Source organism: Mesorhizobium sp. M0243, from assembly GCF_040321775.1.
GTDB lineage: Bacteria > Pseudomonadota > Alphaproteobacteria > Rhizobiales > Rhizobiaceae > Mesorhizobium.
In genome coordinates this window covers 1-57,671 of the sequence record NZ_JAMYSF010000011.1, presented here as the reverse complement: position 1 = coordinate 57,671, position 57,671 = coordinate 1, and the positions used below count along the sequence as shown (strand labels likewise).

The 57,671-nt window shown below is 60.1% G+C and carries 46 protein-coding genes and 1 pseudogene (1 of these 47 running past the window's edge); 14 read left to right on the top strand and 33 right to left on the bottom strand.

Annotation, left to right across the window (positions count from 1 at the left end):
- Nucleotides 1–1,101 (bottom strand): annotated as a pseudogene (locus NKJ11_RS16500) (IS3 family transposase); it reaches 259 nt to the left of the window's first position.
- Between the two features lie 145 nt (nucleotides 1,102–1,246).
- Between NKJ11_RS16500 and NKJ11_RS16495 the strand changes: the two are divergent.
- The gene (locus NKJ11_RS16495) at nucleotides 1,247–1,591 is read left to right on the top strand and encodes a hypothetical protein (protein WP_023808495.1); all 345 of its coding nucleotides are present in this window, start codon (nucleotides 1,247–1,249) and stop codon (nucleotides 1,589–1,591) included.
- 33 nt (nucleotides 1,592–1,624) lie between these two features.
- Here the strand turns inward: NKJ11_RS16495 and NKJ11_RS16490 are convergent, their stop codons facing one another.
- The 4 genes from NKJ11_RS16490 to NKJ11_RS16475 all read right to left on the bottom strand — a co-directional run bounded on the left by NKJ11_RS16490 (nucleotide 1,625) and on the right by NKJ11_RS16475 (nucleotide 7,055).
- Nucleotides 1,625–3,244 (bottom strand): ABC transporter ATP-binding protein, encoded by a 1,620-nt coding sequence (locus NKJ11_RS16490; RefSeq protein ID WP_352793799.1) that lies wholly within the window; start codon nucleotides 3,242–3,244, stop codon nucleotides 1,625–1,627.
- 16 nt (nucleotides 3,245–3,260) lie between these two features.
- Nucleotides 3,261–4,382 carry an ABC transporter permease gene (locus NKJ11_RS16485; RefSeq protein ID WP_352793798.1) on the bottom strand — a complete coding sequence of 374 codons (1,122 nt, stop codon included), beginning with the start codon at nucleotides 4,380–4,382 and terminating at the stop codon, nucleotides 3,261–3,263.
- Nucleotides 4,375–5,298 (bottom strand): ABC transporter permease subunit, encoded by a 924-nt coding sequence (locus NKJ11_RS16480; RefSeq protein ID WP_352793797.1) that lies wholly within the window; start codon nucleotides 5,296–5,298, stop codon nucleotides 4,375–4,377. Before NKJ11_RS16480 ends, NKJ11_RS16485 begins: the two co-directional genes overlap by 8 nt.
- A 164-nt stretch (nucleotides 5,299–5,462) precedes the next feature.
- Nucleotides 5,463–7,055: a peptide ABC transporter substrate-binding protein gene (locus NKJ11_RS16475; RefSeq protein ID WP_352793796.1), complete on the bottom strand. Its 1,593-nt coding sequence runs from the start codon at nucleotides 7,053–7,055 to the stop codon at nucleotides 5,463–5,465.
- Between the two features lie 367 nt (nucleotides 7,056–7,422).
- On the opposite strand from NKJ11_RS16475, the gene NKJ11_RS16470 reads away from it, so the two are divergent.
- Together NKJ11_RS16470 and NKJ11_RS16465 are read left to right on the top strand one after the other, a co-directional pair.
- Entirely contained in the window at nucleotides 7,423–7,878 is a 456-nt protein-coding gene (locus NKJ11_RS16470) for a TadE/TadG family type IV pilus assembly protein (protein WP_164780233.1), read from the top strand.
- A complete protein-coding gene (locus NKJ11_RS16465) occupies nucleotides 7,879–9,660 on the top strand; it encodes a TadG family pilus assembly protein (RefSeq protein ID WP_352441326.1) in 1,782 nt (593 codons plus the stop codon). It abuts the gene before it with no gap.
- Between the two features lie 11 nt (nucleotides 9,661–9,671).
- Here NKJ11_RS16465 and bglA read toward each other — a convergent pair whose 3' ends face one another.
- The 10 genes from bglA to NKJ11_RS16415 form a co-directional block, all read right to left on the bottom strand.
- Nucleotides 9,672–11,294 carry a beta-galactosidase BglA gene (gene bglA / locus NKJ11_RS16460; protein ID WP_352793795.1) on the bottom strand — a complete coding sequence of 541 codons (1,623 nt, stop codon included), beginning with the start codon at nucleotides 11,292–11,294 and terminating at the stop codon, nucleotides 9,672–9,674.
- A complete protein-coding gene (gene glgX / locus NKJ11_RS16455; protein WP_352793794.1) occupies nucleotides 11,281–13,296 on the bottom strand; it encodes a glycogen debranching protein GlgX in 2,016 nt (671 codons plus the stop codon). The genes bglA and glgX overlap by 14 nt, the downstream gene beginning before the upstream one ends.
- A 255-nt stretch (nucleotides 13,297–13,551) precedes the next feature.
- Entirely contained in the window at nucleotides 13,552–15,180 is a 1,629-nt protein-coding gene (locus NKJ11_RS16450) for an alpha-D-glucose phosphate-specific phosphoglucomutase (RefSeq protein ID WP_352793793.1), read from the bottom strand.
- 3 nt (nucleotides 15,181–15,183) lie between these two features.
- Nucleotides 15,184–16,629: a glycogen synthase GlgA gene (gene glgA, locus NKJ11_RS16445; RefSeq protein WP_128302923.1), complete on the bottom strand. Its 1,446-nt coding sequence runs from the start codon at nucleotides 16,627–16,629 to the stop codon at nucleotides 15,184–15,186.
- A 3-nt stretch (nucleotides 16,630–16,632) separates the two neighbouring features.
- Complete coding sequence (glgC, locus tag NKJ11_RS16440) at nucleotides 16,633–17,898, bottom strand: glucose-1-phosphate adenylyltransferase (RefSeq protein ID WP_352793792.1); 1,266 nt, start codon at nucleotides 17,896–17,898, stop codon at nucleotides 16,633–16,635.
- Nucleotides 17,899–17,933: 35 nt separating this feature from the next.
- Complete coding sequence (glgB, locus tag NKJ11_RS16435; RefSeq protein ID WP_352441331.1) at nucleotides 17,934–20,147, bottom strand: 1,4-alpha-glucan branching protein GlgB; 2,214 nt, start codon at nucleotides 20,145–20,147, stop codon at nucleotides 17,934–17,936.
- Nucleotides 20,148–20,253: 106 nt separating this feature from the next.
- A complete protein-coding gene (locus NKJ11_RS16430) occupies nucleotides 20,254–22,722 on the bottom strand; it encodes a glycogen/starch/alpha-glucan phosphorylase (RefSeq protein WP_352609893.1) in 2,469 nt (822 codons plus the stop codon).
- Between the two features lie 235 nt (nucleotides 22,723–22,957).
- Complete coding sequence (locus NKJ11_RS16425; protein ID WP_352441333.1) at nucleotides 22,958–23,767, bottom strand: ATP-binding cassette domain-containing protein; 810 nt, start codon at nucleotides 23,765–23,767, stop codon at nucleotides 22,958–22,960.
- On the bottom strand, nucleotides 23,743–24,804 hold the full coding sequence (locus tag NKJ11_RS16420) for an ABC transporter permease (protein WP_127269995.1): 1,062 nt from the start codon (nucleotides 24,802–24,804) through the stop codon (nucleotides 23,743–23,745). Before NKJ11_RS16420 ends, NKJ11_RS16425 begins: the two co-directional genes overlap by 25 nt.
- Nucleotides 24,805–24,963: 159 nt before the next feature.
- Nucleotides 24,964–25,941, bottom strand: a complete 978-nt coding sequence (locus tag NKJ11_RS16415) for a sugar ABC transporter substrate-binding protein (RefSeq protein WP_502895823.1) — start codon at nucleotides 25,939–25,941, stop codon at nucleotides 24,964–24,966.
- Nucleotides 25,942–26,207: 266 nt separating this feature from the next.
- Here NKJ11_RS16415 and NKJ11_RS16410 point away from each other — a divergent pair, with 266 nt between their 5' ends.
- The 4 genes from NKJ11_RS16410 to NKJ11_RS16395 all read left to right on the top strand — a co-directional run bounded on the left by NKJ11_RS16410 (nucleotide 26,208) and on the right by NKJ11_RS16395 (nucleotide 30,191).
- Complete coding sequence (locus tag NKJ11_RS16410; protein WP_352609895.1) at nucleotides 26,208–27,434, top strand: ROK family transcriptional regulator; 1,227 nt, start codon at nucleotides 26,208–26,210, stop codon at nucleotides 27,432–27,434.
- Nucleotides 27,434–27,880: an RbsD/FucU family protein gene (locus tag NKJ11_RS16405; protein WP_023808513.1), complete on the top strand. Its 447-nt coding sequence runs from the start codon at nucleotides 27,434–27,436 to the stop codon at nucleotides 27,878–27,880. The genes NKJ11_RS16410 and NKJ11_RS16405 overlap by 1 nt, the downstream gene beginning before the upstream one ends.
- Complete coding sequence (locus NKJ11_RS16400) at nucleotides 27,877–28,800, top strand: carbohydrate kinase family protein (protein ID WP_023808514.1); 924 nt, start codon at nucleotides 27,877–27,879, stop codon at nucleotides 28,798–28,800. The genes NKJ11_RS16405 and NKJ11_RS16400 overlap by 4 nt, the downstream gene beginning before the upstream one ends.
- Before the next feature lie 248 nt (nucleotides 28,801–29,048).
- Nucleotides 29,049–30,191, top strand: coding sequence for a DegT/DnrJ/EryC1/StrS family aminotransferase (locus tag NKJ11_RS16395; protein WP_023808516.1), 1,143 nt, complete (start codon nucleotides 29,049–29,051; stop codon nucleotides 30,189–30,191).
- Nucleotides 30,192–30,206: 15 nt separating this feature from the next.
- Here the strand turns inward: NKJ11_RS16395 and cysQ are convergent, their stop codons facing one another.
- From cysQ to cysD, 3 genes are read right to left on the bottom strand one after another with little or no spacing between them, the layout of a single operon-like run.
- Nucleotides 30,207–30,995, bottom strand: coding sequence for a 3'(2'),5'-bisphosphate nucleotidase CysQ (gene cysQ, locus NKJ11_RS16390; protein ID WP_352609932.1), 789 nt, complete (start codon nucleotides 30,993–30,995; stop codon nucleotides 30,207–30,209).
- A 10-nt stretch (nucleotides 30,996–31,005) separates the two neighbouring features.
- A complete protein-coding gene (gene cysN / locus NKJ11_RS16385) occupies nucleotides 31,006–32,943 on the bottom strand; it encodes a sulfate adenylyltransferase subunit CysN (protein ID WP_352609896.1) in 1,938 nt (645 codons plus the stop codon).
- 2 nt (nucleotides 32,944–32,945) lie between these two features.
- Nucleotides 32,946–33,851, bottom strand: a complete 906-nt coding sequence (cysD, locus tag NKJ11_RS16380; protein WP_023808519.1) for a sulfate adenylyltransferase subunit CysD — start codon at nucleotides 33,849–33,851, stop codon at nucleotides 32,946–32,948.
- 488 nt (nucleotides 33,852–34,339) lie between these two features.
- On the opposite strand from cysD, the gene NKJ11_RS16375 reads away from it, so the two are divergent.
- Nucleotides 34,340–35,656, top strand: a complete 1,317-nt coding sequence (locus NKJ11_RS16375) for an O-antigen ligase family protein (RefSeq protein ID WP_352628724.1) — start codon at nucleotides 34,340–34,342, stop codon at nucleotides 35,654–35,656.
- A complete protein-coding gene (locus NKJ11_RS16370) occupies nucleotides 35,653–36,588 on the top strand; it encodes an NAD-dependent epimerase/dehydratase family protein (RefSeq protein WP_352793791.1) in 936 nt (311 codons plus the stop codon). The genes NKJ11_RS16375 and NKJ11_RS16370 overlap by 4 nt, the downstream gene beginning before the upstream one ends.
- Nucleotides 36,589–36,640: 52 nt before the next feature.
- On the opposite strand, the gene NKJ11_RS16365 is transcribed toward NKJ11_RS16370, so the two are convergent.
- The 3 genes from NKJ11_RS16365 to NKJ11_RS16355 form a co-directional block, all read right to left on the bottom strand.
- Nucleotides 36,641–37,183: a sugar transferase gene (locus tag NKJ11_RS16365; protein ID WP_352793790.1), complete on the bottom strand. Its 543-nt coding sequence runs from the start codon at nucleotides 37,181–37,183 to the stop codon at nucleotides 36,641–36,643.
- Between the two features lie 122 nt (nucleotides 37,184–37,305).
- On the bottom strand, nucleotides 37,306–38,241 hold the full coding sequence (locus NKJ11_RS16360) for a glycosyltransferase family 2 protein (RefSeq protein ID WP_352793789.1): 936 nt from the start codon (nucleotides 38,239–38,241) through the stop codon (nucleotides 37,306–37,308).
- A gap of 33 nt (nucleotides 38,242–38,274) precedes the next feature.
- On the bottom strand, nucleotides 38,275–40,251 hold the full coding sequence (locus NKJ11_RS16355) for an SDR family NAD(P)-dependent oxidoreductase (protein WP_352793788.1): 1,977 nt from the start codon (nucleotides 40,249–40,251) through the stop codon (nucleotides 38,275–38,277).
- Nucleotides 40,252–40,663: 412 nt separating this feature from the next.
- Between NKJ11_RS16355 and NKJ11_RS16350 the strand changes: the two genes are divergently transcribed.
- Nucleotides 40,664–41,290: a class I SAM-dependent methyltransferase gene (locus tag NKJ11_RS16350; RefSeq protein WP_352793787.1), complete on the top strand. Its 627-nt coding sequence runs from the start codon at nucleotides 40,664–40,666 to the stop codon at nucleotides 41,288–41,290.
- Between the two features lie 62 nt (nucleotides 41,291–41,352).
- Here the strand turns inward: NKJ11_RS16350 and NKJ11_RS16345 are convergent, their stop codons facing one another.
- From NKJ11_RS16345 to NKJ11_RS16290, 12 genes are all read right to left on the bottom strand, one after another.
- Nucleotides 41,353–45,069, bottom strand: a complete 3,717-nt coding sequence (locus tag NKJ11_RS16345; protein WP_352793786.1) for a glycosyltransferase — start codon at nucleotides 45,067–45,069, stop codon at nucleotides 41,353–41,355.
- A 61-nt stretch (nucleotides 45,070–45,130) separates the two neighbouring features.
- Nucleotides 45,131–45,871, bottom strand: coding sequence for an ABC transporter ATP-binding protein (locus tag NKJ11_RS16340; RefSeq protein ID WP_352793785.1), 741 nt, complete (start codon nucleotides 45,869–45,871; stop codon nucleotides 45,131–45,133).
- Nucleotides 45,868–46,683 (bottom strand): ABC transporter permease, encoded by an 816-nt coding sequence (locus NKJ11_RS16335; RefSeq protein WP_352793784.1) that lies wholly within the window; start codon nucleotides 46,681–46,683, stop codon nucleotides 45,868–45,870. Before NKJ11_RS16335 ends, NKJ11_RS16340 begins: the two co-directional genes overlap by 4 nt.
- Nucleotides 46,684–46,883: 200 nt before the next feature.
- Complete coding sequence (locus tag NKJ11_RS16330; protein WP_352793783.1) at nucleotides 46,884–48,044, bottom strand: glycosyltransferase family protein; 1,161 nt, start codon at nucleotides 48,042–48,044, stop codon at nucleotides 46,884–46,886.
- Nucleotides 48,045–48,106: 62 nt separating this feature from the next.
- Complete coding sequence (locus NKJ11_RS16325; RefSeq protein WP_292335901.1) at nucleotides 48,107–48,610, bottom strand: GNAT family N-acetyltransferase; 504 nt, start codon at nucleotides 48,608–48,610, stop codon at nucleotides 48,107–48,109.
- Nucleotides 48,607–49,734, bottom strand: a complete 1,128-nt coding sequence (locus NKJ11_RS16320; protein WP_352793782.1) for a DegT/DnrJ/EryC1/StrS family aminotransferase — start codon at nucleotides 49,732–49,734, stop codon at nucleotides 48,607–48,609. The genes NKJ11_RS16325 and NKJ11_RS16320 overlap by 4 nt, the downstream gene beginning before the upstream one ends.
- Nucleotides 49,735–49,759: 25 nt before the next feature.
- Nucleotides 49,760–50,668: a dTDP-4-dehydrorhamnose reductase gene (rfbD, locus tag NKJ11_RS16315; protein WP_352793781.1), complete on the bottom strand. Its 909-nt coding sequence runs from the start codon at nucleotides 50,666–50,668 to the stop codon at nucleotides 49,760–49,762.
- Nucleotides 50,665–51,735 (bottom strand): dTDP-glucose 4,6-dehydratase, encoded by a 1,071-nt coding sequence (gene rfbB, locus NKJ11_RS16310; protein ID WP_352793779.1) that lies wholly within the window; start codon nucleotides 51,733–51,735, stop codon nucleotides 50,665–50,667. The genes rfbD and rfbB overlap by 4 nt, the downstream gene beginning before the upstream one ends.
- A 22-nt stretch (nucleotides 51,736–51,757) precedes the next feature.
- Nucleotides 51,758–52,309 carry a dTDP-4-dehydrorhamnose 3,5-epimerase gene (rfbC, locus tag NKJ11_RS16305; RefSeq protein ID WP_263484917.1) on the bottom strand — a complete coding sequence of 184 codons (552 nt, stop codon included), beginning with the start codon at nucleotides 52,307–52,309 and terminating at the stop codon, nucleotides 51,758–51,760.
- Nucleotides 52,310–52,312: 3 nt separating this feature from the next.
- Nucleotides 52,313–53,194 carry a glucose-1-phosphate thymidylyltransferase RfbA gene (gene rfbA, locus NKJ11_RS16300; protein WP_352793777.1) on the bottom strand — a complete coding sequence of 294 codons (882 nt, stop codon included), beginning with the start codon at nucleotides 53,192–53,194 and terminating at the stop codon, nucleotides 52,313–52,315.
- 147 nt (nucleotides 53,195–53,341) lie between these two features.
- Nucleotides 53,342–54,301, bottom strand: coding sequence for an O-antigen ligase family protein (locus tag NKJ11_RS16295; protein WP_352793827.1), 960 nt, complete (start codon nucleotides 54,299–54,301; stop codon nucleotides 53,342–53,344).
- A 102-nt stretch (nucleotides 54,302–54,403) separates the two neighbouring features.
- On the bottom strand, nucleotides 54,404–55,588 hold the full coding sequence (locus NKJ11_RS16290; protein ID WP_352793776.1) for a Fic family protein: 1,185 nt from the start codon (nucleotides 55,586–55,588) through the stop codon (nucleotides 54,404–54,406).
- Between NKJ11_RS16290 and NKJ11_RS16285 the strand changes: the two genes are divergently transcribed.
- From NKJ11_RS16285 to ku, 4 genes are all read left to right on the top strand, one after another.
- Nucleotides 55,563–55,829, top strand: a complete 267-nt coding sequence (locus NKJ11_RS16285; protein WP_352677167.1) for a KTSC domain-containing protein — start codon at nucleotides 55,563–55,565, stop codon at nucleotides 55,827–55,829. The two genes, NKJ11_RS16290 and NKJ11_RS16285, sit on opposite strands and share 26 nt — an antisense overlap.
- A 35-nt stretch (nucleotides 55,830–55,864) precedes the next feature.
- The gene (locus NKJ11_RS16280; RefSeq protein WP_352550755.1) at nucleotides 55,865–55,999 is read left to right on the top strand and encodes a hypothetical protein; all 135 of its coding nucleotides are present in this window, start codon (nucleotides 55,865–55,867) and stop codon (nucleotides 55,997–55,999) included.
- 92 nt (nucleotides 56,000–56,091) lie between these two features.
- Nucleotides 56,092–56,955: an ATP-dependent DNA ligase gene (locus NKJ11_RS16275; protein ID WP_352793774.1), complete on the top strand. Its 864-nt coding sequence runs from the start codon at nucleotides 56,092–56,094 to the stop codon at nucleotides 56,953–56,955.
- 87 nt (nucleotides 56,956–57,042) lie between these two features.
- Nucleotides 57,043–57,671 (top strand): non-homologous end joining protein Ku (gene ku, locus NKJ11_RS16270; RefSeq protein ID WP_352793772.1); only part of this gene is annotated, 629 nt, incomplete at its 3' end.

The following is a 57,671-nucleotide window of genomic DNA, read 5'->3' as shown; positions in this document are numbered from 1 at the left end:
GGTAGGCAGGCGTCTGATACTGCCATCCCTGATCGGAGTGTAGGATGGGCCGGTGGGTTTGATCGAGCCGGTCCAGCGCTCTGGCGAGCATATTTTCCACCAGCTTGAAGAGCGGTCGCCTTGCGGTCTCGAAGGCGATGATCTCGCCGTTATAAAGGTCCATGACCGGTGAGAGATAGAGTTTGTCGCCCGCCAGGTTGAACTCCGTCACATCGGTCACCCATTTATGGTTGGCGCTGTCAGCGTTGAACTGGCGTTGAATGAGATCGGGAGCCGTCCTTCCGATGCCGCCTTTGTAGGAGCGATACTTCTTCGGCCTGACCAGCGACTTCAATCCCATCTCCACCATCCGACACTGCACCGCCTTGTGATTGACGACATGACCGAGCCGGCGCAGTGCAGCAGCCACCCGGCGATAACCGTAGCGGCCCTTGTGGCTGTCGAAGACGGCTCTGATCTTCTCCTTGAGACCAGCATGGCGGTCGACGCGGGACGCCTTCTGTCGATAGTAGAACGTGCTGCGGGAAAGCCCTGCCAGTTTGAGCAGACCATCGAGCGGATAGAGCAGCCTTAACGCTTGGACAGCTTGCGCTTTTTGGGCGCGTGTCCCTGCGTTAAGGCCTCCAGTTTTTTTAGGTAGGCGTTCTCCATGCGCAGATGGTTCAGTTCCGCAAGCAGCTCTTCGCGGCTCTTGGTCTCATCACTCTGCGCCACGGGCGGCTCGCCAGGCGACGGCGGGTCTGACATCGATCGCGGCCTTCCTCTGCGGCGCGGCGCGAGCGCCTCTATCCCACCGGCTTCATAGCGCCTCTCCCAGTCCGGAAGGCAACCGGCGTTGCGGATATTGAACAGCGCGGCCGTCTGTCGGCAGGACAGTCCATCCTCCCACATCCGGTGCAGAACCGACAGCTTGAACTCGCCATCATAGTGGCTGAGCTTGCGAGCGAGACCGGCAACCCCGTGCGCTTGATAGCTCGCAACCCATTTGCGCACCGTTGCAGCATCTACGCCGTCGGCTGCACCGGCGCTCGCATAGCTCTCTTCACCACTCAAATAACGATCAACAACAGTGCGCTTCAAACTCTCGCTGTGTTTGGACATGAAAACCCCCGAAGGTTGATGTCCAACTTTCGGGGGTCAGTTCACAGTGGGAGGTTTCTTCGAGGCCGCATATTTTGACGAAAAGGTCTGTCGGTCTTAGGGTCGTGAACTTGATGGAGTCAGTGAACGGCGGGCCGAGTGCGACATGAATTTGAATTCAACCACAGCCTCGCCCTTGATTCTCGTGATGACGCTGGTTCTCGTCGCTGGCTGTTCATCGCTCGGCAGAACCGTCGATCCAGCGAAATACGATTCGATGACGTGCACCGACCTCAACAGGGCGATGGGAGACGTCGCCCGTGACATCTCGCAAACGGCAATCACGCGCGGCAAGGTCGCCAACACCAATGTTCCACGCTGGCTGCTCGGCGGCTCACGCGTGAAGACCGCGGTGGCCAACCGTGAAACAGCCAGGATCGACCGGCTCAAGCAGCAACAGGATGCCATTGCCGCTGTGCGAGCACGCAAGTGCCCGAGCTCCACAAATTGAGCGGACAGCCAGTGTATCGGTGCGAAGCCTGGTTCAGGCGCTCAGGCGAAATCGCGTCATGTCGATCGCGGCGGCCATCAGCGTCTGTGTGTAAGCGTGCCGCGGATCGCTGAAGATCGCCTCGGTCGGCCCCTCCTCGACGATCTTGCCCTGTTTCATGACGATGATGTAGTCGGCCATGGCGCGCACGACCGACAGATCGTGGCTGATGAAGAGATAGGACAATTCGTGGTCCGCCTGCAGCTTGCGCAACAGTTCGACGATCTGTTTCTGCACAGAGCGATCGAGCGCCGAGGTCGGCTCATCCAATACCACCAGCCTGGGCTTCAGGATCATGGCGCGAGCAATGGCGATGCGCTGCCGCTGGCCGCCGGAGAATTCGTGCGGGTAGCGATTGCGTGCGTTGGGGTCGAGGCCGACCTCGCGCAAGGCGTCGACCGCGCGTTGATCACGCTGCTTGCCCGAGAGATCAGGCTCATGCACCAGAAGTCCTTCGGTGATGACCTGGCCGACGGTCATGCGCGGCGACAGCGAGCCGAACGGGTCCTGGAAGACAAGCTGCATCTGGCGCCGCAGCGGCCGCATCGCCTGCCTGTCGGCTTGGGAAATGTCGCGATCGCCGAAACGGATAAGCCCGTCGCTCGGCAACAGCCGCAGCAAGGCGCGGCCGAGCGTCGACTTGCCCGAGCCGGATTCACCAACGATGCCGATGGTCTGGTTGCGCTGCAGCCGGATCGAGATGTGATCGACGGCACGCAGCATCAGCGGTTCACCAGCAAGAAACCCGCCGCCAATCCTGAACGTCACTTCGACATTTCTGCCTTCAAGCAGTACCGGAGCATTGGCGGGCGGCGGCGCCTTGCTGCCGGTCGGCTCGGACGCCAGCAGCATTTTCGTGTAGGCATGCTGGGGATTGACGAAGATGGCCTCCGCCTCCCCCTCCTCGACAACCTCGCCCTGGCGCATGACATAGACCCGGTCGGCAAAGCGGCGGACGATGCCAAGATCGTGGGTGATGAAGACGATCGCCATGCCGAGCTTGCGCTGCAATTCGGCCAGAAGCATCAGGATCTGCGCCTGGATGGTCACGTCGAGCGCCGTCGTCGGCTCGTCGGCGATCAATATGTCAGGGTCGTTGGCGAGCGCCATCGCGATCATCACACGCTGGCGCTGGCCACCGGACATTTCATGCGGATAGGATTTCATCCGCCGCTCGGGATCGGGAATATGCACCAGCCGCAGCAGCTTGAGCGCCTCTTCCCGCGCGTCGGGGGCATTCAGGCCCCGGTGCCGGCGGATCGGCTCGATCAACTGATTGCCAATCGAATAGAGCGGATCGAGCGAAGTCATCGGCTCCTGAAAGATCATGCTGATCTTGCGGCCACGAACCTGGTTGAGCTCGGATTTGCTAAGCGTCAGAAGATTGCGGCCGCGATAATCGACGCTGCCTGTCGCTTCGCCATTCGATGCCAGCAGGCTCATCGCCGCCATCATCGTCTGGCTTTTGCCGGACCCGGATTCGCCAACCACGGCAACGGTCTCGCCTGATTTGACATGGATGTTGATGCCCTTGACTGCTTCGACGGCGCCGTCAAGCGTGCGGAAGCGGACACTCAGATCCTTGACGCTGAGGATCGTTTCGGAAGCAGCCATCTCGGCGATCCCCATCTTAGCGATCCCTTGGGTCAAGTGCGTCGCGCAGGCCGTCGCCGACGAAATTCAGCGCGAACAGCGTCGAGACGAGGAAGAAGGCGGGGAACAGGAGCAGCCAGTTGGCGGTGCCGATGTTCTTGGCGCCGACCGAGATCAGCACGCCCCAGCTGGTCATCGGCTCCTGTACGCCGAGCCCCAGGAATGACAGGAAACTTTCGAGGATGATGACCTGCGGCACCAGCAGCGTCATGTAGATGACCACCGGGCCGAGCAGATTGGGAATGACGTGGCGCAGCAGGATACCGCGCTGGCCGACACCCATGGCTTCCGCCGCCTGGACATACTCCTGCCGGCGGATCGACAGCGCCTGGCCGCGCACGATCCGCGCCATGTCGAGCCACAGCACGGCGCCGACCGCCAGGAACATCAGCACGAAGTTGCGGCCGAAGAACACCACCAGCATGATGACGAAGAAGATGAAGGGCAAGGAATAGAGCACGTCGACGATGCGCATCATCACCTCGTCGATTTTGCCGCCGGCAAAGCCGGCAGCGGCCCCGTAGACCACGCCGATGACCACCGCCACGACACCCGCGAGCAGGCCGATGGCCAGCGATATGCGCCCGGCCATCAGCGTGCGCGACAACAGGTCCCGGCCGGTGTTGTCGGTGCCGAACAGGAAATATTGCTGCTTGATCGAGGCGCTCATCGTCACTTCGAGACCGTCGGGCGACTTGCTCTCGATCTTGGTGCCGTCAAAGGCATCGGAACGGTCGAGATAACGGATGTTGCGATCGTCGATCGGCCTGGTCGACTTGACGGTGACGAAGACCTGGTTGCCTTCCTGCCGCCACTCCTTGATGTCGACCCGCATGCGCTTGATCGCTTCGGTAAGCGCCGTCTCGACCATGTCGGCCTTCGGATAGGCTGACAGGCTTGGCGGCATGCGCACATAGTCGGCATAGATGGTAGTGTATTGATGTGGCACGAACCACGGCCCGAACACGCTGACGACACCGATCAGGGCAAGGTAGTACAGGCTGAACATGGCGGCGCGATTGGCCTTGAGACGCGCCCAGGCATCCCCCCAGAGTGAACGGCCGATGACGGCGGGGGCTGTGGCTGCGATGTCAGTCATAGCGCACCCTCGGATCGACGACCGCGTACATGACGTCGACGATCAGGTTGAAGACAATGGTAAAGATGGCGATCACCACCACCGTTCCCATCACCAGCGTGTAGTCACGATTGAGCGCGGCATCGACGAAATAGCGGCCAACGCCTGGAATGGAGAAGATCGTCTCGACAATGACCGAGCCGGTCAGCAATGCCGCCGCCGCCGGACCGGTGAAGGAGACGATCGGCAGGATGGCGCCGCGCAGCGCGTGCTTGACCACCACCGACCAATCGGACAGGCCGAGCGCGCGCGCCGTGCGGATGTGATGGGACCGTAAGGATTCGATCATCGAGCCACGCATCAGCCGGGCGACGATGGCGATCTGCGGCAGAGCGAGCGTCAACACCGGACCGACCTTGTTGATGAAAGCGCCATCGCCCCACCCACCGATCGGCAGCAGCCTCCAGGTCAGCCCGAACAGGAGTTGGATCACCGGCGCGATGACGAAGGTTGGGATGGTGCTGCCGGCCGTCGCCAGCGCGATCACCGTATAGTCGCCAAGCTTGTTCTGGTTAAGCGCCGCAATGGTGCCGAGCACACAACCGAGCAGCAGCGCCAGGACGAGCGCCGAGGCGCCGAGCTGAACCGATATAGGCAGGCCCTTGGCGAAGAGTTCGGTGACGGTGAAGTCCGGCATGTTGTAGCTCGGGCCGAAATTGCCGCGCAGCAGATTGCCGAGATAACGGACGAATTGCAGCCAGAGCGGGTCGTTGAGGCCGAACTGGGCTTCGAGATTGGCCTTGATCTCGGGGCTCAGCCCCCGCTCTTGGTTGAATGGGCCGCCCGGCGCGACGCGCATCAGGAAAAACGCCATGGTCACGATGACGAACAGCGTCGGGATGGCGGTCAGAAGCCGCCGTAATACGTATCGCAGCATCGGTGCCCCGCTTGATCCAGAGCAACGCGCGTCCAGCCGGACGGTTGCGCTCTAGCCTTCAAATCTTCGCACCGACATGCCGAAAATCGATTCCGGTTTCCGGACCGATGCGATGGCAAACCAGCACCGCCGCGCATTGAGTTGCGCGGCGGCCCGGCTAAGGATCAGTCCTTGCTGATGAAGCGGGACGGATGGATATCCATCACATTGTCGTCGAAGCCATGCAGCTTCGAGGAAACGATGTCGTGGAAGCTGTAGTAGAGAAGCGGAATGTTACCGACGTCATCGACAAGGATGCGCTCGGCCTCAGCGAGGTCCTTCATGCGCTCTTCCGGCTTACCGCCGGCAGCCGCCGCCTTGTCCATGGCCGCTTCATATGCCGGGCTGACATAGCTCGAATAGTTGTTGCCGCTGGCCTTGCGGGTGATGCCGAGGAAGGTCTCCGGATCCTTGTAGTCGGCGATCCAGGCGGCACGCGCCACGTCGTAGTCGCCCTTCTGCTCGAGGAAGGAGTAGTGGGTCTTGGTGTCGGTGTTGACGAGCGAGACGTCGACGCCGAGCGGCTTCAACTGTTCCTGGATGGCGACGGCCGTGTTCTTGTGGTTTTCCGACGTGTTGTAGCGGATCTCCATCTTCAAGGGATGCTCGGGCGTATAGCCGAGTTTCTCGAGAGTCTTCTTGGCAGCGTCCTCGCGGTCGATCTGCGACATGTCGGCGTATTTGGCCGTTGCCGGCGAGTAGCCCGCGATGCCCGGAGGCACCATCGAATAGCCAGGCAGCATCGAGTTCTGCCAGACCTTCTCGGCGAGGAAGTCGCGGTCGATCGCCATCGAGATGGCGTTGCGCAGTTCGACATTGTCCCACGGCGCCTTGTCGGTCTTGATCGCATAATAATAGGTGCCGAGATAAGGTCCGACGCGGACCTGGTCGCCGAACTTGGTCTTGAGGTCAGCGAGCTGTTCGGTCGGCAGGTCGCCGTAGCTGTCGAGTTCGCCGGCCTCGAAGCGCTTCATCGCCGATGAGCGGTCTTCGGTCGGGATATAGTTGACGACGTCCATCTTGACGGTGGCGGCGTCCCAGAATTTCGGATTCTTGACCAGCTTCATGTGGTCGTTGGGAATCCACTCGGCCAGCGTATAGGCGCCGTTCGAAACGAGATTACCCGCCTTGATCCAGTCGGCGCCGAGCTTGTCGATCGAAGCCTTGTTGACCGGATAGGTGGCCTGATGGGTCAGCATCTCCAGGAAGTAAGGCGTCGGCGCCTTCAGCGTGACTTCGAGGGTATTTGCATCAATCGCTTTGACACCCATATCCTCCGGCTTGCCCTTCTTGGTGTTGACGTCCTCCGCACCCTTCACCGGGTACAGCATCGAGGCGTATTCGGCAGCGGTGGCCGGGTCTTCCAGCCGACGAAACGAATAGACGAAGTCGTCCGCCGTCACCGGGCTGCTATCCGACCAGAGGCCATCCTTGCGCAGCTTGAAGGTGTAGACAGTGCCGTCGTCGGACACTGTCCAGCTTTCGGCCGCGCCCGGAATGAGGTTCGTCTTCTGGTCATGCATGACCAGGCCCTGGAACAGGTCGCGTATGATATCGGCTTCGTAGACTGTCGAGGTCTTGTGCGGATCGACCGTCTCCGCTTCGGCGGCGCTGCCTCTGTTATAGACGGTCTCGGCGAAAGCCGGCGTGTAGAACGTGCCAGCGGCCAGCGCCATGGTCGTGGCGAGCACCGTCGCCTTCAGCATGTTTTTCAGCATGAAGTTCTCCCTGTCGGCGCTGCCGTTGGCGCGCCTATTAAGTGTTGACGCCCTGGAGCCGATATCTGACCCCTTGAGCGCGCCGCTGGTTCCCGTCCTGCGGCTCGTGCCCAGACACTAACGCGGAGAATTTTTATTTCAACAGACTCTCTGGGTCACCCAAAGTAAGGCGGACGAAAGCTATGGCGTGGCCGCTGAAACACCAGTCGAAACCAGAAGCTTGACTTGGTTTCTTCACCTCGACGCCATTTTTCACCGCGAATCGGAGCCATGCCAGTTTGCCGGAATGTCTTAATGCGTTCTTAAGCAACCACAGGTTACATTATGATTGCCTTCTATACAGTTCGATCTCAGACGCGTGGCGGCTATGAGCAACGGAGCAAGTAAATTGCCCAAGGTCTTTCAATTGGTACGAAAATTTCAAGAGGAACGTGGAACTTCTGCGGTTGAATTTGCCTTACTCTCGCCGATCTTCATTCTTCTTCTACTCGGAATGGTTGCATACGGTATATATTTCGGCGCCGCCAACTCGATCCAGCAGATAGCGGCGGATGCGGCCCGCACGGCCATTGCCGGGCTGAACCAGACCGAGCGCCAGACGCTCGTGGCCAGCTTCGTCACCAACAATGCCGGCGGATATCCCTTCGTGGATGTCAGCAAGTTGACCTACCAGGCCAACGACAGCGCGGCCGATGGAAGCCAGTTCGTGGTGGCCATCCAGTACGATGCCCGCAACCTGCCGATCTGGAACCTTTTCCCGGGCATAGCCATGCCCGGGACCACCATCAAGCGCCAGTCAACGATTAGGGTCGGGGGCATTTAAATGCTGCTGCATGCGTGCAATGGGATCGGTCGGCTTGCCCGGTTGATGCTGAGTGACAGGAAAGCGAACTTCACCGTCATGGCGGCATTGAGCGCGCCGGTGGCGCTGGCGCTGGCCGCGGTGGCGATCGACGAAGCCTCGATCTACACCGAGCGCCGCGAAGCACAGGCAATGGTGGATCTGGCGGCGATCACCGCCGCCTCGAACATGACCAAAGTCAACACAGCGGTTGTCACCACGCTGACCGACAACGGCATGCCAGGGGTTGTCGTTCAAAGCTCGGGACAGACGATCGAGCCGGCGGCCGGCAAAACCGTCGTGACGGTCACACCCGGGCGATATGTGGCATCCGGCGCCAATGTGGGCCAGCGTTTCCAGGCCAGCGTAACACCCTACAATGCCGTCCGCGTCACCCTGAAGAAGATCCCTGCCCGCTATTTCGCGAGTTCGCTGATCCCCACTCCCGTCATCGGCACCCAAGCCACCGCCAGCATGACGCCGCAGGCGACGTTCTCGGTCGGATCGAGGCTCGCCAGCCTCAATGGCGGCATCCTCAACGCGCTTCTCGGCGGACTTCTCGGCAGCAACATCTCGCTCAGCGTCATGGACTACAACGCGCTGATCTCGGCGGATGTGAGCGTGCTCTCCTTCGTCGACGGCGTTGCCACACAGCTGAACCTGACCGGCGTGTCGTATTCGGATGTGCTGGCATCGAAGGCGACCGTCGGCCAGATCGCCACGGCCATGGCCAATGTGCCCGGGCTTGGCAACACGGCCAAGGTCGCCCTGCAGACGATCGCGTCCAAGTCGACCAGCACGGTCAAGATCCCGCTCAGTCATCTGGTCGATCTCGGCTCCGTCGGCAAATTGGGCCTCGGGCAAAGGCCCGCCGGCCTCGGCGTCGATGCCAGCGCCTTGGGAATGCTGACGGCCGCTGCCGGACTGGCAAACGGTTCGAAGCAGGTCGACGTCGCCCTCGGCGCCACCATTCCCGGGGTGCTGTCGACCACGCTCGCCATCGCCATCGGCGAACCGCCGCAATCCTCGCCATGGCTGGCGGTTGGAGAAGCCGGCACCGTGGTGCGCACCGCGCAAACGCGCATCAAGCTGCTGGTCACGGTCGGCGTCGGCAATCCAAACCTGGGCGGCGGCATCAGCCTGCTGTCGGTCAAGCTGCCGCTGAATGTCGAAGTGGCCTACGCCGAGGCCAAGCTGACCGACATCAGCTGCCCGACCGGCCCCGACAGCCTGAAGGTTACCATTGCCGCGAAGCCCGGCGTCGCCGCGGTGAACCTTGCCGCCAGCGACGCCGATAACAGCCCCACCGCTTTCGCCGATTTCAGCAACCCGCAGTCGTTCTCCGACGCCAACATAGCGAATGTCAGCCTCAATCTGTTGCTGCTAAAAATCCCGCTAATACTGGTGAAGGGGTCGGCGGGTGCCGATATCACCAACGTCAGCCCGACCAACCTGGTCTTCAACAAAACCGAGATCGCCGCCAAAACCATCAAGACGACGCCGACACGGGACCTGACTCAGACGCTGACAACATCACTGGTCGACAAGTTGTCACTCTCCGTCAACGCGCTGGGTATCCTCGGGCTTGACGTAACCGCCCTGCTCGGCGCAGTGAAACCTGCGGTGACGACGCTCTTGAAAACCGTGACCGCACCAGTCGACACATTGCTTTACAATCTGCTCGATACGCTCGGCGTGCATCTCGGCGAAGCCGATGTCCGGGTCACCGGCGCGACATGCGGACGTGCGGTGCTGGTGCAGTAACGGTCCGGGTATCAGTCGAGCCTGCCAACAAAGGCTCCGAGCGCTGGCAGCAAAAGCTCGGTCTCGACGACCGCGGCATTGCCATCCAGCTGTACAACCGCTCCGATATCCCCCGGCAACGGCCAACTGGCCGGTCCCTCGGCGAAATTGAAGACACAGAGCAGTCTTTCGCCGCCGCCCTCGCGGATGAAAGCCAGCACGTCACCCTCGGCGTCGAGAAAGCGGATCGAGCCTGATACCAGCGCCTCATGCTCCCCGCGCAAGGCCAGCGTGGTCCGATAGGACTTCAGCACCGAGGCCGTGTCGGCATTCTGGGCGTCGACCGCGCGGGTGCGATGGCTGGCCGGTATCGGCAGCCAGGGCTTGGCCGTGGAGAAGCCTGCATTGTCGGCGCCGGCCTCCCAGACCATTGGCGTGCGACACCCATCCCTGCCCTTGACGCCTGGCCAGAAGCGGATGCCGACGGGATCGCGCAGATCCTCATAGGCCAGCTCCGCCTCCTCCAGGCCCAGCTCTTCGCCCTCATAGAGGCAGATCGAGCCGCGCAGGCAGGCGAGCAGCATGATCGAGAATCTTGCGACCGCGTCGGGATCGCTGCCCGGCCTTGTCCAGCGGCTGACATGGCGCACCACGTCATGGTTGGAGAACGCCCAGCAGACCCAGCCGTCGGAGACGGCCGCTTCGAAGGCTTCGACACAGCCACGCACATGCGCGGCCGAGAACTGCGGACCGAGCAGGTCGAAGGTGTAACACATATGCAGCTTGTCGCCGCCTGAGGTGTAGGCGGCGAGCGTCTGCAACGAGCGGCCTTCATCGCCGATTTCGCCGACCGCGGCGCGGTCGTCATATTCATCGAGCAGCGCCCTCAAGCGGCGCAGGAACGCCAGGTTTTCGGGCTGCGTCTTGTCGAACAGATGCTCCTGGTAGAGGTAGGTGTTGGTCTCGCCGTTGGTGCCGGCGACGCTCGACGCCAGCGGCGGATTGCTGCGCAGCCAGCGGTCGTGGACATAGTAATTGACCGTATCGAGCCGGAAGCCGTCGACGCCGCGCTCCAGCCAGAACCGCACCGTGTCGAGAAGCGCGTCCTGGACCTCCGGGTTGTGGAAATTCAGGTCGGGCTGCGAGGCAAGGAAATTGTGCATGTAATACTGCCGGCGGGTCGAATCCCATTCCCAGGCCGGGCCACCGAACACGGAGAGCCAGTTGTTGGGCGCCCCGCCATCGGGCTTGGTATCGGCCCAGACATACCAGTCCGACTTGGGGTTATCGCGGCTGGCGCGGCTTTCGGCAAACCAGTCGTGCTTGTCGGACGAATGCGACAGCACCTGGTCGATGACGATCTTCAGGCCGAGGCGATGCGCCTCGGCGACCAGCGCATCGAAGTCCTCGAGCGTGCCGAACATCGGATCGACATCGCAGTAATCCGACACGTCGTAGCCCATATCGGCCATCGGCGACTTGAAGAAAGGCGACAGCCAGACTGCGTCGACACCAAGCGAAGCGACATGAGCGAGCCTCGACGTAATGCCGGCGAGATCGCCGCTGCCGTTGCCGGTCGTGTCCTGGAAGGAGCGCGGATAGATCTGGTAGATGACGCAACCGCGCCACCATCCGGTCTTGTCACCTGCCGCCATTGCGCTTCTCCCCTGTGCCGGCTTGCGCTCGTTCGATCATGAAGATCACCGCCCGTCCCGATATCGGTCGCGAGCTGTCCGCTGGCTCGGCGGTTTCGAGGGCTGGCACCCAGCAAAATCCTTCACGCTCAGGCAAGGTGAACATGCAGGCCCGACGATCGCCGTTGACGAGCACCGCAAGACGGCGCTCGTCGTCGCTGGCGCCACCCAGGATCATGACAAGACGGTGCTGCTGCGGATCTTGCCAGCCTTGTCCATCGAGCGGCGTGCCCGTTTCGGTCAGCCATGCGACGTCCGGCGTCCCCGAACCTGCCTGCGGCTGGCCAGTTAGGAAGCTTGTATCGAAGAGCGCCGGCATCGACCGGCGCAGCCTCGAGAGTTCCACCGTGTAGCGCTCCAGCGCCTGGTCACGGCCGGCCCAGACGAGCCAGGTGATCTCGTTGTCCTGCGCATAGGCGTTGTTGTTGCCTTGCTGGGTGCGGCCGAATTCGTCGCCCGCGGTCAGCATGATGGTGCCGCGTGAGGCAAACAGCGTGGCGAGCAGCGCGCGCTGATCGTTCAGGCGAGCAGTTGGTACGGCCGGATCGTCCGCATCCCCTTCGGCGCCGTTGTTCCAGGACAGGTTTTCATTGTGGCCGTCGCGGTTCTGCTCGCCATTGGCTTCGTTGTGCTTGCGCTCGTAGCGCACGATATCGGCGAGCGTCATGCCGTCATGGGCGGCGATGAAATTGACGGTCCGACTGGCGTTTTGCCTGTTCGTTGCGAACACATCGGACGAACCGGCAAGCCGGGTCGCCAGCGCACCGACCATGCCGGCGTCGCCGCGCCAGAAGCGTCTGACATCGTCGCGATACTTGTCGTTCCATTCGAGGAAGGGCGGCGGGAAATTACCGAGCTGATAGCCGTCGGAACCGATGTCCCACGGCTCGGCGATCAACACCCGATCGGCCAGCAGCGGGTCGTCGCGCATCGCTCTCAGCAACGACGCCTCGGCATCGAATGTTCCTTCGACCCTGCCCAAAATGGGCGCCAGGTCGAAGCGGAAGCCGTCGACGCCGGCATCCCTGACGAAATGGCGAAGCGTGTCGAGGACCATCTCCTGGACGACAGGATGGTCGCAAGCGACCGTGTTGCCGGTGCCGGTATCGTTGGCCAGCCCGCCGTCTGATGAGTGCCGGTAGTAGGCCTGGTTGTCCAGACCGCGCAGCGACAACGTCGGGCCAAGCCAGTCGCTCTCGCCGGTGTGGTTGAAGACGAGGTCGAGGATGACGCCGATGCCAGCCTCGCGCAGCACGGCGACCGTGTTTCGCAACTCCATGATGCCGCCCGGCGCCAAACGCGGATCGAGGGCCATGAAAGTCACGGGATTGTAGCCCCAGGCATTGCGCAGCCCGAGCGGCGGCAAATGTCGCTCATCGATCGACGCGGTCACCGGCATCAGTTCGACCGCGCCAACCCCGAGTTTTTTCAGATGCTCGATAACCGCCGGGTGAGCAAGTGCGGCGACTGTTCCGCGCAATTTTTCGGGAATGTCCGGATGCAGCATGGTGAAGGCGCGCACCGGCACTTCGTAAATAAGGCCGCCCGGCTGGAATAGCGGCGGGGCAGCCTGCACCGGCTTCGGCAGCGCAGCGGCAATCGCCTTCGGCATCAGCGGTGCGGTATCGGCGCCCTCGCCCCGGCGCTGGGCCAGCCGCCAGTCATAGACATAGGACCTGTCGATCTCGACGGCGTAAGGATCGGTCAGGAGCTTGGCAGGGTCGAACCACAGCCCGCGCTCCGGCGCGTAGTCGCCATCGGCGCGAAAGCCGTAGCGGATGCCCTGGCCAAGGCCCGCAACGAACAGCGCATGGACGCCCTCACCTTCCGGCTGCAGTTCGAGCCGTTCGATTTCCCGATTGCCCTGCTCGTCGAAGATCGAGAGCCAGAGCCGACGGGCGGCCTGCGACCAAGCGGCAAAGCGGATGCCTTCGCGGGTGACGGTGGCGCCGAGCTGGGTCACTGGAAAATACCGCCAAGGTTAGCGCGAGGCACCCCCCTCTGCCCTGCCGGGCATCTCCCCCTCAAGGGGGGAGATCGGACCGTCGCATCGCTTTCGCCAACGGCCAACGCAGCATGAGGAACGAGGCGCTGAAACTGCCGATCTCCCCCCTTGAGGGGGAGATGGCCGGCAGGCCAGAGGGGGGTGCAGCGCCATACGCCCGTCATTATCTAACCTGGCGCTCTGCGAGAGCTATGGGCGCGTGCAGCGCCATCCTCAAGTAATCACACTTGGCTCGGCGCGGCCGGTATGGCTGTGAATCCCGGCAATATCATCGGCCGCGGCTATCAGATCGGCAAGGGCGGCCTGGGTGTCGAGGTCGTGCCTCGACTTGTCCGACTCGTAGCGCTCGATATAGACGCGCAGCGTGGCACCTGACGTGCCGGTGCCGGACAGCCGAAAGACCACCCGCGAACCACCTTCAAACAGCACCCTGATGCCCTGATGCTCGCTGATCGAACCGTCGACGGGATCGTGATAGGCAAAGTCGTCGGCGCTGGCGATTGTCATGCCGCGCACGCTGGCACCCGGCAGCGCGCCGAGCTTGGCGCGCAGTTCGTCGACCAATGCGGTGGCGCGGTCGCTCTCAACCTCTTCATAATCGTGCCGCGAATAGTAGTTGCGACCGTAGGTCGCCCAGTGCTCGGCGACGATCTGCTTGCAGCTTTCGCCCCGCGCGGCAAGGATGTTGAGCCACAAAAGCACCGCCCAAAGGCCGTCCTTTTCGCGGACGTGGTTGGAACCGGTGCCGGCACTTTCCTCGCCGCAGATCGTCGCCATGTCGGCGTCGAGCAGATTGCCGAAGAACTTCCAGCCTGTCGGCGTCTCATAGAGGGCGATGCCGAGTTTTTCGGCGACGCGGTCGGCAGCGCCACTGGTCGGCATCGAGCGGGCGATGCCCTTCAGCCCGCCCTTGTAGCCGGGCGCCAGGCGGGCGTTGGCGGCAAGCATGGCAACCGAGTCCGACGGGGTGACGAAAATGCCCTTGCCGATGATCAGATTGCGGTCGCCGTCGCCATCCGAGGCAGCGCCGAAATCCGGCGCGTCTGGTCCCATCATCTCGTCATAGAGGTGCTTGGCATGGACGAGGTTCGGGTCCGGGTGATGGCCGCCGAAATCCGGCAGCGGCTTGAAATTGCGGCAGGTGCCGATGGGCGCGCCGAGCCGGTTTTCCAGGATCTCCTTGGCGTAGGGGCCGGTCACCGCGTGCATGGCGTCGAAGCGCATGCGGAAGCCGGATTTGAACAGTTTGCGCAAGGCATCGAAATCGAACAGGCTTTCCATCAGTTCGGCATAGTCGGCGACCGGGTCGATGATCTCGACCGTCATGCCGGCGGCCTTGACCGTGCCTGTTGTGTCGATGTCGATCGGATCGATGTCCGCGATCTTGAAGCTCGAAATCGCCCTGGTCTTTTCGAACGTCGCGTCGGTCAGCTTTTCCGGCGCCGGGCCGCCATTGCCGGCATTGTACTTGATGCCGAAATCCTCATGCGGGCCGCCAGGATTGTGGCTGGCCGACAGGATGATGCCGCCAAAGGTCTTGTATTTGCGGATGACATGCGAGGCGGCCGGCGTCGACAGGATACCGCCCTGCCCGACCATCACCTTGCCGAAGCCGTTGGCGGCTGCCATGGCGATGGCCTTCTGGATGACCTCGCGGTTGTAGAAGCGGCCATCGCCGCCGATCACCAGGGTCTTGCCCTTGAAACCGTCGAGCGCGTCGAAGATCGACTGGATGAAATTCTCGGCATAGTGCTCCTGCTGAAAGACAGGCACCTTCTTGCGCAGGCCCGACGTGCCGGGCTTCTGGTCGGAATAAGGCTTGGTGGGGACGGTGCGTATCATGCTTCAGGCAACCCTTTTCGAAAGCAGAGAGCGATAGAGTTCGACATATTTTTCCGCGCTCTTGTCCCATGACACATCGGCCTTCATGCCCTGGCGCTGCAACGATTCCCAGACCGCCGGACTGGCATGTGCGTCGACGAGGCGGCGGATGGCGTGCAGCAAGGCACCGCCATTGTTGGGCGCGAACTGGAAGCCGGTGGCGACGCCGGCCGAAACGGCAGCCTCATTGGCGTCGATTACCGTGTCGGCAAGGCCGCCGGTGCGGGCAACCACGGGTACGCAGCCATAGCGCAGGCCGTAAAGCTGCGTCAGCCCGCACGGTTCGAAGCGCGAGGGAATGACGATGGCGTCGCAGCCGCCTTGCATGATGTGCGACAGCCCCTCGTCGTAGCCGACGACGACCCCAATGCGGCCGCGATGCCGGGCGGCGGCGGCGAGCAGCGCGCCTTCGAGGCCGGCATCGCCCGAGCCGAGGATGGCCAGGCGCGCGCCGGTCGCAACAATGCCGTCGACCGCTGTCGCCAAGGTATCCATGCCCTTTTGCCAGGTTAGGCGGCTGACGACGCAGACGATCGGGCTGTCGTCGCGCTCAAGGCTGAAGCGGTCTTCCACGGCAACCCTGTTGGGCGCGCGCGCCTTCAGCGTGCTAGCCGTATAGGTGGACACCAGGTGCTTGTCGGTTTCCGGATCCCAGATGTCGGTGTCGATGCCGTTGACTATGCCATAGAGATCGCTGGAGCGCATGTTGATGAGGCCGTCGAGGCCCATGCCGAATTCCGCCGAGCGGATCTCCTGCGCGTAGGTCGGACTGACCGTGGTGATCGCCCAGGCGGCCTGCAGGCCGGCCTTGAGGAAGCCGACACCGCCATAATATTCGACGCCGTCGAGCGCCATCGCCGCTGCCGGCAGGCCGAGTTCGCCAAAGATGGCGGCGCCGAACTGGCCTTGGAAAGCGAGGTTGTGGACAGTCATCATCGATGGCACGCCGACCGCCTTGCCGTAGCGCATATAGGCCAGGGTCATCGCCGACTGCCAGTCATGGGCATGGACGATGTCGGGTTGGTAGCCAGAGATGGCGCCACCGGCGATGTCGCCGCCGACCTGGCTCAACGCCGCGAAACGCCGCCAATTGTCTGGCCAGTCCACGCCGGTGGCGTTGCCGTAGGGACCGCCGGGACGGTCGAACAGATGCGGCGCATCGAGCACGAACAGTTCGAGCCCGGCGAGTTGGACTGAATGGACGGAGGCCTTGCCGCCCTGCAGCAAGGGATATTGCAGAACCGCCCGCTTCTTCTTGAAGGCGGCCATGACGGTCGGAAACCCTGGGATGAGCGTGCGCACGGTCACGCCCTTGCCCGCCAAGGCAATGGGCAGCGCGCCGGTCACGTCGGCAAGCCCTCCGGTCTTGATCAGCGGAAAGATCTCGGGCGTGACCGACAGAACCTGCATGCGTTAGAGCCCTAACTTGTCGATCATGTCCTGGGTGACCAGGCAGATGCCTTTCTCCGAGACCCGAAAGCGCTTGGCGTCGAGGACGGGATCTTCGCCGACCACCAGGCCTTCCGGTATCCTAACACCATGGTCGATGACCACGCGCTTCAACTTTGCGTTCCGGCCGACATGAACGTCGGGCAGCATGACGACTTCTTCCAGCGTCGAAAAGGAATTGATGCGCGCGCCGGTGAAGATCAGGCTTCTTTTGAGCGACGCACCGGAGACGATGCAGTCGCCCGAGACAAGCGAGGACACGGCCGAACCGCGGCGGCCATCGTCGTCATGCACGAACTTTGCCGGCGGCTTCAATTCGGCATAGGTCCAGATCGGCCAGTCGCGGTCGTAGAGGTCGAGTTCAGGCGTGATGTCGGTCAGGTCGATATTGGCTTCCCAATAGGCGTCGACCGTTCCGACGTCGCGCCAGTAGGCCTCGTTCTCGGCGGTCGAGCGGACGCAGGATTTGGCGAAGCGATGCGCGATCGCCTTACCGTGCTGGACGATATAGGGGATGATGTCCTTGCCGAAGTCGCGGCTTGAGCCCGGCTCGGCCGCATCGCGGCGCAATTGCTCCATCAGGAATTTGGTCTTGAACACGTAGATGCCCATCGAAGCCAGCGCGAATTCCGGCTTATCGGGAATGCCGGGCGGATCGGCGGGTTTTTCGACGAAGGCGATGATGTTGTCCTTGGCATCGACATGCATGACGCCGAAGCCGGTGGCTTCCATGCGCGGCACTTCGAGGCAGCCGACGGTGACATCGGCATTGGCGTCGACGTGCTGGCGAAGCATCATCTCGTAGTCCATCTTGTAGATGTGGTCGCCGGCCAAGATCACCATGTATTCGGGCCCGTAGGCCTCGATGATGTCGATGTTCTGATAAACGGCGTCGGCGGTGCCTTCATACCACTGCGTTTCCGAGACGCGCTGGCTGGCCGGCAGGATGTCGAAACTCTCGTTTCGCTCGGGCCGCAGGAAGTTCCAGCCGCGCTGCAGATGACGGATCAGCGAATGCGCCTTGTACTGGGTGGCAACGCCAAGGCGGCGAATGCCGGAATTCAGAGCATTGGAGAGCGCGAAGTCGATAATGCGCGTCTTGCCGCCGAAATATACGGCCGGCTTGGCACGCCGGTCGGTCAGTTCCCTGAGGCGGCTCCCACGGCCGCCGGCCAATACATAGGCCATGGCATCGCGCGCCAGCGGCTGGGTCCGTTTCAAGTCTGCCATTTCTACCCTCCCAAGTTACTCGATATCGACATGGCTCAGTCGGCAACGAGTTCAAGCATGATCGTCGACAGCGGCGGCAAAAGCATCGTCGCGGAGATGCTTCCTCCCTCCGCCCGTGCCTCGACCATGCCGCCATTGCCCTTGCCGGACCCGCCATATTCGGAAGCGTCGGTGTTGATGATTTCGCGCCATTTGCCTGATATCGGCAACGGCACGCGATAATTGTCACGCGGCACCGGCGTGAAATTGGAAATGACGGCCACCGGGCTGCCGCCCGGTGCACTGCGCAGCCAGGCAAAAACCGAATTCTGGCTGTCATCGACGATCAGCCAGGAAAACCCTTCCGGCTCACAATCACGGCCATGCAGTGCCGGGCGCGAACGGTAGAGATAGTTGAGATCGCGCACCGTCTGCCAGACGCCGCGATGCGGCCGGAATTCAAGTAGGTTCCAGTCGAGCGCGCGCGCCTCGCTCCATTCGCGGCGCTGCGCGAACTCCTGCCCCATGAAAAGCAGCTTCTTGCCGGGATAGCCCCACATGAAAGCGTAGTAGGCGCGCAGCGTCGCAAACTTCTGCCAATCGTCGCCGGCCATCTTGCCAAGCAACGTGCCTTTGCCGTGCACGACCTCGTCATGCGAGAGCGGCAGCACGAAATTCTCGGAGAAGGCGTAGGTCAGGCCGAAGGTGAGGTCGTTGTGGTGGTGCTTTCGGAAGATCGGTTCCTTGGAGAAATACTCCAGCGTGTCGTGCATGAAGCCCATATTCCACTTGAAGCCGAAGCCCAGCCCGCCTTCATGCACCGGTGCCGAGACCTTCGGCCAAGAGGTCGATTCCTCGGCGATGGTCATCACGCCCGGATGGTGGCCGTAGACCTCCTTGTTCATCTTCTGCAGGAAGCTGACCGCCTCAAGGTTCTCGCGGCCGCCTTTCTCGTTGGGGATCCATTCGCCGGCCTTGCGCGAATAGTCGAGGTACAGCATCGAGGCGACCGCATCGACGCGAAGTCCGTCGACATGGTATTTCTCGGCCCAGAACAACGCATTGTTGACCAGGAACGACACCACCTCGCGGCGGCCGAAATTGTAGATCGCGGTGTTCCAGTCGGGATGAAACCCCTTGCGCGGATCGGCATGTTCATAGAGCGCGGTGCCATCGAAATTGGCCAGGCCGTGCTCATCGACCGGGAAATGCGCCGGCACCCAGTCGAGAATAACGCCGACGCCGGCACGGTGGGCGCCGTCGACGAAGCGGGCAAAGCCGTCCGGATCGCCAAAGCGGGCCGATGGCGCGTAGAGCCCGGTCGTCTGGTAGCCCCAGGACGGGTCATAGGGATGTTCAGAGATCGGCATGAATTCGATATGGGTGAAGCCGGTCTCGACCACATAGGGGATGAGCCGGTCGGCCAGTTCGTCCCATGACAGGAACGTACCGTCGTCGCGAAGCTGCCAGGAGCCGGCATGAACTTCGTAGATCGAAATGGCTTCGCGCCGGTGATCGGCATTGCGCCAGAAATTGCGATGCGCCTCATCGCCCCACTCATGCGCCGGCGGCACAGCAACGACCGAAGCGGTGGCCGGACGCAGTTCGGATTTGAAGGCGAACGGATCGGCCTTCAGCGGCAGCCTGACGCCGTCGGGGCCGATGATCTCGTATTTGTAGGGCCGGCCAGCACCGATATCGGGAATGAACACCTCCCAGATGCCGGTGTCGCGGCGGTCGCGCATCGAGTGCCGGCGGCCGTCCCATTCGTTGAAATCGCCGACCACAGAGACACGCCGCGCATTGGGAGCCCAGACGGCGAAATGCACGCCCGTGGCGCCTTCGTGCTCGATGACATGGGCGCCGAGCTTGTCGAACAGCCTGAGATGCGATCCCTCGGCGATGTAGTAGTCGTCCATCGGCCCGAGCACCGGACCGAACGAATAGGGATCGGTCAGCCACCAGTCGCCGCCGGCGTTGCGCGCGTGATAGCGAAGCGGTTGCCGCTTCTTGATCGAGAGCTTGCCTTCGAAAAAGCCGCCATCGTCGCGCCTGGACAATTCACCCGCGATGGTGCCGGTCAGCGTATAAGCGGTGACGAATTCGGCATTCGGAACAAAGCAGCGGGCCACAAAACCCTTCCCAGCCTCCTGAACACCGAGAACGGCAAACGGATCGCCATGCGTGCCGGCAACAATCGCCGCAACATCGCTGGCTGCCGCCAGTCCGTCCGGCCCGCTTGTCGCAGCGGTCGCGCGCAGCTTCTTCATCAGGCAGTGTCCCTCCCCGGCACCGAGTGTTTGTTTCTAGTGGTGTGATCCGACTTTCAAGTTCACACCACCGGGACCACATTGTTTGCGGCCTCATGCAATCACATCAGGCAGGCACGTTCCAGATTTCTTTCGCATATTGGCGGATCGTGCGATCGGAGGAGAACCAGCCGACACGCGCCACATTGCGGATTGCCCTGGCGTACCAGTCGGGACTGTTGCGCCAGACCGCATCGACCTCGCGCTGGGCGGTGGCATAGGCATCGAAATCGGCGGCGACCATGAACCAGTCGCTGTTGTAGAGACCGTTGACGAGGTCGCGGTAACGCTCCGGATCGTCCGGCGAGAAGACGCCTGACGAAACAGCCGCGACCGCTTGCGCCAGCTCGGGCGATCCTTCGATGACGGCGCGCGGATCGTAGCCGTTGTTGCGCCGCTCGGCGACCTCGGCGGTGGTCAGGCCGAAGATGAAGATGTTGTCGTCGCCGACGCATTCCTTGATCTCGACATTGGCGCCGTCGAGCGTGCCGATGGTCAGCGCGCCGTTCAGTGCGAACTTCATGTTGCCGGTGCCTGACGCTTCCATGCCGGCGGTCGAGATCTGCTCGGACAAGTCAGCGGCCGGCATCATGATCTCGGCAAGGCTGACATTGTAATTCGGCACGAACACTACCTTCAGCAGACCGCGCACGGCCGGATCGCGGTTGATGACTTTTGCGACATCGTTGGCGAGTTTGATGATCAGCTTGGCATTGTGGTAGCTGGGCGCCGCTTTGCCGCCGAAGAATTTCACGCGCGGCATCCAGTCGCGCTCGGGGTGCGAGCGGATCTGGTCATAGAGGGCGATCGCCTCGAGGATGTTCAGAAGCTGGCGCTTGTATTCGTGGATGCGTTTGATCTGGATGTCGAAAAGCGCCGAAGGATCGACCTTGATGCCGAGCCGGTCGGCGACGAGGTTGGCCAATCGCGCCTTGTTGGCGCGCTTGACGGCGGCGAACTTGTCGCGAAAGACGGCATCGCCGGCGAAACCGTCGAGATCCTTAATGGCGTCGATGTCATCGAGAAAACGGTCGCCGATCGCCTCGCGGGCGAGCGACGTCAGTCCGGGATTGCATTGGATCAGCCAGCGCCGCGGCGTGATGCCGTTGGTCTTGTTGTTGATACGATTGGGGTAGAGCTTGTGCAGGTCGGCGAACACCGTCTCCTTCATCAGGTCGGTGTGAAGAGCCGAAACGCCGTTGATGGAATGCGAGCCGACAAAGGCCAGATTGCCCATGCGCACCCGGCGGTCGCCATTTTCCTGGATCAGCGAGATGCGGCCAATCTGCTCGTCCGAGAACTGGTTGGAAGCACGCGCCTCCAGAAGCACTTCAGCGTTGATGGCATAGACGATCTGCATGTGGCGCGGCAAAAGCCGCTCGAACAGCGGCACCGGCCAGCTTTCCAGCGCCTCGGGCAGCAGTGTGTGGTTGGTGTAGCCGAAGGTGCGCTGGGTGATATCCCAGGCCTGGTCGAAGTCCATGCCGTGGACGTCCATCAACAGGCGCATCAACTCCGGCACGGCGATGGCGGGATGGGTGTCGTTCAAGTGGATCGCAGCCTTGTCGGGCAGCGACTTCAGGTCGCCATATTGGCTCAGATGGCGCTGCACGATGTCCTGCAGCGAGGCGGTGGAGAAGAAATACTCCTGCCGAAGCCGCAGTTCCTGCCCGGCCTTGTGGGAATCGGCGGGATAGAGCACGCGCGACAAGGCATCGGCCTTGTTGCTTTCGGCTAGCGCGCCGATGTGGTCACCGGCATTGAATTTGTCTAGCAGGATCGGATCGACCGGCATCCCCGACCAGAGCCGCAGCGTGTTGACGCGGTTGGCCCGCCAGCCGACGACGGGCGTGTCATAGGCGACGGCCAGCACATGCTCGGTCGGTTTCCAGACATGGCGTTCGAGGCGCCCGTCCTTGGAGGTGATCGATTCCACCGAACCGCCGAAACCAACCTCGAAGGAGCGTTCGCGACGTTCGAATTCCCACGGGTTACCGTGATCAAGCCAGGTCTCTGGCAGTTCGACCTGCCAGCCGTCGTGAATCTCCTGCCGGAACATGCCATTGGCATAGCGGATGCCGTAGCCATGCGCCGGAATGTCGACGGTCGCCATGCTTTCCATGAAGCAGGCCGCGAGCCGGCCGAGGCCGCCATTGCCGAGCGCCGCATCGGGCTCGAGTGCTGCAATCAAGTCGAGGTCGACACCCAGCGACGACAGCGCCTCGCGCATGTTGTCCATCAGGCCCAGATTGGAGAAGGCATCACGCATCAGGCGGCCGATGAGGAATTCCAGCGACAGATAATAGACGCGCTTTTCCTTCTGGTCGTAAGCCTCTCTCGTCGCCTGCATCCAGTGATCGACGATCCGGTCGCGCACGACCTTGATCGAGGCGGTCAGCCAGTCGTACTGGGTCGCAACGGTGGTGTCCTTGCCGACCCTGTATTTGAGGGCCACCAAGACTTCACGTGCGAGTGTCTTTGGATCAGGATTTTCGAGCAGTGGCGGAAGGGGTTCGGATGTCATCGCGCTCGTCATGATGCCTCTCGTGCGGTTGCCATGATCATACCGGCTTTCATCGCTCCTCCCAGCCCATGCTAGCTGATACCGCCATATATTCAATCGATTTAAACAGGTTCGATCCGGCTTGCCCCCTGCGGCAATTTGGCAATTCTGAAGTGTGACGCGTCAAGACGGCCCGCGCGACGCGCTTCAAATTCCTGTTCCGTGCTTGCCGCTGTTGCCAAGCACCAGCCACTTTGGGCGACATGTATCAAGCCGCCAGCGCCGCCTCCGGCGGGGCCTTGGCTCCTGTCATGAAGGCGACGGCATCGGACATCGTATATTGCTTGGGGTCGATGACGGCGAGGCGACGGCCCAGCCGATGGATGTGAATGCGATCGGCCACTTCGAAGACATGCGGCATGTTGTGCGAGATCAGCACGATCGGGAGGCCGCGCTTCTTGACGTCGAGGATCAATTCGAGCACGCGGCGGCTTTCCTTGACGCCAAGCGCGGCCGTCGGTTCGTCCATGATCACCACCCGACTGCCGAAGGCGGCCGCACGTGCCACGGCAACGCCCTGTCTTTGGCCGCCCGAGAGCGTCTCCACAGCCTGGCTGATGTTCTGGATGGTCATCAGGCCAAGTTCGGTAAGTTTGTCGCGGGCGCGCTTTTCCATCGCCGGGCGATCGAGCATGCGAAGCCAATCGCCCAGAAAACCCGGTTTACGGATTTCGCGGCCAAGGAACATGTTGTCGGCGATCGACAGCGCGGGCGACAGCGCCAGGTTCTGGTAGACGGTCTCGATGCCGGCTTCGCGGGCCTCCATCGGCGATTTGAAGGAGACGGGTTTTCCTTCAAGCCGGATCTCGCCTTCATCGGGCACGGCAGCGCCGGAAATCGCCTTGATGAGCGACGATTTGCCGGCGCCATTGTCACCGATGACCGCAAGGATTTCGCCGGGGTAAAGGTCGAAGTCGGCGTTGTCGAGGGCGGTGACGCGGCCGTAGCGCTTGACCAGGCCACGCGCGGTGAGAATGGGTTCCTGGGTCGTGGTCATGCCGAAACCTTTCTGATCCATTGGTCGACTGCCACGGCGCCGATGATCAGCACACCGGTGAGCAGCACCTTCCATTGCGGATCGGCGCCCAGCATGTTGAGGCCCATGGAGACGACGCCGACGATCATCGCGCCGAACAGCGTGCCCAGGATCGAGCCACGTCCGCCGAACAGGGAAATACCGCCGATCACCGTCGCGGTGATCGCCTGGAGATTGTAGTCGGTGACGGCGGCCGACGGCGAGATCGAGCCGTTGCGGCCGATGGAGACCCAGGCAGCGAAAGCGGCGATCAGCCCGGCAAGGGTGTAGACCGTCATCAGCACCTTCTTGGTCTGGATGCCCGACAACTTCGCCGCCTCCTGATCATCGCCAACGGCGTAGACATGGCGGCCCCATGCCGTGTGATTGAGCACGTACCAGAGGATCATCACGAGCACGACCGTGGCAATGACGCCGAGCGTCAGCACCGCCGTGCCGACCTTGAAGCTGATGGCAAAGAGATGCAGCAGCGGCGCCTGGGTGTCGACATCGGTGTCGCGGATCGTCTCGTTGGCCGAATAGATGAAGTTAGTGGCCATGACGATGTTCCAGGTGCCAAGCGTCACGATGAAGGGCGGCAGCTTCATGTAGGCGACAAGCACCCCGTTGAGCAGCCCGCAGGCCGCGCCGGCGGCAAGCCCGATCGCCACGGCGAGCGCGCTCGGCATACCGTAGCTGACAGCGCAATTGCCCATGATCACCGCTGAAATTACCATGATCACGCCGATCGACAGGTCGATGCCGGCGGTCAGGATGACCAGCGTCTGTGCGGCACCCAGAATGCCGATGATGGCGATCTGCTGCAGGATAAGCGTCAGCGTATAGGACGAAAAGAACCGCCCTCCGATGGTGATGCCGAAGACGATGATCGCCAGAACCAGGACGATCAGCGGCACCGCGGCCGGCGTCGAATGCAAGAAATGCTGGATGCGCTTGACGGCCGATTTGTGCTCGTCAAAAGCAGCAACGCTGGTGTCGCTGCTTGAGAGAACCTTCTCGAATTCCTGAGCTTGAGCCATGTTTACTCCCCGTAGGCTTCAGCCAAACGCCGACGCCAGTCCACGCCTTTCCGGTCTGCTGCCGGGATTGTTCGCGGTCACGCGAGCCATCGTCCACCCGAAGCGGCCGGGGATCAAGCCCCGGCCGCTCAGGTTCCCTGGATGCCTGTCAGACCGGGATCAGCCCCAGCACTTGGCGAGGCCTTCCTTGGTGTCGATGGACTTCACGCCGGTAGCCGGCTTGTCGGTCACCAGGTTGACGCCGGTGTCGAAGAAATTCTTGCCTTCGGTCGGCTTCGGCTTGGTTCCGTCTTTGGCAAAAGCGGCGATCGCCTCGATGCCGAGCGCTGCCATCTGCAGCGGGTATTGCTGCGAAGTGGCACCAATGACGCCTTCGGCCACCGACTTCACTCCGGGGCAGCCGCCGTCCACGGAGACGATCAGCACCTGGCTTTCGAGGCCGACAGCCTTGAGCGCCTGGTAGGCGCCGACAGCGGCGGGCTCGTTGATGGTGTGGATGACGTTGATGGTGTTGTCCTTCTGCAGGAGGTTCTCCATCGCCTTGCGGCCGCCCTCTTCGTTGCCGTTGGTGACGTCGTGGCCGACGATGCGCGCATCGTCCTCATCGCCGATCTTGTTGGGATCCTTCACGTCGATGCCGTAGCCCATCATGAAGCCCTGGTCGCGAAGCACGTCGACGGTCGGCTGCGAAGGCGTCAGGTCGAGGAAGCCGATCTTGGCGTCCTTGGCCTTGTCGCCGAGCGTGGCGGCTGCCCAGGCACCGATCAGCTTGCCGGCTTCGAGATTGTCCGTTGCAAAGGTCGCGTCGGCGGCGTCGATCGGATCGAGCGGCGTGTCGAGCGCGATCACCAGCAGGCCCGCATCGCGCGCCTTCTTCACGGTAGGCACGATGCCCTTGGTGTCGGATGCAGTGATCAGGATACCCTTGGCGCCGTCGGCGATGCAACTCTCGATGGCCGCGACCTGGCTCTCGCTGTCGCCGTCGATCTTGCCGGCATAGGTCTTGAGGTCGACGCCGAGTTCCTTGGCCTTCGCGGTGGCGCCCTCCTTCATCTTGACGAAGAAGGGATTGGTGTCAGTCTTGGTGATCAGGCAGGCACCGACACCAGCCGCGGATGCGGACGACGCAGACGCCATCAGCCCCAGAGCCGCGGCGGCAAACACGGTCGATTTCAACAGTTTTGTATTGGTCACGATTTCCTCCCAGTGGAACTATCCGGATGCCGGCCAACCGGCACCTGCAGCGCGTCCAACGAAATTCTCCCAGCGTGGACGCCGTCTCAACAGACACCAGCACGAAGCCCCTGTCAATAATTAAATCACTCTTATTTATTATTGACAGCCTTGCTTCGTTCACCCATTCTGGCCCAAAAGCATTGAGGGGAAACGACGGGAGGAACAGGGTGGAAACGGCCATTGCGAGGCACGGTTCGCCCGAGGTGAATGACAGTCTCATTCACCGCGGCACCAACCAGAGCGGCATGCGCGACCACAACGAGCGGTTGGTGCTGTCGCTGGTGCGCCAGCACGGCAGCCTGGCAAAATCCGACATCGCCCGCATGACCGGCCTTTCGGCGCAGACGGTTTCGGTCATCATGCGCGAGTTGGAGGAAGAAAGCCTCCTGCTGCGCCAGGCGCCGTTGCGCGGCAAGATCGGCCAGCCTTCCATCCCGATGGCGCTCAACCCCGAAGGCGCTTTCTTCATTGGCCTGAAGATCGGCCGCCGCAGCGCTGAACTGGTATTGATAGATTTCCTTGGCCATGTCCGTTCGATGCTGCAGCATTCCTATCGCTACCCGGCGCCGCGCGAGACGGTGGACTTCGTCACCAACGGCATGCGGCAGATGCGCGGCGAGCTGACGCCCGCGCAAGACAAGCGCATCGCCGGGCTCGGCATCGCCATGCCGTTCGAATTGTGGAACTGGGCCGATACCGCCGGCGCCCCGCGCGATGTCATGGACGAATGGCGTCACCGCGACATCAGGGCCGACATCCAGGCGCAATGCGATTTTCCGGTCTATTTGCAGAACGATGCCACGTCGGCCTGCGGCGCCGAGCTCGTCTTCGGCCAGGCTGGCGCCGCGCGTGACTTCGTCTATTTCTATATCGGCGCCTTTGCCGGTGGCGGCATCGTGCTGAATGGCCGGCTTTTTGGCGGCCCGACCGGCAATGCCGGAGCGCTCGGCTCCATGCCGGTGCCCGGGCCGGACGGCAAGCCGACCCAACTGATCGATGTCGCTTCCATCGCCATGCTCGAAAAGGCGCTCAATGCGCGCGGCATCGAGGCCTCGCATCTGTGGACCTCGCCGGAAGACTGGGGCGAGATCGGATCCGAACTCGACGACTGGATCGCCAGCGCCTCAACGGCGCTCGCTTACGCCATCGTCGCCGCATCCTCGATCATCGATTTCGAAGCGGCGGTGATCGACGGTTGGATGCCGAAGGCGGTGCGCCGCCGGCTGGTCGACGCCATCATTGCGGCCATCGCCACGATCGACAGCGAAGGCTTGAAGCTGCCCGCCATTCGTGAGGGAACCGTCGGCATTCACGCCCGGGCGCTCGGCGGCGCCAGTCTGCCCCTTTCCGAACGCTTCCTGATCGGCTCGACGACAATTTCCAGGAGCGCCTGATGCTGATCGGAATTCCGGCGCTGCTCGGTCCGGAGCTTCTGGCGATCCTGCGCGGCATGGGCCATGGCGACGAAATCGCCCTTGTCGACGGAAATTATCCGGCGGAACAGCAGGCAACCCGGCTGGTACGCGCCGATGGCCACCCTCTTATCCCGGTACTCGACGCGATACTAAGCGTCTTGCCGGTGGACGACGCCGTGCCGGAGGCGCTGTTTCGCGCCTCGGTCAAGGGCGATCCTTCGCTTGCCGATCCCGTCCATCATGAGATCGAGGCGATCTGCGCCAAACGCGCGCCTGGCCGCAAGGTGGTTGCGCTGGCCGGCGCCGACTTCTATGCACGGGTCAAATCGGCGCATGCCATCGTCGCGACCAGCGAGCCGCGGCTCTACGCCAACATCATCATCCGCAAGGGCGTGATCCATCCGCCGGAGACCAGGAAGCCATGATCCTCTGCTGCGGCGAAGCCCTGATCGACATGCTGCCGCGCACGACGACAGCAGGCGAGCCGGCCTTTGCGCCTTATGTCGGCGGCGCCGTGTTCAACACGGCGATCGCGCTTGGCCGGCTCGGCGCGCCGGCAGGCTTCTTTTCGGGCCTGTCGTCGGATCTGTTCGGCGGCCAATTCCGGGATGCGCTGGGGGCAAGCAAGGTCAGCTCCACCTATGCGCACACCTCACCACGGCCAACGACGCTGGCCTTCGTCAAGCTCACCAACGGCCAGGCGACCTACACTTTCTATGACGAGAACACCGCCGGCCGCATGCTGACCGTCGACGACCTGCCGCAGCTTGGCAGCGAGATCGAAGCCATGCTGTTCGGTGCCATCAGCCTGATTTCGGAGCCCGCCGGCAGTGCCTATGAGGAATTCATGCGGCGCGAGCATGAAAGTCGAGTCATGATGCTCGATCCCAACATCCGGCCGAACTTCATACCGGACAAGGCCAAGCACCTCAGGCGCATTCGCGCGATGATGGCGATGGCCGACATCGTGAAATTGTCGGACGAAGACCTGAACTGGTTCGGCGAAGCCGGCTCGCACGAGGATGTCATCCGCAACTGGCTGGATCGAGGCCCGAAGCTGATCGTCGTCACCCATGGCAGCGAAGGCGCCGTCGGCTATACCAGGGAACATGCCGTCACCGTCATGCCGGAAAAGGTCGAGGTGGTCGACACGGTCGGTGCCGGCGATACCTTCAACGCCGGCATCCTCGCCTCCTTGCATGAGCAGGGCCTGCTGACCAAAGCGGCGATTTCCGGCTTGTCGAAAGACGCCATCCACAAGGCGCTGGCGCTCGGCGCGAAGGCGGCGGCAGTGACCGTGTCGCGGGCCGGCGCCAATCCACCCTGGCGACATGAAATCGCCTGAGCAACGCTCAACATAAGCTGAGCCCAATCGATCACTTTATGTTTCGCAGGGGCTCTTTCCAAGGCTATGAGGGCGGGATGGCGCCCGACGAAGCCCGGATTTCCGGCATCTGACTGACATTCGCCGGGAAATACTGGTAACGGACTGCGACACTTGGGCAATTTAGGGCTCCGCCTGCCCGGCTTTCTCGGCAAGCGCAACTCTGGTACCAGCGGCCGATTATCTGGCTAACCCGTTTTGAGGCCGACATGCAGTTCATCGATCTTGGCGCGCAGCGCGAACGAATCCGCGACCGGCTGAAGGCCGCGATCGACCGTGTCGTCGACGAAGGCCGTTATATTCTTGGCCCGCAAGTCACCGAATTCGAGAACAAGCTTGCCGCCTATATCGGCACCAAGCATGTCGTGGCCTGCGCCAACGGCACCGACGCGCTGCTGTTGCCGCTGTTTGCGGCCGGCATCGGCCCGGGTGACGCGGTGTTCGTGCCGAGCTTCACTTTCGCCGCCACCGCCGAAGTGGTGGCGCTGGCCAAGGCCGAGCCGGTGTTCGTCGATGTCGACCCGCATAGCTACAACATCGACATTGCCAGCCTCGAAGCGGCCATCGCCATGATCAAGAAGCAAGGCCGGCTGAAGCCGAAGGCAATCATTCCCGTCGATCTGTTCGGCCTTGCCGCCGACTACGAGGCGATCATGGCGATCGCCAACCGCGAAGGGCTGATGGTGATCGAGGATGCCGCCCAGTCGATGGGCGGTTCGCTCGACGGCAAGATGTGCGGTGCTTTCGGCCATGTCGGATCGACCAGCTTCTATCCGGCCAAGCCGCTTGGCTGCTACGGCGATGGCGGCGCGATGTTCACCAATGATGATGCGCTGGCCGAGCAGCTCAGATCCTTCGCCTTCCACGGCAAGGGCGAAACGCAATATGACAATGTCCGCGTCGGCATCAATTCGCGGCTCGACACGATACAGGCGGCGATCCTGATCGAGAAGCTGGCCATCCTCGAAGACGAGATGGTTGCGCGCCAGGTGGTGGCAAAGCGCTATGCCGACGGGCTTGGCGACATCGTCACCGCGGCCCGCAATCTGGACGGCAGCCGTTCGGCCTGGGCGCAGTACGCCATCGAGACACCCAAGCGCGACGGGCTGAAGGCGCATCTCGGCGATAAGGGCATTCCGTCGGTCATCTACTATGTGAAGCCGCTGCATGCCCAGGTCGCCTATCGCGACTACCCGCGCACGCCGACCGGCCTGGCCGTTTCGGAAGACCTGCCGAAGCGTATCCTCTGCCTGCCGATGCACCCCTATCTCAGCGAAGCCGACCAGGACCAAATCATCGAGACGATCCGCAACTATATCGGCTCGAATTCAGCGCAGGCCGCAGCGGAGTAAGCTGCCGAGCCTTTCTCAGCCGGGGCCCGCAGCCCTGCCGCTGGCAATGAAATGCGGATTGGCAAAATCCTCGTCGTCGCTTTGCCTGCGCTTGCCATAAACCAGAGGCTGGCCATCGAGCGTGCGCGTCATGCCGCCGGCGGCGCGCAGGATGGCGTCGCCCGCCGCTGTGTCCCATTCCATGGTGCGGCCGAAGCGCGGATAGACATCGGCCTCGGCACTGGCGAGAAGGCAGAATTTCAAGGACGAACCGACCGAAACGATTTCGGCGGCACCCAGGTCGCGAATATAGGCCTCGGTTTCCGGTGTGTTGTGAGACCGACTGGCGACGACGGCCAGCGGCGTCGCGGCCGTTCTCGCCGCGATCGACCGGCGGCCGACGACCTGGTAATCGCCATCGATTTCGAGTGATTCCGCCCTGCCCGGCTGGCCGGAAAAGAAGCGCCCCGTACAGGGCGCAAAGACGACGCCGACTTCCGGCACGCCATCGCGAACCAGCGCTATGTTGACGGTGAAATCGGTGCGGCGGTTAACGAACTCCTTGGTCCCATCGAGCGGATCGATCAGAAAAAAAGCCCCGTCCAGGTCGGGCGGCACGATCCCGGCGGAAGCTTCTTCCTCGGCCACGCAGGGGATATCGGGAAATGCGGCACGCAGTCCGGCGAGAACGATCTTTTCGCTCTCGCGGTCCGCCTCGGTCACCGGCGAGGCGTCGGACTTGCGGTCAACCGCACAGCCGGCGTGGAATACGCGCATCACCTCGCGCCCGGCCGACAAGGCCAGGCGCTCGAAGATTTCGAGCATCAGCCTGTCGTCAGATGCCGCCGCCGCTATCGTATTGGTCTTCGGCAATGTCGCGCTCGTTCAGCCAGTGTTCCAGGGCGTCGACCATCTCTTCGGCCGACTTGCCGAGTGTCCGCAGATGGATCTCCGGGGTTTCCGGCGCTTCATAAGGGGAATCGACGCCGGTGAAATTCTTGATCTCGCCATTCAGTGCGCGCGCATAGAGGCCCTTGGGATCACGCCTGGCGCATTCCTCGAACGGCGTATCGACAAACACCTCGATGAACTCGCCATCGGCCATCAATTCGCGCGCCATGCGCCGTTCGGCGCTGAACGGCGAAATGAACGACACGATGACGATCAACCCGGCATCGGCCATCAAACGCGCCACTTCGGCGACGCGGCGGATGTTTTCGACGCGATCAGCGTCGGTGAAACCAAGATCGCGGTTGAGACCGTGACGGACGTTGTCGCCGTCCAGGATATAGGTATGGCGGCCGGTAGCGAACAGCTTCTTTTCGAACAGGTTGGCGATGGTCGACTTGCCGGATCCCGACAGCCCAGTGAACCAGAACACGGCGGGCCGCTGGTTCTTCATGTCGGCGCGCACGCGCTTGCCGACATCGAGCGACTGCCAATGAATGTTTTCGGCACGGCGCAACGAGTGCAGGATCATGCCGGCGCCGACCGTGGCGTTGGAGATGCGGTCGATCAGGATGAAGGCGCCGGTGGTGCGGTTTTCGGCGAAGGGATCGAAGGCGATCGGCGTCCGCGTCGAGATGTTGCAGATGCCGACTTCGTTCATTTCGAGCGACTTGGCCGCTTCATGGGCAAAGTCATTGACGTTGATCCGATATTTTAGGTCGGTGACGGTGGCGCTGGTCTGGTCGGTCTCGGTGCGCAGGATGTAAGAGCGGCCTGGTAGCAACGCATGCTCGTCGAACCAGACGATGTTGGCGGCGAACTGGTCGGCGACTTGCGGCCGTGCGGCAGGCGAAACCAGCATGTTGCCGCGCGAGATTTCGACTTCGTCATCGAGGACGAGCGTGACGGCCTGGCCGGCGGCCGCCTGGGCGAGATCGCCGCCATACGAGACGATCCGCTTGACGCGCGAGGATTTGCCGGACTTGGCGACAACGACCTCGTCGCCGGGCGCAACCGAGCCGGAGGCGACCGTGCCGGCAAAGCCGCGAAAGTCGAGATTGGGACGATTGACATACTGGACCGGGAAACGGAACGGCAGTTCGACCATCGCTTCGTCGACCGACACGGTTTCGAGATGCTCGATCAGCGTCGGGCCGGAATACCATTCCATGCTTTCCGACCGGCGGCTGACATTGTCGCCATAACGGGCCGACATTGGGATCGGCACAATGGTCTGGAAGCCGAGATCGCGCGAGAATTGCCCGTAGTCTTCGACGATCCGGTCGAAAACCGCCTGATCGAAATCGACAAGATCGATCTTGTTGACGGCCAGCACGACGTGGCGGATGCCGAGCAGCGAGGCGATGATCGAATGCCGCCTTGTCTGGCGAAGCACCCCCTGCCGGGCATCGATCAGCACGATTGCCAGGTCGGCGGTCGAAGCGCCGGTGGCCATGTTGCGGGTGTATTGCTCGTGGCCAGGTGTGTCGGCAACGATGAATTTGCGTTTCGGTGTGGCGAAGAAGCGGTAAGCGACGTCGATGGTGATGCCTTGCTCGCGCTCGGCCTCCAGACCGTCGACCAGCAGCGCGAAATCGATGTCGTCGCCCGTCGTGCCATGCTTGCGCGAATCGCGTTCGAGCGCGGCGAGTTGATCCTCGAAAATCTGCTTGGTGTCGGACAGCAGGCGCCCGATCAGCGTCGACTTGCCGTCATCGACCGAGCCGCAGGTCAGGAAGCGCAGCAGCGATTTCTTCTCCTGCGCAGCCAGATAGTCGCGAACGCCGTCGGTGGGAGCGAGGCTCTTTGCCATGATGTGGCGCATGGTCAAAAGTACCCCTCGCGCTTCTTCTTTTCCATCGAGCCGGCTTCATCGCGGTCGATCAGGCGGCCCTGCCGTTCGGACGTGCGTGCCGTCAGCATTTCGCCGACGATGGCTTCCAGCGTGTCGGCATCCGATTCGATGGCGCCGGTCAGCGGATAGCAACCCAGCGTGCGGAACCGCACCAGCCTGTTCTCCACTGTCTCGCCGGGGCGCAGTTTCATGCGGTCGTCGTCCCGCAGGATCAGCATGCCGTCGCGTTCCACCACCGGCCGTTCCTTCGCGAAATAGAGCGGCACGATCGGGATACTTTCCTGCAGGATGTACTGCCAGATATCGAGTTCGGTCCAGTTCGACAGCGGAAAGACGCGGATCGATTCACCCGATGCGATGCGGGTGTTGAATATCTTCCACATTTCGGGGCGCTGGTTCTTCGGATCCCACACATGCTGGGCGTTGCGGAACGAAAAGATGCGCTCCTTGGCGCGCGATTTCTCCTCGTCGCGACGAGCGCCGCCAAAGGCCGCATCGAAACCGTATTTGTCGAGCGCCTGGCGCAGCGCCACGGTCTTCATGACATGGGTGTGGGTGTTCGAACCATGGTCGAACGGATTGATGTTGTCGCGCACGCCGTCTTCGTTGACATGAACCAGGAGATCGAAGCCGAGTTTCTGCGCCATCTGATCGCGAAAGGCGATCATCTCGCGGAACTTCCACGTCGTGTCGACGTGAAGAAAGGGGAACGGCGGCTTGGCGGGATAAAACGCCTTCATCGCCAGATGCATCAACACGGATGAATCCTTGCCGACCGAATAGAGCATGACCGGCTTGGCAAAAGCGGCCGCAACCTCACGGAATATATGGATGGACTCGGCTTCAAGCCGCTGAAGATGCGTAAGCGCTGTTGTCATGGGCCGTGGGCGTTCTTTCGTATCTTCCAACAGAAGACCTTGCCTCAAATCATCGAGCTCTTCGCGCCCGGTTCGAGCCTTGTTTCCGGACAATCTTTCTCGTGCCGGCGTTCTAGCAGATCGCCATTGTCAAGAACAATGCAAGACTGGCCCGGCCGCACATGGTTCGAGAATGAATTTTCCACAGATGCCGGCAAACCCGGAAATTCCTGCCCGCAAGCTCAACGGCCCAGAAAACGCGGGGAAAATATTGCTTGAATGGACCAGTGTGCGGCTTTCAAGTGACTTCCTCTGGTCGGCCCGCGCCTGCCGCCGATTTTCGGTGGCAATCTGCCCTATACACTATCGAAAATGGGGGGCAGCCGCTATACCAGCCTCGGGAAGCGGGCAAGTGCATCATGAGGCATGGGCAATTTCGAGGCGAGCGCATTCAACTTCGCTAAACAGATCCGCCGCATGAAACTTGCCGAAGACAGCGAGCCCGAAAATTGACCCGGCTTTCATCCCTGAGACAGCAATTCACGCCTTCGCGGATCAACAACTACTTCTCCATCCTTTGCTTCTTTTTTCCACCGGTTCTGGGATCGGTGGTCAGCTTCGTATTCAATGGCGGAGGCCTTTCGTCAGTCCTGCTGATTGCTTTACGGAAAAGGCGCTTCAACGCCGACCGGCCCATGATCTGGATGACGGTCGCGATCTATGCCTACTGCGCCTCCAATCTCCTGGCTTCCATCGTCAACAATTCGTTCGCCCGGGATGCGCCGCATCTTATCCCGCTGGTGACCTTCCTGTTTTTCCCCGTGTCCTATTCGACCTGGAGCATCACGCAGAAAACCACGCTTGCCCGCATCATCGTGCTTTCCAGCATGGCCGCCTGCTTTGTCGCGCTGCTCATAGCCGTCATCCAGCAATATTGGATTGGCGTCAGGGCCGAGGGGGGAGCTGGAAATCCGATCGTGTTCGCAACCGTCGTCTGCCTTGCCGTGGTCATGTGTGTGGCTGGCGCCTTGTCCGGTATTGAGCAAGCCCGGACACCCCTCTTCTACGCGGCACTGGCCGGGACGATCGCCGTCATCTATTCCGGCTCGCGTATCGTCTGGCTGGCACTGCTGATCACCGGTATCGCCGTCATGCTGATCAACCGGCACAGGCTCAGAGGCAGGAATGCCGTTCGCCTGCTGCTGCTGCTGGCGGCGGTCGGCGTCGTGATCGCCGCTTCCAGCTTCCAGGCGATATCCGGGCGGGTCGACTTTTTGCGCTCCGATTGGGGTGCGCTTGGAGCCAGCGGCAACTACGATACCTCGCTGGGAATACGTGTTGCGCTTTGGGAGATCGGCCTCAAAGCATTCCATGACATGCCACTGTTCGGGCACGGTGTGGGTGCAACCCAGCTTCTGATCAAGCAGGGCTTTCATGAGCAGTTCGCGATGGACACAGGCTTCAACCATTTTCACAACGGCTTCCTGACCGCCTTGGTGCAAGCGGGAATTCTGGGCGCCGTGACGCTGGCGGCGATCTTTATCGTTGCCGCTGGAAATGCCGTCCGGGTCTTGCGAAACAGCAGCGATCCGAGCGAGCGGTTCGGCGCGACCATGATTGTCGTCGTGGTGATCACCTATCTGACGGCCGGAATGACAGGCATCCTGATCGGCCATGACATTCTGGACTCGGTGCTGATGGTCTTCCTGGTGAGCGGAACATATCTCGCCTCCGGCCGCCAGGTTCCATTGTTGGAAGAGCAGGCACCTGCGCCAGTGATGGAAGAGCGAGTAGTCAGCAAAGAGCTGTTTCGGGCAAGACCATGAAGGTTCTGGTCACGGGAGCGACAGGTTTCATCGGGCGTCTTGTCGTGCGCCACCTTCGCGAAGCCGGTGCCGAGCTTCGCCTCGCCTCCCGCCATCCCGAGAGGCTGGGTTCGGAAAACGAGACTGTGCCGATGCCCGGTTTCGACGCGCCGGCCGCCGCCTTCCTGGAACTGACCCGGGATATGACTGACGTCGTCCATTGCGCCGGCCTCAACAATGATCAGGGAAATGCAACCGAAGCCGATTACAGGGCAGTCAATGTGGAATTGAGCGCGCGGCTGGCGCATGCGGCGGCCGCCCAGATAAGCGGACGCTTCATCCATCTCTCCTCGATCCGAGCGGTGATCGGCGCGCATATCAGCGCAACGATCGACGAGGACACGCTTCCTGCCCCACAATGCGCCTATGGACGCTCGAAGCGCGAAGGCGAGATCAAGGTTTTGGACGCCTACGCGTTACACGGCCGCTCGGACGCCGCCGTGTTGCGCCTGCCTCCGGTTTATGGAAGCGGCATGAGGGGAAATCTGGCAACGCTGATGCGCCTTGCCGATACGCCGCTGCCGCTGCCGACGGGTGCCTTGACCGGAATCCGCTCGCTGATGTCTTCCGAAGCCGCGGTGCGAGCAGTGTCGCACCTGCTCAGCCATTCCGGACCGCTTCGCCCGATCTACGTCGGCGCCGATGTGGCGCCGGTCACCGTCGAGGCCATCATCGTCGCCTTTCGCAGAGGTTTGGGGCGGCCTGTGCGCCTGATGGCTGTGCCGGCCGGCCTGATACGGCCGGTCGTGGCCGCGCTCGGCAGGCGGGCGTTCTGGGACAGCCTGACTGCGACACAGATATGCGACCCCGCCCTGCTGGTATCGCAGGGGTGGACGCCTGAAGCTCGCACGGTCGAGCGGCTGGCCGAGCTGGCGCGGCTCGGTAGATCCTGACTTTCTTGCTTGACCATGATCTTTTCCAAAAACCGGCTTCCACTTTTTGGGATCATGGTCTTCGGTAGAGCGTTCCAAACAGGATCCGAAAATCGAGCCAGAACGACGCGGTGCGGAGGTAGGCAGCATCCGTTTCGGCCAAAAGCTCCGGGTTCGACATGTCGATGCCCCTGATCTGGGCCAGGCCTGTTATGCCCGGCAGCGCCGCCAAAACCCCCAGCCGCCTGCGACACTCGATCAATTCCGTTTGGGTCGGCAGGCAGGGGCGCGGCCCAACCAGGCTCATTTCGCCCTTCAGGACGTTCCAGAATTGCGGCAGCTCGTCGAGCTTGAACTTCCGCAAGACCTTCCCGACCGATGTCACGGAATCCACCGGCGCCTCATGCGAGGGCAGTGACGGCGTCCCGACATACATCGTGCGCAACTTGTGGCAGCGAAAAAGCCGACCGTCACGGCCGACCCGCACCTGTGAAAAAATAGCCGGGCCCGGCGACGATGCCCGAACGGCAAGGACGGTGAGCGCCAAGACAGGAGATGTGGCCACCAGCAGCAGAGCCGCACCGGCAATATCGAAGATTTGCTTGGCTGCCTTCATGAACGGCCGATAGTGCTCCCTGCCGAAGTCCCGAGGCAACGCCGCAGGCAAATGCCGTCAATCCGGTCGAAGTAGCATGAGCCGATCTTTTGACCAAGCGTGCCACGCACTCGTGCCAATGTTCAGATGCGCCCCAGGACGAAAGCGAGATAGAGCCCCAGGTTTCCGGAAACGGTCTGCCGATAGACGCCGCTTTGGCGCAAGCCCGCCAAGCGCCGGAAAAGACCGCCGTTGCGCCCGCGGGTGAAAAGGTCGAGGCATGCCGTCGCGTCCTCGGTCAGGAGGTCGCGATTGAGGGCGAGACCGTCGAGGTTGAGGTCTGTCCAGCCGGCGAATTCCCCCTTGAACAGGCGGCCAAGCCGGGAGAACCTTGCTTTCCAGGACACGTTGGCGCCGACCAGGTTCGCCGCGTGCTGCCGGTAGCGCACCAGCGGCCGCGGATCGTAGCGGACGATGCCGCCGGCGGCGGTCACGATGAGATAGGCCCACCAGTCATGGCTGACGAACCCGGTCCGCGTGGAGGCCCTGGCCAGCAGGTCGCGTGCCGCCGCGTTGAGCAGGATGGTGTTGCCGCCGGCGATGCTTTGCACAAGCGCGTTGCGAAAGGATGGCGGCCGGGCAAACAGCGGCGAATGGCCGACAAGACTTCCTGTTTCCGTCATGGTGGCGGTTCGCGAACAAAACATCAGCGGGGTTTTCGCATCCTGGGTCCGCATCCAGCTGATAGCGCTCTCCAGCCTGTCGGTCTCCCAGATATCGTCCTGGTCGCAGAAGGCATAGCAGTCGGCCTCGATGCGTCGGTCGACGATCATGGAGCGGAAATTGGCGGCGAAGCCTTGCCGCGGCCCCTCTACCAGCGTCATCCGACCTTTGGGCCGCCAGCGGGATTTCCATGTCTCGATGATGGCGGTCGTGCCGTCGACGGAGCCATCGTCTGAAATCCACAGGTCGACCAGAGGGTGCGACTGCGCGAGCAGGGACTGCAGCTGTTCATCGATGAAGGCCGCGCCATCCTTCGTGCCCATCAGGACCGCGACGCGCAGATCTGCTTTGCTCACGACCAAGATCGCTTTCTGAATTCTGAACCGGGCCTAGCTCGCCTGCCCGGCCGTTTTCGGGATCGCGTCTTGACGTGCACTTGCCCTGGCCTTCTTGGCGCGGTCGAGACCTGCCAATGCGGCGAGCGCGGCAGCCTTGTCCTGGTTTTTCGCCGACTGCTGCAGGGCCGTGAGCGCGACCTGGACATCCGACCATTCCACGACGTCCGTGCTGAGGCCGAAAACCTTCGAGATGCCGAGTTCTACGAGTTCCTCGTCTTCGCCATGCAGCGTTTCGTGAAGTTTTTCGCCCGGCCTGATGCCGGTGAACCGGATCGCGATGTCCTTGTATGGGCTCTTTCCGGACAAGCGGATCATCGTTTCGGCCACTTCAAGGATCGGCACCGGCTTGCCCATGTCGAGCATATAGACGGCATAATCGTGTCCGCTCTGCCGCGACGCGGCATCGGCCGCCGACATGATGACGAGATCGACGGCTTCGGCCACGGTCATGAAATAGCGCGTCATGCGCCGGTCGGTGATGGTGACGGGCCCCCCAGCCTCGATTTGCGCCTGGAATATGGTCGCCACCGAACCATTGCTGCCGAAGACATTGCCGAACCGCACTGCAATGAACTTGGTGGCCGGGTCACGCCCGCCCGTCTCGCCATGCAAGGCGCTGATGATCTGTTCGGCGGCCCGCTTCGTCATGCCAAGCACTGATGAGGGATCCACCGCCTTGTCGCTCGATATCAGGACAAATTGCGCAACCCCGCACTTGGCGGCAACTTCGGCGCAGACGAGCGTTCCGAAAATGTTGGTTTGAACGGCTGAATCCCAGTTCTCCTCGAGCAGCGGAACATGCTTGAGCGCCGCGGCGTGAAAGATGATGTCCGGCCGGAATTCCGTGACGACACGCGTTATCTGGCGCCGGTCCGCGACATCGACGATGCGGACCTTGAGCCGGTCATGATCCTTTTCGTCAACATACTGGCTCAGCTGGAAAATGCCGAACTCGGAGTTGTCGGCGACCAGCACCGCCTCGGCTCCCAGTTCCAGCGACCGCTTGACCAGCGTCTGGCCGATAGAACCGGCGCCGCCGGTCACCAGAACGCGTTTGCCGCTGACAAAGGCGCCGATGCGCTGGATGTCGGACGCGACCGCCGGACGGCGCAGGATCGTTTCCATCTCAACGGTGTCGAGAACCAGCTTTCCGTGCTGTTCCAACTCCGAAAGGCCTGAGAACTGCACCACATTTATGTCGCCGTGCCGGGCAATGCGCACGAGTTCCGAATAGTCCTCGATTTCGTGCTCGGCGCCGCTGCCGAAAATCAGCAAGTCCAGGCTTTTGGTGCCGGTCGCATAGTCTTCCAGGACATCGATCAGGCGCGGCATGGTCGCCACCACGGGAACACCTTGAATCCGCGTGCCCAACGGTGCGCCGCGCTCGGTCGCCATGATGCCGGCGATGGAATAGTCCGCCGGTTGCGCCGTGCGCGTGAAGCGAATGATCAGGTCGGCCTCGCCGAGCCGGCCAACGAACAACGCGCGCTTGGGCTCAGTATCATCGGACTTGCGGCCAAGAATGCCCCAACTCGCGCCGTCACGCAGGAAGCGGTAGAACAGCCGGGGTGCCGATATTATGGTGAAGGAGACGAGGAAGAAGACGATGAACTGACGCTCGTTGAGCCCCGCCACCGGCCGGTAAAAACGCAGCAGCAGCGACGCCATGTAAAGAGTGAACGTCAAAATCGCGCAGCTCTTCAGGATGTTGAAAAAGTCCGGCGTCGAGGCGAAGCGCCAGACGGTGGTGTAGAGGCCACTGTAGCGGAACAGCAAATGGCTGATGACGACGATGCCCGCCCATGTCGCCAGACCCTCCTTGGAGAGCGCTTCGAACGAAAGATTCGACCGCGAAAGCACGAGGCTGAGTGCCACGGCGACCAGGACCATGACCACGTCCTGGACCATGATGAAGGCGCGCCGCATCTGTGGCCTGAGCCCGAACACAGCTTCTAGGTGGGGATTCATTGGACGGCACTAGACTCCAGGCTCAAGGGCATCAACACCAGCGAGGTGCGAACACGAAGATACTTCGCGACCAATCACCTTACTCAAGTGCCATCCCCAGCCCCCGCCGTCCTGTATCGCATACTGTGGTGGCGAGGGCATAGCCAGAGGTTTTTTCTGGAGAGCGAATAAGTTTGCTGCCGCGTGCCATCGGCCGATGCCCCCTGCTGCCCGCCTCAAAGTCACCGTATTATGATCACAGGAGGATGTCGGTATTTTCAGCATACCGATGCTCCGAACCAAAGGGACCGCCCCAAGTTGACGCTGCAGCCGCAATCAAGACGTTAACCGCGCGCCAGGCCAAAGCATCTTGCCTGGTTGGTGCGCATTGTTGACACTCCCCTCATTCACTTGGAACGACAGGAAATAACCGATGACCCGAGACTGGGATAATTGGGACGTGAGTGGAATCGCTGATGAAATTCAGGCGATCTGGCAGAACTCGCCTATTGAAGATGCCCATCGCCAAGAGCTAGTCGATATTGTTTTGCATCGCGTTACTCTTCCTCCTGAATCTTCCATTCTGGAAGTCGGCTGCGGAACTGGTCTCATTTACGAAAAACTTGTCACCGGCCTGCCGAGTGGCGCCATCTATACGGGCATCGACTCATCTGTGAAAATGCTGGAAAAAGCGAGGGAAGGTTTTCCAACAGGCACATTTCTTTTCGGAGATGGCTACAATCTCGGTTTCGAAGATCACCAATTCGATGTGGTCCTGTGTTTCGAGGTGCTCGGTCATATTCCTGAAATAGAGCAATTCGTAGCCGAACTACTCCGTGTAACAAAGAAGATATGCATCTTCACCACTTGGCCAAGCGACGGTGAAGAAATCGTGGAAAATTATGAAACGATTGGTGGTGTTCAGTTTTTGCACCGACGATATTCAGATGCCTATATTCGAAACGCCATTTGCACCAGGGGGCCGAAGAATCTGGGTGGCACCGAGTCTGTTAGCCTTCGCTCCGGGGGCGAAGCCTACATTGTTGCGCTCCATACTTGACATTCCTAAGCGCGATTTTTGCCCCAACTGCGCTCGCGGTGCACGAGGCAATCAATTGGTGGCTACTCGAACCGAGCGAAAGGGAAACGCTTTAACGCGCCGTAAAGCACCGCTGGGCGCACTACCTCATAGATGGTGACCGGTACGTCCGTGTCGCGCACGAAGACTCTGAGCCGCCATCCTGCCTGAAGATCGAGGACAGGCGTGTTCAACGAAAATTTCGCGGGCAGGCCCACTTCAACGTCGGCGAGGGAGCGCGTCGTGGAGCCCAGAATCTTGGCTTCGCTCGACACGATCTCAATGCCTATGAGCCCCGCCGACGCCCGAACAAGCGGCACGATCCCAAGATGGATGGCCGCGAGGGAGGGAAGCGCGAAATGGACGGTATACTCCCTGTAGGATATGCCCGAGAGATTCTCGCTCAGGCGCAGTTCATCACGTCGCGTCCGGCCGAAGTGCCGGCGGCTGAACAAATCAAGCGGAGCAAAGACGGAGGAAATCATATTCCACATCTCGCTCGACTGCCAAGTGACGGCCCTCGCCAGCCTGAGCGGACGCGAGAAATGCTGGGCTTCCACCTCCGAGTGGAGCCTGGCAATTGTGGAAGCCACACCGGGCTCGAACCTCTCAGGGAGCACACCCAGTAGAGCGCTCGAGATGTCAGTGATCGCCTCGATCGACTTCTCGGACGCCGACCTGCTGAAAGCGCTCCCATAGAGATCCATTAATTCCGCTCGGACATAGCTTGGGCGTCCCAGAATACCTATTGTCCGGTAGGCACTTCGCAACATTTCCGCTCGCCGTGCAGCCGAATACCCTAGAAACTCATTGACGGCATTCGCCAGTTCTTCGGGGGACGCATCCTTGGCGATCAAACCGCTGTAGCGATGCCTGATCACTTCGGATACACCGCCAACGCTAGGCGATACAACAGCGACACCGGATGCCATGGCCTGAAGCATCGCCTGTGGCATGGATTCGTCTAACGCGGATATGAGTAACACGTCGCAGCTTGCATAGAAGCGTTCCGGATCGGAAACGAACCCGTGAAAAATGACGTGGTTTTCCAGATCTTGTTCCGACACATAATCGCGGCAAGCCTTTGCGTAATCGCAGCGGAGATCATCGTAGCCGATCACGTGGACTGTAACCTCATGTCCAGCCTTGCGCAGAAGTAGAGCCGCCTTGATGGCAGCGAGTTGATTCTTGCGAGGCTGCAGCGTTCCCGAGACGACTATCTGCAGCGGATCTTGTAAGGCAAAGTTCCGAGCCTCCCGTGGCGGGAAAAGCGAGAAATAGACGTCGTCGACGGGACAGACAATGCGGCGCACGGGGACCCCCGACGCTTTCTTCCATCGTTCACCATGTGTTGCCGAGGAGCAATGAACTGCGTGGGCGAAGGCTCGTGTATCAGCCCCCTCATAGTATTGGTGAACGCTAGCGACAACTGGAACGCCAAGTTCCAATCCGAGGGCCGTCATGGCTGGCTGCCATGTGGCGAAATGAAGGAGACCTACATCAAACTCGGCTAATTTTTCCGCAATGCGTTGGGCGACCTCCATGTCCATCACATCCCGTGAACGTACTTTGGAGTCGTCGGCGCTATTCATTCCGTGCTGCCAACTTTCCTCCAGCAGGGGGGCATCCTTCGTTGCCTCGCGCCAGAGACGAGCAAACTCCGGTCCAAACCTCTCGTCCTGCCGGATCAAGCCGACAACCCTGAAGCCGTATGAGGATACAAGCGCCGCATGCCGTAGCAAATGAAGCGTTGCCCCTCCCATAGCGGCCTCATGAAAAGCATAGAGAATTGCCTTATCCTTTAAACGCGCATGAACTTCTGTCGCGGCGAGAGCACCATAAAAATCGTAGTATTGGATTTCCGTTGTATAGCAACTTTCGACATATGCTCGTGCCCGCTCCAAGATTTCATCGCGTTGCTCCGCCTTGAGTTTTAGCAGACCTTCAATGGCGTCGGCCCAGTCCTCGGGTCGATTGCGCACTTTGACACAAACCGCATCAGGTAAGCGGCTATAGGGCGCTACATCACTCATCACGCTAATTGCACCGGCGGCGACCGATTCCAACAGTTTGACCGGACTCTTACTCCGTTCTGCGCGTGTATCGCCCGCAAGAGGCGTGAGCGAAAGATCGAAATACGTTCTGCCTAGCTCCGCAAGATAGCTGTCGTAGGAATGCGTGAAAGGCTTGAAATGGACATCGCACTCCAGAGCAGGGAAACTACCCGGATCGATACCCCAGAAATGAAATTCGATTTCATTCTTGTAACGGGACGCGACGCGCTGAAATCCCGGCCAGAGCTTGGCAATGATCGGCCCGCGGAACTTATTGCTAAAAATTGCGATGCGAACCTTTCCAGACCGGTTGTAATCACGACGTTTTATATACCGCTGCTGGATATTCGATTTAAGATGAATTGCATGAGAGTTATACGTTCTGAAATCATCGATGATTTCATCGCTGTATCCGATCACAGCATCAGCGGCGGATATCTGCGCCACTATGCTGCGGTATGCTGGTGTGCCAGGCGCGATAGAGGAATGCTCCGGCCCCACCTCGTGGAAGCGAAGCATGTTGTCATCCATGAGATAGGCACAAGGAACTCTCTTCCGCCCCTTATCAGTCAACAACTTTTCCGCCGGCCCCACAGTACGGTACAGAATGGCGATGTCCGTGTCCGACGTGTCGAAGGATGAAATATCCCGTTCCCTTACGAAGGTGCTGGTGAAGCCTTTCTGGTTTGGAAGCTTCTCGAAATTGCGAATGACCACATCCACAGACGTGCTGTAGTCAGGCTTCGACACCATTATGCGTTTATGTTCCATGGCTCCAGATGCCACTACTGCCAACTCTGAAGGGGTGCAATAGTTGTTGAACCTGGAAACAAACGGCAATGCCTCTTCTCTATAGTATCGGTTTACCTCTGCGATTGAGAATCTATTTCCCCAATTTTCGGCTGAAATCATGTCGTATTGAGCAATATTGGTGGGATTCAGCCGCTGATCTCGAGAAAGCTGAAGGTATTTCAAAGTGCGGGTAAAATCTGCGTGCACATCCCGGCCAAGCGAGTTCTCCATGTTGCCGCGAACGACCGAACACGTCGCATCGACCCATTGGAAGGGAGCCGTTCTTCCGAAACGCAGCCAGAGATCGTAGTCCGAATATCGCCTGGCCACCAAGTGAGGGTCATACATGCCGTGCCTCTCGAAGAGAGCAGCATGGTGGATTACCGAGTTGTTTGCGATATAGTTACCGTGTAGCAGGAGGCTGTAGTTGAACTCCTGCCCCAGTACACGCTGAAAGATCTCGCCTTCGTCCGTCGCGCGATAAGCGTCGCAGCTGCCATAGACGACGCTTGGGTCGGATTGGCGCTCAAGCCACGCCATGCGCACCTTTAAACTGTCCGCCGTCCAAATGTCATCGTCAAACTGGTAGGCAATGTACTTGCCGCGGCCGTGGAGCGCAGCCTGATTCACGCGCATGGCAGGAAGACCACTATTGTACTTATATGAGTGGATGACGATCCGGGAATCGGCAAGCTGGTACTCACTTAGTACATCGGCGGTTCCATCGCGCGAACCATCATCCACAACGATGAGTTCGAAATCGCCATAGCTTTGCGAAAGAACACTATCAATCGAAAGCTGCAACAGCCCGTTCGCACGCGCAAAAGTGGGGAGGATCACCGTAACTTTGGGTACCGACTGCCCTTTGTCGATGCGCCTTATAGAAAGATCGTGGCCACAATCACCGAATTTCATGTTTCCCCCGAAACCCGCATTCCGCGGGCATCACGTATCGTTCTGCTACAGCGGAACCTGATTACCTCTGTGATGACTCGTACTTTGCGATCACATCCTCAGTTCCTCCGTCCATGACGATGCGCCCTTTCTCCAGCCATATTGTCCGGGCACAAAAGCTCTTCAATAGATCAAAGTTGTGAGATGAAAAGACAAGAATCTTGCCTTGCTCCATGAATTCGAACATGCGGTTTTTCGCTTTTTTAGCGAAGCGGATATCGCCGGCTCCCATGACCTCGTCTATAAGTAAAATTTCTGGATTTATGCTAGTCGATACAGCAAACGCGAGGCGGATGAACATCCCCGCCGAATATGTCCGGACGGGATATTTTAGAAACTCCCCAAGCTCGGTGAACTCCTCGATCTCCGGCAGTTTCGCCTCAATCTCGTCGGATGTCATGCCAAGCAGCAACCCACGGATGCGGATATTGTCTCGACCGGTTTGATGCATTTCGAAACCGGTTGCGAACTCGAACATCGGGCAAACATGTCCCTCCGTTTCCGCGATTCCACTGGTCGGCATGTAGATACCCGCCATCACCTTCAACAGAGTGCTCTTGCCTGCCCCGTTGAGGCCAATAAGACCCACCCGCTCGCCCTGTTGGATAGCAACAGTCACGTCGTTCAGAGCCTCGACGGTATAGGCACCAGGAGCCGACTCCCCGCTCCGCTTTCTGGCTAGCCAGCCTATCAGGCCGTCGGTGTTCATGTCGCCGGTAAAACGCACGCCGACGTTCTGTAGTCGTATGAAGTTCTGGGTCACAGGAGAAACACCACTTTCTTGTCCAACCGCGAAGCCACGTACCAGGCAATGCAATACACGATCAGAATATAGCCAAACACAAAACCGTAGGTGGAAAGAGGCGCTAGACTTGCAGTTAGGATTGGATGGCGAACGACTTCAATCAAGTGATAGATCGGATTGACGAGATAAATGAATTCTAGGCCGTGGCTCTTGAGGACGCTGGCTGGAACGACGATTGGGGTCAGATAGAACACTACCTGTAAGACACCAGCCAAAGCATGTGGCAGATCACGGAAGGCGGTACCTAAATAAGCAAAAATAGTTGTGTGTCCCAATAGAGCTATATAAAGCAGCAGAAGACCTGGGATGGCCAACAGCCATCCGGCAAATTCGAAGGTGCCGAGAAAAAGCTGCACGAGAGCCACAGCTGCTAGACCCATTACAAAGTTCATAGCGTTGCTGACGAGCGCCCGCAGGATATAGATTTGCTTGGGATATGAAAACTGCTTGATATAACCTTCGGCACTTACGAAGACCATACCAGCGTCGACCACAGACGCGGAAATCAGCCCCCAGGCGACGAAACCCAGCATCAGGTAGGGGAGAAAAGCCTTCAGGTCTTGCCCGAACATGATGCCATATACGAAACCTATGGCGCCAACGTACAGGCCAAGATTGATAAGGATCCACAATGGACCAATGAACGAACGGCGGTAGCGGCGCTTGACGTCTTGAATGCCGATGAAGAACCAGACGCGATGCAGCAGCAGCGAGCGGATAACATCTCGGAGCAACCTACTCTTGTCCACACTTGAATAGCTATGTTTCATGATTCGCACCGGGTTGCCATTTCGTTTGAATCACGCTGCCATGCTGGGAAATTCCAGCGCTGCGTAATAGCGATCGTCGGCTTCGACCGGCGGGTTGTCGGCGATGGGGACCAAAGTCCACAAGCACTGTGCCAGCTTGCAAGAGATCATACTCCCGGACAGGCTGTCAAGAGCGCACGGAGTACGCCATGAATAATACACTAAACTAACCTCAATATCTTTTTCACAATTCGTTTTGATATCAGATAAATACCCCCAGCTTTATAAGCGACCCAAAAACTTAGCCAATATCTCTCTATATATCTCCAAAATTTCTTTATCTGAATCTTTCCACCCCTGAGCGGCCTGGTATTTATTGAGCGGGCCTCATCAAATCTAATGAATACATCTGCCCACTCTCTGGAAACTACATTCAAATCGTATCGGTTTTTAACATCCTCAAACGCCATCCTCGTCAATATTTCTCGCTCTTGCGGCGACTCCATCATCGCCGAGATTGCCTCTAACCACGAATCTTTCGTATTGGCGACGAGTAACCCGGTCACTGGCGACCTTACAACATCGCTATATGGGGGAATATTGGAATATATTCCTGCTATGCGAAATGCGCCGTATTCGCGATACTTGTTATCGGTCTTACTACGGTTCGCTTCATGATCAATCAGGGGTGCCAAGCCAATTGCCCAATTTCTCGAAGCTTGGAATTTGACGTAGTTATTGTAATCGCCGGTATGTGGAAAGAAACGGACTCTCGCCTCTGTCCTAACTCCCCTTGGAAGAACACCAGCAAACTCGAATACAGCCTTCGGAAACCTCTCTAATATCGGCTCAATAAGTGGCGATATCATTTCCAGATCATCCACTCTGGACGGACTTCCGGCAAAACCTATTCGTGTTTCGTCATTAGAAGACGGAGTTACGTCTTCAACAAGTGAAAAGTCAAAGAATGTTGGGAGAACCTCTATCCGAGTATTATACCTTGATATGAATCTTGCTAGTTCTGAGGAATTTACCATTACGATGGCAGCGTGGGACACCGCAAAATCCAGAGATTTCCTGACAATTGGGTGCCGATAATACAGCGCGAGAGGGTCATCTCCGAGAATGCGCCAGAAATTATCGTCAATATAATAGACATATGACCTGTTGGCGTCGGCCAGCAATTGTGTCCATGATAGAACGTGCGGATCCGCACATCGTACAAACATTGGAATGGTATCCAACGTTATGTCGTCGACATGAAGTTCATTTAGAAATTTTACTTTGTGATCGACGCCATGCACTCGACAGGCCCCCATAATTTGCTCAAGCAAATATGTGGTGGCGATTTTTGCCTCTATTATCATCAGAACATTCGCCATTTAGGCTCACATGACCGCTTGTCTCGGCGGCGAGAGGTTCGGCGTGAAATCGCGCCTGAGGGTCACGAAGGTCGCCCCCGGCCAAAGCCCATGCGGATCAAGCCGCCGGAACGGCCTTCTTCAACGAATCCCTCCCGTGCGTAGAGGCGAATAGCCCTTGAATTTTGCTCCATAACTTCGAGGTAGAGATAGGGCAATTTCATGAATTGCGTGCCGAAGCGGACGATCTCTGCGCAGGAACGAGCAATATAGCCTTTGCCGGCCATTTCTGGTGCGACCAGAAATCGGCCGACTTCGGCTCTCCCGACATCTTCGTCGATATCATAAATTCCACATTGCCCGACCGGGCGCCCACCCACCTCCACCAGGAAGAAAAAGTCGTCATCCTTCTGGAGATAGCTGTTGTACCAGGCGAGATGCTGGTCGAACGCGAGCCTGTCGGATGTCTTGAACCAGACACGTGCGTCGTCGCGGTTGCGCCAGTCGAGGATTGTCTTGAGATCCCGCTCCTCCACGAGCCTCAAGACAATCGTGCCGTCTCCGAAAGGGGCGATTTGCGGTTTCATTGAGCGTATTTGAGAACCAAGTCAGAAATCAGATCGACATCTGCCTTGCTCATACGAAGGTGCAGTGGCAACGAGATGATTTCCTTGCTTGCCGATGCAGCATTCGGGCAAGTGCCGGCTGCGAAAGCGTACATTCGGTAGTCCGTGTTGTCGCGATAGTGAACTCCCGGATAGACGCCGTGCTCGTTGAGGGCAAGCATCAGATTGTCTCGGTTCTGAATCCGTATCTGGAGAAGATGCTGGGCAGACTCACACCCTGGCGCTGTAGGCACGACATTGACGTGATTGTGGCCATCCAGATGCTGGCGGTACCACATCGCTAGCTGGCGTCGAAAGGAATTGTCGACGTCGAGATATTTGAGCTGGACAATGGCAATCGCGGCCATGATCGAGTTGCCGTGATATTTATGCCCGATCTCCTCGACGTCATACATCCATTTATACGCCCCCTGGGCAGCAGTACGGGCGTAGGTATCCTTGTTGATGCCCAGCCAGGTGAGCTTGCGAACACGCTCATCATCCTCTGCTTCCTTGAAGCAGATCATTCCAGAATCGGCGGTTGGAAGATTTTTCACCGCCTGAAAACTGAATACCGATGCGTCAGCATCACCGCCAATGTGCCTACCGTCGACACGGGTGCCTGACATGTGGGCCGCGTCGAGCACCAGCCTGATGTCGCGCGCGCGGCAAATCTCCAGTATCTTCTGATACTGGCCAACGTTGCCCCCCATCCCGACGAATATCAGCGCCTTCGTTTTGTCAGTGATCCGCTCAAGGACGCTTTGGGGGTCAAGGCAAAGATACTCGTCAACATCGGCGAAGACTGGCTTGAGGCCAGCGTACAGAATAGCATGATTTGTCGAAACAAACGTCAGCGGCGTTGTGATGACCTCACTCTCGTCGTCCCACCCGTATTTGGACTTGAACAGCTGAAACGCCAGGTGAAGTCCGACCGTGTTTGAGTTCAGAAAATGGGCGTGTGGGAGACCCGTATAGGTCTTCCAGGCTGTTTCAAATTCGGCGGTTTTGAAGCCTAGCCCGGTCCATCCTTTTTCCAGGCACTCACGGATTCCCGCAAGACATTCTTCGATGCGGAAACTCGGTACGAATAACTGAACGCTCATCAAAAACTCTCCGTGGCGGTGGCGGTCACACGTTGCTGGCGTGTCCCGTCTGACCATCCAGGAGACGAGATACGATTTCTTTTGCCGATTGCTGCCATTCCGGCGCTGTCCAACCATAGGTCGCGGTGAACTTAGCCGTAGACAACCGTGAATTGGCGGGGCGGCGCGCCTTGGTCGGATAGTCCATCGTAGCAATGTCCCGTACCCGCGCCCAAGGGCCACCAAACACGCGGCTTGTGTCCAGGATATGGCGGGCAAAGCCGCTCCAGTTGGTCTCGCCCGTGCCGGCCAGATGATAGATGCCGAACGCGGCGGAACCCTTGTTTTCGTGCAACATCGTCGCCGCATGCAGGATTGCGTCGGCGATATCAATCGCGGAGGTGGGATTTCCCCACTGATCGGCCACCACCGCGATCTCGTCGCGGTCGTTGGCAAGCTTCAGCATGGTCTTGACGAAATTCCGGCTGAACGGGCTGTATGCCCATGCAGTACGAAGAATGAGATGGCGCGGGTTGGCCGCGGCCACCGCTTGTTCGCCGGCGAGCTTGGAAACGCCATATGCGTTGCGCGGCGCGGTCTCGTCGGTCTCTTCATAGGCGCCGGCCTTGGTGCCGTCGAAGACATAGTCGGTCGAAAGATGGATGACGGGAACGCCCAGGCAGGCCGCGGCTTGCGCCACCTTGCCGGCGCCGACGGCGTTCACCGCGAATGCCAGATCGGGCTCGTCCTCGGCCTGATCCACCGCCGTGTAGGCGGCAGCCGACACGACGATATCAGGCTTCGCGGCCGCGATCGCTTCGATCACGGTGTCGGGTCTTGAAAGGTCGAGTTGCGGACGGCCAATGGCGATAACCTCAACGCCGGCGGCCGCCTGGCCGGCCTCCAGGAGGCTTGCCGCGACCTGTCCGTCGCGTCCGGTGACAACCAGCCTCACGCTGCCCCCTTGCGCGCTTCGCCCAGCCGCTCGCCGGCGTAGCGCTGTTCGCGGATCGGTCCCCACCACCATGTGTTGTCGAGAAACCAATCGACGGTCTTGGCGAGGCCGCTGTCGAAATTCTCATTGGGCGCCCAGCCCAGGTCCCGGCCTATCTTCGAGGCGTCGATGGCATAGCGGCGATCGTGACCGGGGCGGTCGGTGACGAAGGAAATCAGGTCGCGATAGGTCTTGCCCCCTGCCCGGGGCCGCCTGCTGTCGAGGAGATCGCAGATCGTCTCGACGACGCCAAGGTTCGTCCGCTCGGAATTGCCGCCGACATTGTAGCTTTCGCCCGGCAGCCCCTTGGTCGCGACAAGTTCCAGCGCGCGCGCGTGATCCTCGACGAACAGCCAGTCGCGCACATTGGCGCCGGCGCCATAGACCGGCAGCGGCTTTTCATCGAGCGCATTGAGGATGACCAGCGGGATCAGCTTTTCGGGAAAGTGATAGGGTCCGTAATTGTTCGAGCAATTGGAAAGCACGACCGGCAGGCCATAGGTTTCGTGCCAGGCCCGCACCAGATGGTCCGAGGCCGCTTTCGAGGCGGAATAGGGCGAGGATGGGGCGTAGGGCGTTTCCTCGACGAACATGCCGCCATCGAAGGGAAGATCGCCGAACACCTCGTCAGTCGAGACATGATGGAAGCGGAAATGGCTCTTCCTGTCTTCGGGCAGGCCGCGCCAGTATTCCAGCGCGGCATTGAGCATCTTGTAGGTGCCGACGATGTTGGTTTCGATGAAGGTGCCCGGCCCATCGATCGAGCGGTCGACATGGCTCTCGGCGGCAAGGTTCATGACGATGTCGATATCGTCGCGCCGGAGGATGTCGAGCACCGCCTTTTCGTCGCAGATATCGGCCTGCGCGAAGCGATAATTGTGTGCGTTCTCGATCGGCCGCAGCGAGGCGAGGTTTCCCGCATAGGTGAGCTTGTCGAGATTGGTCACCCGATAGGCCGGGTTGGCGCACAAATGCCGGCACACCGCCGAACCGATAAAGCCCGCACCGCCCGTCACCAGAAAATTCATGCCGCTGTCCTCACATAACCCATCAGGCGAACACCTCGGCGGCGGCCAGCAGCGGCGCCTTGAGGTCCTTGTCCGAGAGTTGGAACCCGCCGGTCAATGACGGCCATTCGATGCCGATGGCGGGATCGTCGAAACGGATCGACCGGTCATGCGCCTGCGAATAGGTGTCGGTCACCTTATACAGGACCTCGGTGTCAGGCACGAGCGTCACGAAGCCGTGCGCGAAGCCTTTCGGCACCAGAATCTGGTTGCCCTTCTCGGCCGACACTTCGAGAGCGACCCATTTTCCGAAGGTTTTCGAACCGCGGCGAATGTCGACCGCGACATCGAGAATGCTGCCCCGGATGACGCGCAGCAGCTTGTCCTGGGCGCGCGGCGCAAGCTGATAATGAAGCCCTCGCAAGACGCCCGCCGCGGCGGAATAGGAATGATTGTCCTGCACGAAAGCCAGGTCTATGCCGGCCTGCGAAAAGCGCTCGGCATTGTAGGTTTCCACGAAGAAGCCGCGCGCGTCGCCATGTCGCTTCGGCACGATTTCCAGCACGCCATCGATGCCAAGGGGCCTGACCTCCAACGCCTAGCCCTCCGACAGGTCGACGACACGCCGGCGCAAATAGGCGGCATATTCATTCTTGCCCAAATGGTCGGCGCGACGCAGAACCTGGTCCACTGTCAGCCAACCCTGTTCAAAGGCGATCTCTTCGGGACAGGCGACCTTGATGCCCTGGCGGTGCTCGATGGTGCGCACGAATGACGAGGCCTCATGCAGGCTGTCATGCGTGCCGGTGTCGAGCCAGGCAAAGCCACGCCCCAACCGATGCACATGCAACTGGCCGCGTTCGAGGTAGACGTTGTTGACCGCCGTGATCTCGAGTTCGCCGCGCGCCGAGGGACGGATAGCAGGGGCGATGTCGACGACGTCGTTGTCATAGAAGTAGAGACCGGTGACCGCCCAGTTGGATTTCGGCACCTGCGGCTTTTCCTCGATCGTCAGCGCCGTTCCCGTGGCCTTGTCGAAGGAAACCACGCCATAACGCTGGGGATCCTCGACATGATAGGCGAACACCGAAGCGCCCTTTTCGCGCGAGGCAGCGTCGCGGCAAAGCTGCGACAGCCCATCGCCGAAATAGATGTTGTCGCCGAGGATCATCGACACGTTGTCCTTGCCGATGAAATTGCGGCCGATGATGAAGGCTTCCGCCAGCCCGTTGGGCTGCGGTTGCTCAGCATAGGACAGGTCGAGGCCGAACTCCGATCCATCGCCAAGCAGTTCGCGAAAAACCGGCAGGTCGCGCGGCGTCGAAATGATCAGAATTTCCCGGATACCCGCGAGCATCAGAACGCTCAGCGGATAATAGATCATCGGCTTGTCGTATATCGGCAGAATTTGCTTAGAGACGGCTAATGTTAGTGGATAAAGACGCGTTCCACTGCCTCCAGCAAGGATAATTCCTTTCAAGAAGCTCTCCTCGACATGCCTGAACCCCCCGGCCCCAGCCGCCCGTGCTTAGGTTCCATGCAGTGGCTTGTCAATCTCGGCGTCCGGCAAACGACCGGACCAGATTTCGGCAGCCCCCCCATAGCCCATCCAGGCAAATCCAGTCTCTCATCTTGCCAGAGCCGACGGCCTGACGGGAACAAGCAGATTGTCATCTAGAACCTCGGTCGACTCGCCTCTTTGGCTCAGCCGCTCAGGGAATCCCTTGTGAAAGATAATGCCATTCATATAGGCGAAAGTCATCGCAAGCGCCGCCGTTCGCAAGGGATAATCGACCAGAGAATGAACGAGAAGAAACGATACTGAGAGAAACGCCATTTTCTGCAGCGGATCTCGCCGTGCCGTAACGGAAAACGCAAAAAGCAATATCGAGTAGGCTGCGACCAGAAAGACAACAGGCGCGCCACCTTCAAGTGCCAATTCCAGATAATCATTGTGGGCGTGATTGACGTAGGGCTTGAAGATCATCTCTCCCTTTTCGTAAATCTGGTAGACTTTCGGGAAACTGCCAAAGCCCACGCCCGTCGCCCAATTCTCTTCAATTCCCGCGATTGTCGTGCGGGCAAATTCGGCCCGTCCAAAGGCCGGGTCAACCACTTCCGCATCGATCTTTGTCCACGCCCCGATGGTGTAAAGCGAAAGCCCGATGAAGACAGCCGGTATTCCATACCCACCCAGCCTCGAGCGCGCGGACAGAAAGACAACCGATATTATTGTGATCGCCAGCCCTATCAGAATACCGGCGCGCGAACCGGCGGCCAGAAGCAGCAGCAGCAGCGTTATCAAACCGAGCGACCCGGATAGAAGGTGCCCGCGAAACAGGCCGTAGTAGACGACGAAGGGGATGGAGACGAAGAGCAAAGCTGAAAAATGGTTCTGGTTGGCAAACAGTCCCGCATTGATCGTGAACGGCAGCAAACCCTGTATGGCAACCGTATCGGAGAGCGAATACTGGATCGCCGCAGCCAATCCGTTACAGATGACACCCATGAAAAAGAAGGGCAGAAGGCCGTAGACCTGATCTGGGCGCAGGCGGGTGACGCTCAGAAAGAATGCAGCCATCGCCACGAAATACAACAGACACTCGATCGTACGTCCCACGCCGACACTGACGAAGCGCAGCCCGGTTTCACCGCTCAGCCATGGATTTGTGCCGCAGACTTAGAGCCTCTATCGCTTATTTCGGCCGTACCAAGTTCCCTTGCCGGTTCCATGTTGAGCCAGATGGTTCGCTTCCACCAGAGCGGCTAGGTGTTTTTTGACGGTGTTTCGGTTTGCGCCTGTCAGGTTGACGATCTCGCTGATGGTTATGCGCCCGCGGTCCTTGATGGCTTCAACAATCTGAAAAGAGAGTTCGGGCAAAGTGCCGAGCACAAGGCGTTCCCGCTCGATTTTTTTCTCAAGCCGCCGCTTTTGCTGTTGAAGAGCGCGCAGGAAATACACAGCCCATGGCTGCCAATTGGGGTTCGGGCTGCGGATCGTCTTCTGGGTCAGGCGTAGCGCCAGATAGTAGCCTTCCTTGCTGTTCTCAATCACGCTTTCGAGGGAAGAGTAAGGCACATACGCATATCCGTTGCGCATCAGCAGGAGCGTCGTCAGAACGCGCGACAGCCGTCCATTCCCGTCCTGGAATGGGTGTATCTCCAGAAACACCACCGTGAAGATTGCGACGACGAGCAGAGGGTGCAGGCTTTGCTCGCTGAGTGTGTTGCGAGTCCACTCGACAAGCTCCTTCATCCGCTTGGGTGTATCGAAGCGCGTCGCCGTTTCGAAGATGACGCCAATCTCTTTCCCCTTGGCATCGAACGCACTGACATTATTGGCGAGTGTCTTATATGCACCGCGATGGCGTTCATCCTTGTTGCTGAACGCCAGCAGGTCACGGTGTAGTTGTGTCAGGTGGTTTTCGGTCAGATCAATCGCATCGAAATGCGCGAAGATCATTTCTATGACCTGTGCATATCCGGCGACTTCCTGCTCGTCTCGGGATTCAAAGAATTTGATGTCGAGGTTGGCGAGCAGCCGCTCTACTTCGCCGTCAGTGAGCCTGCTTCCTTCGATACGGGTAGAAGAGCCAATGCTCTCGATGGTCGCAACGCGGCGCAGAGCCGATAGGCGCTGTGGCGCGAGCGCTCCCAGCGCTCGCCAAGCCCCTTTGAATTCATCGATCTCCGAGACCAAGGCAAGGATTTCGGGGGTGATTTGCAAGGAACCTATCTTCAGAGCCATACCCAAAAAGATACCCAAAAATACCCAAAACTCAAGCGCCCCCCAGGCCCGCCGCTCCCGAAAGGTGGCGGGGTTTCTTGTTGTCCCGGAACCGAAAACGATGGGGCTAGTTAGAATGCGGCCCATATCGCGTCACGCTGAATTCGGCCCGGCAAACTGGTGCAGCATGCCGTCGACCTCGATACGCAAGTTCGACTATGAGCCGAACACCAGGATTCTCTCGGTCTGGTTTGTAGCCAGCGGGAAGCACTATGAGTTTTTGGACGTACCGGTTGAGACCTTCACCGCGTTCAAAGCTGCCTTTGCCAAGGGCCGATATTTCAACGACCACGTCCGCAATCGCTACCCATTCCGGCTCGTGACATAGAGCTCCAGTTCCAACGGCTCATGTTGGGGCTGATCGTGCCAAGCGACCTGGCGGAAGTCACGCATGTCGAGCCGCTGGCCGCATACCGGGCAAATCATGAAATTCTCTTGATCGTCGGCAGGCTCGCCGTCGTGCTGCTTGCCGGGAATCGGCGGGCCAAGGTCGGATAGTTTCGTCACAGCTATCAAACATTCAATTCGTCTAAAATGTTCCGGAACCATTTTAGCGCGCGCTAATTGAATCGCACTATGCGAGTCAGCGCATGCCTCTGAAGTTCATCAAGCCAATGGAGCCCGAGCTGGTCGACAGGCCACCGCAAGGCGACGAATGGCTTCATGAGATCAAATTCGACGGGTATCGGACCCAGATTATCAAGGATGAAAACGGGATCCGGCTGTTCACCAAGAACGGATACGATTGGACCGGCCGCTATATCGAACTTGCCGGAGAGGCGGAGGCGATCGAGGCGGAAAGTTTCATCATCGACGGCGAGGCAATCACCGTCAACGAGGCCGGCCTGTCCGACTTCCACGCCCTGCAATCAGCCGTCACCCGCCGTAAGCCGTCGCGCGACTTGTATTTGGTGGCGTTCGATCTCCTGCACCTGAACGGGCATGATTTGCGCAACATGCCGGTGGAAGACCGCCGCGAAATCCTGCAGGCACTGATTCCAGCCGTCGGCCGCATTCAGGTCAGCAAAGCCATGCCCGGCACCGGCGACGCGGTTTATCACCTGGTCGACAAGGCGGGGCTCGAGGGCATGGTCTCGAAGCGCAAGGACAGCATCTACCGTAGCGGGCCGACGATGAACTGGCGCAAGATCAAGTGCTATGCCGAAAAGGAAATGGACATCATTGGCGTGCAGCGCGAGGCCGGAAAGCCCGCAATGGTGCTTATGGCCGACAAGGGCCAATATGCCGGCGGCGCGTTCGTTGCCTTTAAAGCCGACAAGCGTCGGCGACTATGGGATCGTGTTCAAGGGAAGGTCGGGGGACCAGTTCCGATCGGTCTAAAGAAGGAAAAGGCCGAATGGCTGAAGCCTGGTCTCGTCGGCCGCGTCAGGTTCCTGAAGGGCGAGGAAAGGCTACGCCATGCGAAGCTGCTCGATTACCGAGAGGAGGAATGACTAACGCTGGCGACGAGGGCTCCCCCTGCGGAACAGAACCGTGTGCCTGGCGTTGTGCGGAACATCGGCACGTCTAGGAGAAACGGCATGGTGGCGCCACGCGCGGTCTGGAAGGGATTTCTGAGGGTTGGTTCCGTGTCATGCGGGGTGAAGATAGTTGGTGCCACAAGCGAGGCATCCAAGATCCACTTCAAGATTTTGAACCGCAAAGACGGTTTACCCGTCAAAAGCGCCTATGTCGATGAAGAGACTGGCGACGTTGTCGAAGCCGAGGATCAGATCAAAGGGTATGAGGCGGACAAGGATGATTTCATCCACGTCGAGCCGGACGAGATCAAGAAACTGAAACTGACGTCGCAGCATACACTTGACGTCGATTCCTTCGTTCCGGTTGCCGAGATCGACACACGTTATCTGGAAAAACCATACTACTTGATCCCGGCAGATGGCGCCTCCCTGGAGGCCTTTGCCGTCCTGCGCGATGCGATGGCGAAGAAGCGCGTCGCGGCACGCTCCTGCGTCGTACTCTATCAGCGCGGGCGGGAAGTGTTGATACAGCCGTTTGAAAAAGGGATGCTGCTGACCGAGTTGCGCACCCACAATGAGATGACGTCGGAAGATACCGTCTTCGACGATGTGAAGAGCCCGAAATACGATGCGGATTTGCTCGAAATCGCGGGGCTCCTTATCGACAAGAAGGTGACGAAGTTCGATCC

Coding starts and splice junctions, on each gene's coding strand:
- glgB (WP_352441331.1), bottom strand. CDS start 20,147: ATGAAGAAGCTGCGCGCGACCGCTGCGACAAGCGGGCCGGACGGACTG.
- NKJ11_RS16275 (WP_352793774.1), top strand. CDS start 56,092: ATGCCTCTGAAGTTCATCAAGCCAATGGAGCCCGAGCTGGTCGACAGG.
- NKJ11_RS16320 (WP_352793782.1), bottom strand. CDS start 49,734: ATGAGCGTTCAGTTATTCGTACCGAGTTTCCGCATCGAAGAATGTCTT.
- NKJ11_RS16465 (WP_352441326.1), top strand. CDS start 7,879: ATGCTGCTGCATGCGTGCAATGGGATCGGTCGGCTTGCCCGGTTGATG.
- NKJ11_RS16415 (WP_502895823.1), bottom strand. CDS start 25,941: ATGGCGTCTGCGTCGTCCGCATCCGCGGCTGGTGTCGGTGCCTGCCTG.
- NKJ11_RS16395 (WP_023808516.1), top strand. CDS start 29,049: ATGCAGTTCATCGATCTTGGCGCGCAGCGCGAACGAATCCGCGACCGG.
- NKJ11_RS16495 (WP_023808495.1), top strand. CDS start 1,247: ATGAATTTGAATTCAACCACAGCCTCGCCCTTGATTCTCGTGATGACG.
- NKJ11_RS16490 (WP_352793799.1), bottom strand. CDS start 3,244: ATGGCTGCTTCCGAAACGATCCTCAGCGTCAAGGATCTGAGTGTCCGC.
- NKJ11_RS16405 (WP_023808513.1), top strand. CDS start 27,434: ATGCTGATCGGAATTCCGGCGCTGCTCGGTCCGGAGCTTCTGGCGATC.
- NKJ11_RS16355 (WP_352793788.1), bottom strand. CDS start 40,251: ATGAATCCCCACCTAGAAGCTGTGTTCGGGCTCAGGCCACAGATGCGG.
- NKJ11_RS16430 (WP_352609893.1), bottom strand. CDS start 22,722: ATGACGAGCGCGATGACATCCGAACCCCTTCCGCCACTGCTCGAAAAT.
- cysQ (WP_352609932.1), bottom strand. CDS start 30,995: ATGCTCGAAATCTTCGAGCGCCTGGCCTTGTCGGCCGGGCGCGAGGTG.
- glgA (WP_128302923.1), bottom strand. CDS start 16,629: ATGCAGGTTCTGTCGGTCACGCCCGAGATCTTTCCGCTGATCAAGACC.
- bglA (WP_352793795.1), bottom strand. CDS start 11,294: ATGGCGGCAGGTGACAAGACCGGATGGTGGCGCGGTTGCGTCATCTAC.
- NKJ11_RS16365 (WP_352793790.1), bottom strand. CDS start 37,183: ATGAAGGCAGCCAAGCAAATCTTCGATATTGCCGGTGCGGCTCTGCTG.
- NKJ11_RS16400 (WP_023808514.1), top strand. CDS start 27,877: ATGATCCTCTGCTGCGGCGAAGCCCTGATCGACATGCTGCCGCGCACG.
- NKJ11_RS16470 (WP_164780233.1), top strand. CDS start 7,423: ATGAGCAACGGAGCAAGTAAATTGCCCAAGGTCTTTCAATTGGTACGA.
- NKJ11_RS16420 (WP_127269995.1), bottom strand. CDS start 24,804: ATGGCTCAAGCTCAGGAATTCGAGAAGGTTCTCTCAAGCAGCGACACC.
- NKJ11_RS16370 (WP_352793791.1), top strand. CDS start 35,653: ATGAAGGTTCTGGTCACGGGAGCGACAGGTTTCATCGGGCGTCTTGTC.
- NKJ11_RS16425 (WP_352441333.1), bottom strand. CDS start 23,767: ATGGATCAGAAAGGTTTCGGCATGACCACGACCCAGGAACCCATTCTC.
- cysN (WP_352609896.1), bottom strand. CDS start 32,943: ATGCGCCACATCATGGCAAAGAGCCTCGCTCCCACCGACGGCGTTCGC.
- NKJ11_RS16485 (WP_352793798.1), bottom strand. CDS start 4,382: ATGACTGACATCGCAGCCACAGCCCCCGCCGTCATCGGCCGTTCACTC.
- NKJ11_RS16290 (WP_352793776.1), bottom strand. CDS start 55,588: ATGGGCCGCATTCTAACTAGCCCCATCGTTTTCGGTTCCGGGACAACA.
- NKJ11_RS16330 (WP_352793783.1), bottom strand. CDS start 48,044: ATGGCGAATGTTCTGATGATAATAGAGGCAAAAATCGCCACCACATAT.
- NKJ11_RS16480 (WP_352793797.1), bottom strand. CDS start 5,298: ATGCTGCGATACGTATTACGGCGGCTTCTGACCGCCATCCCGACGCTG.
- NKJ11_RS16285 (WP_352677167.1), top strand. CDS start 55,563: ATGGGGCTAGTTAGAATGCGGCCCATATCGCGTCACGCTGAATTCGGC.
- glgC (WP_352793792.1), bottom strand. CDS start 17,898: ATGGCAGACTTGAAACGGACCCAGCCGCTGGCGCGCGATGCCATGGCC.
- NKJ11_RS16335 (WP_352793784.1), bottom strand. CDS start 46,683: ATGAAACATAGCTATTCAAGTGTGGACAAGAGTAGGTTGCTCCGAGAT.
- rfbB (WP_352793779.1), bottom strand. CDS start 51,735: ATGAATTTTCTGGTGACGGGCGGTGCGGGCTTTATCGGTTCGGCGGTG.
- NKJ11_RS16345 (WP_352793786.1), bottom strand. CDS start 45,069: ATGAAATTCGGTGATTGTGGCCACGATCTTTCTATAAGGCGCATCGAC.
- NKJ11_RS16475 (WP_352793796.1), bottom strand. CDS start 7,055: ATGCTGAAAAACATGCTGAAGGCGACGGTGCTCGCCACGACCATGGCG.
- NKJ11_RS16325 (WP_292335901.1), bottom strand. CDS start 48,610: ATGAAACCGCAAATCGCCCCTTTCGGAGACGGCACGATTGTCTTGAGG.
- cysD (WP_023808519.1), bottom strand. CDS start 33,851: ATGACAACAGCGCTTACGCATCTTCAGCGGCTTGAAGCCGAGTCCATC.
- NKJ11_RS16450 (WP_352793793.1), bottom strand. CDS start 15,180: ATGATACGCACCGTCCCCACCAAGCCTTATTCCGACCAGAAGCCCGGC.
- NKJ11_RS16350 (WP_352793787.1), top strand. CDS start 40,664: ATGACCCGAGACTGGGATAATTGGGACGTGAGTGGAATCGCTGATGAA.